This is a genomic window from Butyrivibrio sp. Su6 (assembly GCF_900108105.1).
GTDB lineage: Bacteria > Bacillota > Clostridia > Lachnospirales > Lachnospiraceae > Butyrivibrio.
Genome location: NZ_FNUR01000007.1, coordinates 57,672 through 115,342 on the forward strand (window position 1 = coordinate 57,672; position 57,671 = coordinate 115,342).

The following is a 57,671-nucleotide window of genomic DNA, read 5'->3' on the forward strand; positions in this document are numbered from 1 at the left end:
CGCAAGCTGTTTCATAACATCAAGTACCTCACCGACCATCTCAGGGTCAAGAGCTGATGTGGGTTCGTCAAAAAGCATAACCTCCGGTTCCATCATAAGAGCTCTTACGATAGCGATACGCTGTTTCTGACCACCGGAAAGCTGAATCGGATAAGCGCCTGCTCTATCTTCAAGTCCAACTCTTTTTAATAGCTCTAAGGCCTTCTTTTTGGCTTCCTCTTCCGGAACTTTTTTTACCTTTACAGGAGCAAGGATCATGTTATCCATGATAGTCATATGAGGGAAAAGATTGAAATGCTGGAATACCATTCCCATCTTCTGTCTGTGAAGATCCATGTCCACCTTTACCCACTTGCCGGATTCGTCTTTATATTTTTTCTTGGTTATATCAACATCGTCAAAAATGATAGCGCCACCTGTAGGCTCTTCCAAAAGATTCAGTGAACGAAGGAATGTTGATTTACCACTTCCTGATGGTCCGATAACCACCATCACATCACCTCTGTCTATATCTACAGTTACTCCGTCAAGAGCTTTGATAGCTCCACCATTATAATGTTTTTCAAGGTCTATTACCTGAATAAGTTTATCTTCTGTCGCCACGGCTCATTCTCCTTTCAAAATATGCTATGAGCTTACTTGTTGGGAAGCACAGGCAGAAATAAATTGCTGTTGCTACAAGCAAAGGCTCTATAATTATGAAAGTAGCGCCCCTTACGGCATTAACAGCTGACATAATGTCCTGAACACCGATTGTGTAGGTAATAGCTGACTCTTTAATAATTACAACAAATTCATTTGCGATTGCAGGAAGGATATTTTTGATAGCCTGCGGCAAGATGATATATCTCATATTTTGCATCTGGCTCATACCAAGAGATCTTGCAGCCTCAGTCTGTCCCCCGTCAATTGACTGAATTCCTGATCTCATTATCTCGCAAAGATATGCACCTGAGTTCATCCCAAGAGCTACAACACCCGGGAAAAATCTCTCAAACTTGATAAATCCCAAAAATGTGAAACTTGGAAGTGTTATAAGAGAACCAAAAACTCCATAATAGATGATTGCAACCTGAACAATAACAGGAGTAGATCTCAGAATCTCAACATATGCAGTTGCAAGAAAACTAAGAGGGTTGAACCTGCTAACGGCAGGAAGAAATCCCTTTTCCCTCTGGTGTCCTTCTTTATCAAGCCCCAAAAATGCAAACGGGTAAAAATGTGACATTCTCATGCCTGATAAAATAAGTGCCAATACAAAACCAATAGCCACTGTAAATAATGAAAGCATTACAGTGACTACCATACCCTGCCAGAACAGGCTGGCATAGGGAGAAATCTTAGAAAAATTTTCCGCTTTAATAAAACTATCCATATTCATCCTTACTTTTGTGTGGGCAAAACACTCTACTAACGTTCTGCCCACACATATTTTTATAATTTATTAGTTATCAAGAAGTCCCTCAATGATTTCGCCACTTGCCTGCTCATTTGCAGTTGCAACAAACTCATCCATCTTACCACTCTCAATAGCGCTCTTGATTGCTTCATTTACAGCTGCCTTAAGAGCATCATTACCCTTTGATACACCGATTGCAGATCCTTCTGCTCCTTCATAAGGAACGTCAAGTACTACACAAAGATCAGGATAATTCTTGGCGTAGCTCTCAGCAACAGCAGTCTCAATGTATGCACCATCAAGCTTACCTGCGATCAGCTCTGCTACGATATCTGTTACCTTTGTGAGTTGGATGATATCTGCATCAGGGCTGTTTGTCTGTGCAAGGTCAACCTGAATTGAACCTGTCTGTGCACCAATCTCAAGTCCTGCAGCGTTTACATCAGCAAGGCTTGTGAACTTATCCTTATTAGCCTGTGTGCAAACAAATGACTGTCCACCTTCATAATAGATATCTGAGAAATCCATGATTGATTCACGCTTTGGATCAGGTGAAAGGCCTGCAACACCAAGGTCAACTGCCTTAGTCTGAAGTTCCATCAAAACACCATCAAAATCAACCGGAACAACCTCAAGCTCAAGTCCAAGATAATCTGCAATGTACTGAGCAAGGGCGATATCAAAACCTGCAAGCTGTGGAGTTCCGCTCTCATCTACTGCATAGAACTCATATGGAGCAAAGTCAGGTGAAGTAGCTACTGTAAGCTTTCCTTCTGTAACTGTAGAAATACCAGACTTAGCTGAATCAGTACTCTCATTTGTTGTAGCTGATGAAGATCCACATCCTACTGCAAGGATTGCCATCATTGATGCCATAACTAAAGAAATAATTTTCTTTTTCATAATTTTCCCTCCTGTATGCATATATGATATTGGAATATGCATTTTAATAACCGTTTTTGTATTTTTATGCATTAATCATGTATAAATAATAATACACTTGATGTTTTTTATCAATAGTAAATTAAAAGAAAATTAAATTCTTGATAGCTTATCATAATTACGATAACATTATTATATAACACTGATAATTACATTTCTAACAAATTAGGTGGAATATAGTAAATGACTAATAAAAAGGAAAAAGAAACCCTGATCCATGATTCAGGTCTTATCGAAGATAAACGAGTTCAAAAATCGAGAATATTTGTCGCCTTATGCCAGATTTTTTCAATTATTCTGATATTTCTCGGCATAATGGCTATTTTTGCTAAATAAGGAGCTGCGAAAATGGAAGATTCTAAAAGAAGAATGTATGAAGTCCTTGAGGCTTCCCATACCGGAGACTCTTCGTCCAAAGCATACGACATGCTTATGACAACTTCAGTTATCGTAAGCCTTATTCCTCTTACGCTCAAAACAGAAAATATCTATACAATATATATAGATATACTTACATTTTTAGTTCTTTTGATAGATTACTGTGCAAGGCTCTATACTGCTGATTACAAAATGGGATACAAAAGTGTCAGTGCTTACATAGCTTATCTTTTTACTCCACTTGCCATATTTGATTTTCTGTCTCTTATCCCAATCCTATATGTTATCTGGCCTGTAAACACGTCTCTAAAGCTCCTTAGGCTTTTTAGGGCTTTCAGAGTCATAAAGCTGGTTCGCTATTCCAAAACAATGGTCGTTATCTCAAATATGTTAAGGAAGGTAAGGAAACAACTTGGAGCAGTTCTCATCCTTATTGTAATCTACATATTCATTTCGGCTATGCTGATCTTCCAGCTTGAATCAGCTCTTTTCAACAATTTCCTTGATGCTCTGTACTGGGCAACAATATCAATCACAACCATTGGCTATGGCGACATTTCTCCCGTCACCACTGCAGGAAGAGTCATAACCATGATATCTGCCCTTGTTGGCATGGCTGTCATTGCTCTTCCTACCGGTATTATCAGTGCGGCCTACATGGATGAGATCCGCAGAAAGAAATCCAAATACGAATTATAAGATCACGGCGATTTCAAAAAGTCTTTTATATTAAACTCTTTGCCGGTTCTATCCTCATATATTTCAGAAAAACTCTTACCCTGGTCCTTGGGATCAAGGTCGACGTTTTGTGCATGGACTTTCCATGAACTGTCATCTGACAAAAACTGATAGGCAATATTGTGCTGAAGCCATTCATATGCCATATCCTCTGCAGTCCTGTAAGACTCCATATCACTGCCATGTATCTGATGAACACTAATAAGTGCCTCACATATAATAGTCATATCTTCAGTATTGTTTATCTTGTAAGAATCGTAAATTTTCCAATTATCCGTGGTATAGACTGCTGAAAAATCTTCACCATCATAGGTAAAAAGATAATTCTTGCCATTTCCATCCGTATCACGAAGATTTATATCTGAAGGTTCTGAAAGTATACCGCCTTGGACCGCTGTAGATGCTGCATCCGAAGAATCAGAAAGCGTGTCTATGCTGTCTTCTTTCAAAACTACATCATCAGCATCTTTTTTAGAAGCTTCCTCTCCTGCTTCAAGGCTGTTATATAACTGTTCAAAGCTAAGCTCTGCTCCGGCAATGTCTTCCTCTGGCACCTGTAAACTGCAACCACTAAGAAAAACTATAAATATTGAACTAAGTAAAAAGAATTGTTTTTTCATCATACTCAAGATTATACCTTCATATATCATGAAATCAAGAATCTGCATTTATTCCCTACCACAATTCAGTTGACATTTGTCTTGAAATATAATAACTTATCCAAGTAATTAATTTTTATTAATTATGGAAAAAAGTATGAAAAAAGGGGAAAAATCAAATGTCAACACTTGCTTTACTTGCAGTACTTCCTGCAATCGTTCTGCTCGTTGTTATCTACAGAGCTGATAACATCGAGAAAGAGCCATTTTCACTTATGGCCAAAGTTTTCGGACTTGGTGCTCTTACAACAATCAGCGCCATGATCTTAGAAGAGATAGGATTGTATATTCTGTCATTCTTCTTCTACACACCAAATGCACTTTACACATTCTTTGAAATGTTCTGCGTTGTTGCTCTTGCAGAGGAAGCCGGAAAATATTTCGTGCTTAAAAAGGCTACCTGGAAAAACAAAGAGTTCAACTTCTCATTTGATGGAATAGTTTATTCTGTTTGTGCTTCACTTGGTTTTGCCACACTCGAAAATATTCTCTACGTATTCCAGGGCGGTTTTTCAACTGCTATAATGCGTGCTATCACTGCTGTTCCTGGCCACTGCATCTTCGGAATCTTCATGGGTATCTACTACGGTATTGCCAAGGGTTGCGAGCTTAGAGGCGATGAAAACGGCAAGAAGCTCAATCTGAAAAAAGCTCTTCTCGTTCCTATTTTCCTTCATGGCTTCTATGATTTCAGCTGTTCACTTGAATATGATGGAATGTTCCTTGTATTTATCCTTCTTGAGATATTCATGACAGTTAATGCGATCAAGATGGTAAAAAAGATGTCAAAAGAAGACAAACCACTTAGTCCTGATGTTCAAATGGCTGCTCCTGCAGTAGATTCAGTCGGATCAGTTGCTCCTGTAGTATTTCCTGAAAACATTCAGCCTGCTGTAGAAAATGCTGCAACTGTAACACCTGAATTTGCTACAGCAAATACTCAGTCAGCCCCTGTAAATGTTCCTCCGGTAAACCCTAATCCGGTTTTTACCGCTGATAGCATTGATCAGTCAACAAACGCATAAATTAGCCAAAAAGAAACGCTTGCCACACGCATGTAGCAAGCGTTTTTATTTTTTACTTTTAGTTCGCCGGAATGAGATCTCTGTACCAGCGCAGTGCTCCAAGGTATGCCTCATAGATCTTGTCCATATCCAGGTTTTCAAGAACCATTATTCTTGAAACTTCCGTCCAGTCAGCATCCTCATATGACTTAATAAAATGTAAAATCTTGGCATAATCGCCCTCACCATCCAAAAGAGCTGCTCTTACATTTTTAGGAACAACAACCATATCAAGAGCTTCCTGCATAGGCTTATCAAGCATAATATCAAGCGCAGAGAAAAGGCCCATGATAAAGAGTTCCGGAGCCATAATGGAAAGCTCAAAGCTTTCAGAGAGGTTCTCAGCAAATTTAGCCCTTATCATAACAAGTCTAGTGATCTCCGACGGCTTATCAGCGCAGAGTTCCTTAGTAACTGCTGTATTTATCCAACGCTTTAGTTCTTTTTGTCCCATCATGGCAGCTGCATGCCTGATAGATGTGATCTCCGAATTAAGAGCCATCCTGTTTACAATCTCCAAAAGAGAAATAACAAGCGCAGGGTCCTTTCCGATGACATCAGCAGCTTCTGTAAGATCAAAGTCAGGGTTATTTACAACATTTAAAAGCTCTATATAAGTTGCCTTCAAAGGACTGACTTCTGTCTCTGATTCCTTTACAGGCATTCTAAAGAATCCGCCCTCATAAAGGTCATATCCACCGTCTTTTGTAAGCTCATCATATTCTTCCTGAGTATCAACATTAACGGCGCACAGCTTTATATTTGGATAAACCGAGCTGAAATAGAGCTTGGCTTTATCAATATGTATCTTGGCATGATTAAGCAGAATGTAATCGCACTTACTTAAGATTTCTCTGTAGGGTTCAAAACTTGCAATCGGAAGTTTACGCATAGCAAGCTTGTACCCCTGACTCTTCAGCTCTTTTACCCTTCTGATAAACTGCTCCTCCGGAAGGATCGTATTATCCATCAAAAGAACTACCTTTTCAGCAGGCACAGTACACTGAAGAGAAATCTCAGAGAAAATAGAAAACTGATTGATGGGGACAAATACTTCCTTTCCACCGGAAAGTGTGGCAACGCCCATGCTGCTTACAACTTCAAGCTCATGGATGGTGCCTGCGCCGTCATATCTGGCGCCTCCTTCAAATCCAGGATTCAGGAAGTGGTTTTCTTTTCTCGCGAAAACTGAATAGGCACAAACCGACATTTTATCGTCAAATAAAGGAATTAATGTAGCAAGCATTATCCGCTCCTTTCACGTGCGCATAACAATCTCCCACTCACTAATATTGTACCCCATCATTTGGAATATACCAATTATATTTTTATAAAATTACGTTTATTACTTATCTCTCGTAGGTTGTCTTATCGATAATGAACTTAGGTCTTCCCTTCACTTCCTCATAAATCTTGGAAATGTAAAAACCAATTACTCCAAGTCCCATCATGATGACTGAAGATGTAAAGCACTGAAGAATAATTACTGTAGTAAAACCGGCTCTGGCATTGCCCAAGAAATACTGAACAAGAGCCTCTACGCTAAATGCAAGTCCTACAAAGAAAACCAAAAATCCAAGTATTGTCACTATCTGCATAGGAGCAGAGGTGAAAGAAGAAATATTGGTAACGGCGTATTTAATAAGTGACCTTGTGCTCCACTTGGATGTTCCGGCCTCTCTTTCTCTTACGTCATACTCTACTTCCGTGCTCTTAAACCCTATCCATGATGAAAGAGCTCTAAAGAAAGCATTTTTTTCTCTCATGTTGAGAAGAACATTGATAGCCTTTCTGTCAAGAAGCTTAAAATCAGATGCTCTGGACATATCAAATCCAACCGCATCACTCATGATCGCATAAAAGCTCTTGGCAGCAAACTTATGAAGTGCACTCTCTGTGCCACGGCTTGTTTTTACGCCCTCAACTATTTCATAGCCCTGTTCCCAAAGTCTGTACATCTCAACAATCTTTTCCGGTGGATGCTGAAGATCACAGTCAATAACCACGCAACAATCGCCTGTAGCCTGTGATAATCCGGCAAAAACAGCAGATTCTTTTCCAAAGTTTCTTGAAAAACACACTCCCTTGACGTTCTTATTCTGAGAAGCAGCCTCCTCAATGATCTCCCAGGTTCTGTCTTTAGATCCATCGTTTATAAACAAAAGTTCATGCGCTATATTTGCGTCGTTCAAAATCCCATCAATAGTACTGACTGTTTTAGGGATGATCTCTTCTTCGTTGTAAGCTGGAATAATAACTGAAAGCACCTATAAATCCTCACCTTATGTATATTTTTGTCTATCTTTTTTTCGCACTGTATTATATCATAATTATGAGGGTAATTCTATAAATCTAAAGAATAGGGGGGATTTTATATGAGTCAGAATGAAATGCTGGCTATGATTCTTGCCGGTGGGCGCGGAAGCAGATTAAAAGATCTGACTACAAAAGTAGCCAAACCGGCTGTCTATTACGGCGGAAAATACCGCATCATTGACTTTCCACTCAGTAATTGTGCTAACAGTGGCATCGACGTTGTCGGAGTTTTAACGCAGTATGAATCTGTACTGCTAAACAGTTATGTAGCACAGGATGGTCGTTGGGGCCTTGACTCCAAGGACAGTGGTGTATACGTTCTCACGCCTCGTGAAAAAGCTGATGAGGGCCTTGATGTCTACAGAGGAACCGCAGATGCAATCTCTCAGAACATTGATTTTATCGATGCATACAATCCGGAGTATCTACTCATTCTCTCCGGCGATCACATTTACAAAATGAATTATGCAAAAATGCTGGCATACCACAAGGAAATGAATGCGGATGCTACTATTGCCGTGCGCGGTGTTCCTATGAAAGAAGCCAGCCGCTTCGGCATCATGAACACAGATGGCAAAGGACGAATAATCGAATTTGAGGAAAAGCCTGCAAAGCCAAAGAGCAACCTGGCTTCTATGGGTATATACATTTTCAGTTGGAAGCTTCTTAGAAAGATGCTGGTGGAAGATATGAAAAATCCTGAATCCGACCACGATTTTGGAAAAGACATCATTCCAAGAATGCTTAATGAGCACAGAGGTCTTTTTGCTTATGAATTCAGCGGCTACTGGAAAGATGTTGGAACTATCGATTCTCTTTGGGAAGCAAACATGGATCTTCTCGATCCCAAGAATGAACTGAATCTAAACGATTCTTCATGGCTCATATATACAGAGGATATCTCAACTCTTCCTCAATATATCGGCAAAGAGGCAAAGGTTAAAAAAGCCTACATTACACAGGGCGTTCAGGTTGAAGGTTCAGTTTCAAATTCAGTTCTTTTCACCAATGCTGTTGTCAAAAAAGGTGCTAAAGTAATAGACAGTGTGCTGATGCCCGGATCAGTTGTTGAAGAGGGCGCCGTAGTTACAAGAGCGCTTGTTGCTGAAAATGTTAAGATTGGAAGAAAAGCAAAGGTTGGTTCAAAGACCAGCGAAAACATAACGCTTGTTGCAAAGAATGTGAAAGGAGGTAACAAATAATGGCTAAAGCATTTGGAATTGTATCCTCCGCAGATAATACTATATATGTTGATGGCCTTCAGGACTACCGCCCTATCGGATCTTTCTCATTCCTTGGAAGATTCAGGGTTGTGGATTTTCCAATTTCCAACATGAGTAATTCTGACATCAACAGGATTCAGGTCTACCTGCAGTCAAAACCTAGATCTCTTTGCGAGCACATCGGATCAGGAAGACATTACAACATAAACAGTAAAAGAGGTAAGATACAGCTTCTTTTTTCAGAAAATACCTCTTCACGTTCAATCTATAACAACGACATCTCTGCTTACAAGGCAAACCTCGACTACATCCAGCGTATGCACGAAGAGTATGTTATTGTTGCTCCAAGCTATATGGTTTACAAGCAGGACTACCGTCAGCTCCTTGAAAGCCACATAGCATCCGGAGCTGAGATAACTGTTCTATACCACAAAGTAGAGAACGCCAGGAAATACTTCAAAGGCTGTCACACAGTAGTTCTAAATAAGCAAAAGGGTGTTCAGGCAATCGAGAAGAATCTCGGAACAGCCAGCAACAAGAATATCCTCATGGATACCTATTGTATGAGAAAAGAGACATTTATTGAGCTTGTACAGGATGCAAGCTGGATGTCATCAATCTACACTCTTCCTGATATCATCAATCTCTACTGCAAGCAGATGGATGTCAGAGCTTACCAGCACAAGGGTTACTTTGCAAGTCTTACAAGCCTTGATGATTATTACCATGCATCAATGGAACTTTTGGACTACAGTATAGCAAGTGATCTTTTCAAGGCAGACTGGCCAATATATACCAGAACTACAGACTCCTGCCCCACTCAGTATTTTGAGACAGCTAAAGTCACAAATTCTTTTATCAGTAATGGTTGTCTTATCGAAGGAACAGTTGAAAATTCGATCATAGGCCGTGGCGCTGTAATAGGAAAAGGCGTTACTATCAAAAACTCAATCATCATGGCCTATTCTGAGATTTCAGACAACATCCGCATTGAAAATGCCGTTGTAGATAAATGGGCTAAGATTGTAAATGCCAAGAATATCATTGGCACAGAACTTCAACCACAATACATTAAAAGACGCGATATTCTCTGATATAGAATCGAGTAGGCTGATTCCTACTCGATTCTGCACACAGACATTCCGCACTTTGTGCTCCATGTCCTTACGACCGGCAAATGAATTTGTATGCAAGCATCCATTCGCTTGCCGGTCTTGTGCAACAAAAAAAGAACTCCCGGATTTGGGAGTTCTTTTTTTGGGGGAGGGGAAAATTATTTAAGTTTAAACTTGCCAACAATCTCTCCGAGAGTATCCGCAATCTCTTCCTGCTTGCTGGACATATCATTTACATTGGATACCACATCAGCTGCAGCCATTACAGAATCATTTACTCTGCTTGACAGATCAGCTGTGTCCTGAGTGGACTCTGCGATATTCTGAATAGCTTTGGATACTTCTTCCATTGCTGCTCTGATATTCTCAACCATTCCTGCGATCTTTTCTGATGAATCTCCAAATGCTCCTGCATCATCACCATACTGTTTTGCCATATTAACAAATTTATCATAGTCAGGAGCAACTGTTTCTTTGATAAATCCAAGGAGTTCTCCGGATGAACTTGAAAGTGTTCCGAATGCTTCCTGTACTCCGTCTATTGTCTCTCTGATCTGTTCTACCGCTTCTGAAGTGCTGCTTGCAAGCTTATTGATCTCAGAAGCAACAACTGCAAATCCTTTACCTGCATCTCCTGCTCTTGCAGCCTCTATGCTGGCATTAAGTGAAAGAAGATTGATCTGATCAGCAATTTCAGCAATTGTATCTGCAAGTGTTCCGATTTCATCAACAACTTTAGCTTTTTCATTGGCATCCGCAAGGTCAGCCTCGCGCTGCTCTGCAATACGTAAAGCATTATCATATGCAGCTTTGCTCTGCTGCTCGATCTCGCCTGCTTTCTTTTTGATATCAACAGCATCTTCGCTTGTCTTTTCTGTTTCAGATGCAAGCTGCTGAACCGATGCATTTACTTCTTCAACAGATGCATTTACCTGCTCTGTAGCAGCTCCTGACGACATCATTGCATCGTTAACACCTGACATATTGGTCTGGATATCATTAAACTGGCCGGAGAGCTCATTAGCCATATTTGCGAGGCCTGTTGATGTCTCGCTCACCTGTACTGATCCATCTGAAATTCTAGAAATAACTTCCTTGTTATTCTCAAACATATCGTTGAGGGAATCACTCATCTGACCGAGCTCATCACCTCTGTTAGATACGATTTTATCAACTGTAAAATCTCCACTTGCAAGAATGTTTGCAAACTGTTTAACGCTGTTGATACTCTTAGCAATACTCATAACAAAGATTGTTATAATAACAGCACTTACAATAAGAGCAATGATCATAATTACTGTAAGAACTCTTGTAGCATTTTTGGATGGTTCTTCAATTTCTTCAAGATCCATTCTGATGATCATCTTCCAGTTGACATTAGGAATATCCATATAGGTTAAGAGGATTGTTTTTCCACCAACTCTCATAACTCCCATATGTGGCTCTTCGCTGGAATTTGAAATGATCATCTGACCTCCTGCTGCTATATTTGCATCAGGATCCTCCTGCATCTTTACGCCATCCATTACCTTTTGGTTGTCGTCCGTATATATATAAGTACCATCAGAAGAAAGAAGTATAGCACTTCCTGTTGAGCCTACTTTGACACTTGATACAAACTCCGAAATGTCAGTAAGCTCCATATCAACAGTTACACATCCAACATATGTATTTCCATCATATATTGGAGCAGAACAACTGGACATGATCTTTCCACTTGTAGGATCATAATATGGATCTGTTATAACGGCCTGTCCCTGTGAAAGAGCTTTTGCATTCAAATAATATTCCTGATTAAAATAATCATACTCTGCATTACTATAATCCCAGGTTTCAACTATTGTACTTCCATCTCTGTACCAATATGGGCCGATATATTTTTCAGCCGGATCAAATGTATTTGGCTCAAACCACAATCCTGCACCAAGGATAGAATCATTATCATTAATAATCTTAGATAATGTTCCCTTATAGTTATCCATCTGAACAAACTGATAAGATGTAGAAACCATTTCTGCAACAGTTACAGCTGTAGTTCTTATGATCTCCAGTTTTCCATCAAGACTATTTGCATTTGCCTCAACATTATTGTTCATGGCTTCAGTATTCGCTGTCTGAAGATTGGTAGACAGTTCCTTGGTAGCCACATAAGTTAAGATGATCATGGCGATTGCCATAACAGGCAAAATACAAAGTAACATTTTAACTTTCAGGCTCATTTTTTTCATAGACACACCTCTTCTGAATCATACATTTTTTCGCGCCAATGTTTTCAACTGTATACTAAGCGCTAACTATATTTTACAATATATTGTTTTTATGTGTTCTTAAAAAAGTATAAATATCTATAAAAAATCACTTTATAGTATTCGCTTTTTATCTTTTTTTAATAAGTTTTTAATACGTTAAATAGTTTATATTCTAGCCTGCTATGATAGAATTAATATGGTTTTCAAAAACACAATGTAGTTAAGAAAGGAAAATAACATATGAGCCCAGAACAATTTCGCCGTGCTAACAGTACCTCTTTTTCTGTTTGTGTAGTTATATTATTAAGTGGACTTATACTTACAATAATCAATGCTTTCTCAACCGGTTTAACAGTTGGTAAAATTTCCATTTTTGCCAATGTCGTACTAGGTGGTGTAATGATCTGTATTGGCCAGTTTAAGTTCACCACACAAAAACTTGGCTGTATTCTTATAATGGGTGGAGCTACAATCTTCTATTTTGTATTGCTGATTGCCGAAGACAGCATTTCATATTTTGCATTTGGTCTGCCGATACTTTTCTGCAGCATTGTCTACTTAAATGTAAGGCTCTGTAAAGCAGGAATCTCGGCTATAACCATTTCATTCTTTATTACATGCATAAAGGCCTATGTTACAGAAGGTTCTCTGGATATGGTTCATGTTCCTGCCTTCATCACATTGGCTCTTGCTTTTGTAGCTTGTATTGCTACAGTAACTCTTTTAACAAAGTTCAACAATGAAAATAATGAAAAGATAACAAAGAATGCCGAAAAGACGCTCGAGACAGGAAATGCAATGGCAGAAATTGCCAATACTATTACTGACCTGTTCAATTCTTCTCAAGAAGACATGGCCTCTTTGCAGAATATAATTGAAACTCAGCATGAAGGCATGAAGGATATTGCTTCAAGCATGGAAAGCACAGCACAGGCTGTAACACAACAGGCTGAACGAGTTCAGGAAATTCAGGAAGAAACAAATACTACAGAGCAGCATAGAAAAGACATGACTGTAGCTTCAGAAAGTACTCAGGAAGCCGTAAAGGACGGCGTAAAAGTTATTGAAGATCTTAAGATCAAATCTGAAGATGTTTCAAAACAAAGCCAGGTTACAGTTGATGCTACTCAGGCAGTTATCAATAAGGTTGAAGAAGTACAAAAGATTGTTGGCTCTATTATGTCTATTTCCAAACAGACTAACCTTCTTGCACTTAATGCCAGCATAGAGGCTGCAAGGGCCGGTGAAGCAGGAAAAGGCTTTGCAGTAGTTGCTAACGACGTGCGAGAGCTTGCCGATGAAACAAATACAGCTTCTACAAAGATTACAAATATCATAAATGAGCTTAATGAAGATGTTCAGAAAGCTATGGCAAGTATTGATGATACAGTTGCATCCGTATCAGAACAGAATGCAATGATAGAGTCTGTTGGAGAGAACTTCAATAGTATCAATGAAAATGTTACAGAGATGCTTGACAGATTCGCCGAGATTGGCGAAGGAATGAAGCAGATTGCATCTTCTACTACTGAGATCAATGACAGTATCTCCAACCTGTCAGCTACAAGCCAGGAAGTTGCTTCTCTCTCCAACGAAGGAGTTCGCTCATCAGATATGGCTGTAGAAAAATTCGAAGGTTTCAAAAAGATATTGGGCGAAATATTCCAACAGGCTAATAAGCTCAAAGACATGCAAACAGACTAATGTAAATTCATTTATAGAAAAAGGCTACGCACTAAAATGCGTAGCCTTTTTATTTCATGCATTATTCTTTATTCTGATACTGAACTGGAAGAAGCATCTGCTTCCTCAGAAGAACCGGTGGCTGATGATGTTGCCTCAACAGTAGTCGCAGTCTCTGTAGCAGCCTGTGTAGTAGATTCTGACGCTTCATCGTAAGATGTAACACCTGTCACATAATAGCTGTCTGTCTCAGCATTTTTCTCAACTGTAAGTGTTATCGCATAGGTTTCGGGCGAAGCCTCTTTAATAAGTGCTTCATAAACATCAATGATCTTGATGATCATATCGTTATAAATATATGCCTCAACCTCTTCTTCTGTCTTTTCCTCATACATTGCCACTATCTGCTCTTCATTCTCAGCATAGTAGGACTGAGCCTGCTCTTCAATAAGCTCAAGAGCTTCCGAGTTGTCAATCACATCAATAGGAAAAGAAGTATCGATCATCGCTACAACTGTTCCCACGCCGCTTTTATCAACAGAAACTTCTGATATTTTGTAATCTGTAATCATATCGGAAAAGAGTGAACAGAATGATTCAACTCTTTCCATCGTAGCATCATCTATCTCGCTGCTTACAAAACCGTCCATAAAGTTCTGTTTAAGATATTCACTATCGAAGGTCTTAACAAATTCGCCTTCTGAGACCTCGGCACTGGCATATTTCTCAATATCCTCGTTTGTACCGCTTTTAACTATTGCAAGAAATTTATCAGCAGTATCCTGTATAGCAGTTTTATCAGCTGAAGAACAGCCTGTAAGAAGTGAAAATGATGTTGCTGTAAGTGCAACTGATGTAAGTAACTTTTTTATAGTATTCATTTCTATATATTAAGCGCCAAAATGGCTCTGTCATCTTCCTTTCAAGAATATATTACAAATTTTGTAACACAAGCTTTAGTATAGCACAAATAGGCAAAATAGCCAAAGACTATCGCAATTACATCATTTTAGTGATAAAATATAGACTATAATATCACTTACATAAAGGAGGTTTTCTTAATGAGAGTTCTTTTTGGTTCAGGAATTATAAAAGAAGTAAGCTCTGTGGAAGTAAAGCCATTGGATTTTGGTGATGGCAAGATAAGCGGAACAGAAATAGACTTCTTACTTACAACCGGTGATAACTTAAAGTACATATACAGTCAAAACGTGCCTATAGAGGAATCAGGTCAGAGAGCTATAGACTTTGTAAAAGCTCTTTACGAAGAAGGAAAAGCTGACTTTACGCATGAGCCTGTAGAAATGCTTTGATAATAATAAAAAAATATTAAAGGTCCTATGCTTTAATTGCACAGGACCTTTAAATTTGCTGTTCTTCCATGGTATTCTCCATTAAATTGGTGAAGATCATCTCTTTCCAAGACAACCCTGGTTTTTAAGTTCGATTAACAGATCAAACACAACCCCCAAAGGTAAACCGGTAATATGGGCAACTTTCTCGGGATCTGGATAATATTCGTTCTCACAATCCTTTCTAATGCAGTCCATAACTTCCATTCTGGCATCACATGTAGCTGTCATACACATTTTTCCTCCTTTCTAAAATAGTATAATAATTTGAAAGCAGATCCCATCTGCTTTTCTATTATTATATCGTAAAATAGGCACAAAAGTTAACACTTTTGTGCCTATTTAATGAAAAGTTTATTATTTTAGAGTCCAAGAAGGAACCATGCCAGTAATACGATAAGAAGAAGAATCCCTAAAGCTATCGGCATGATAACAATCCAAGCCGACACTATCATAGCAAAGAGATCTCCTTTTTCCAGGTTATCTCCTACTTCGTAAGGAATTCTGTCCTCTTTCGGATCATAATACTCATCCGCGTATATATCAGGCGTCTCTTCACTTTTTTTATTTTCTTCTCTTGCCTTAAATATTCTGTCAACTTTTCTATTCCATCCCATTCAAAGCAACCTTTCAAAATTTCACAAGCTTATGATGGCATGCTACAAAGTGATTTGGAGATATCTCTTCCCACTCAGGAACAACATGCTCACAAATTTCTGTGCAATACTTACATCTTGTGTGGAACTTACATCCCTTAGGAGGGTTAACAGGGCTAGGTATATCTCCTTCGAGAACTACCAGATCCTTTTTGCTGTCAGTTGTAGGTATTGACTCAAGAAGAGCCTTAGTATAAGGATGCGCAGGTGATGCAAATATGTCATCAGCTGTTGCAAGCTCAACAAGGTTTCCTAAATACATAACACCGATTCTGTCTGAAATATATTTTACAACAGAAAGATCATGTGTGATAAACAAATATGTAAGGTTCTTTTTCTCCTTAAGTTCCTGTAACAGGTTAAGGATCTGTGACTGAATTGAAACGTCAAGAGCTGATACAGCTTCATCACACACTACAAACTTAGGATTAACAGCAAGGCTTCGTGCAATACCGATACGCTGTCTCTGTCCACCAGAGAACTGGTGAGCAAATCTGTGTACGAAGTATCCTGCAAGTCCGCAGTCTTCCATGATCTTGATTACTTCATCCTGCATACGCTCATTGTTGCCCTTGCAGAACTTATGAGCCATAAGTCCCTCACCGATAAGTGATGCAACAGTCATTCTAGGATTAAGTGATGAATATGGATCCTGGAAAATGTACTGAAGCTGATTTCTGATAAGACGAACTTCGTTGTATGAAAGTCTTGCAAGATCAATACCCTCATCACGATTCTCTTCATGCTTTGCAAAATCAGGATTACTTCTATAGTTTGCGCGAAGAGCCTCTATTCTCTCATCAATTGCTGCTATTGCCGCTTTATCAGCATCAATAGTATTTTTAATAAGATCTGCCTTTGCCTTAAGAGAAGCAAGCTTATTCTTCTCTTTATCTGTTGCCTTATCAGCCTTTTTATTAACTACATACTCAAGCTCATCTGCATCAAGCTTGGCACTTTTATGCTTCTCAATATCCTTATTGAGTTTCTCACATGCTGTATATCTCTCTGTATATATCTTTTCAACAGGAGCAAGGTCATCAGCAACTATGAAGCCACCGATAAGATTAACGATGTTGAGATAAGAATCCTTAGCAGTCTTCTTTTTTGCTGTGAGATCTGTGTGAAGGTGAAGTTTCTTATCATCAGGTGCTGCATCATACTCTTTCTGAGCCTTTTCATACTCAGCCTGATGCTCCTCCATCTTCTTCTTAAGCTTAGTAAGGTTTGTAACAGTCTTTTTTACATACTTAGGAGCAAGTTCATCAAGAGAAGCTCCATAGTACATTGTCTTACCACCGGTCTGACGATACAACTGAAGAAGTGTACGGCCAAAAGTTGACTTTCCACAGCCTGACTCTCCAACAAGACCTAATGTCTCACCTTCGTAAATATCCAGTGTAATACCATCATTGGCTTTTACATACATTCCCTTTTTAGCTACAGGGAAATACTGTTTTAAGTTTGTAATCTTTAAGAGGACTTTATCATTTTGTGGCATGACGATCCTCCTTTCTAGCATAGAAACATCTTACCTGCTGGCCCTCACGAACCTTGATAAGTGGTGGTTCTTCATTTAAACACTTCTCTGTTGCATATTTACAACGAGGAGCGAACTTACATCCCTTTGGAAGCTTAAGTGGATGAGGCACTGCGCCTGGAATAGCGTCAAGCTTCTGGTTTGAAGGAGTATCAAGTCTGGGAATTGAAATCATAAGTCCTTCAGTATATGGATGTGAGAACTCTGATACATGGAAAATTGTCTCTGCGTCTGTAAGCTCAACAACCTGTCCGCAGTACATAACTGCAACTGTATCGGCAATCTGTCTTATTACACCAAGATCGTGTGTAATGAAGATAATTGAAGTATTATACTCACTCTTAAGATCATTCATAAGCTTAAGAATCTGGGCCTGAATTGTAACATCAAGGGCTGTTGTAGGTTCATCAGCAATAAGAAGTTTTGGTTTGCAGGCAAGAGCCATAGCAATCATGACTCTCTGTCTCATACCACCTGAAAGCTGATGTGGATACTGTTTTGCAACAATGTGAGGATTAGGAATCTTTACATCTGCAAGCATCTCAACGACCTTCTCGGCTGCTTCTTTTTTATTCATACCCTGATGGATAATGAAAGGCTCACTTACCTGTCTTTCGATAGTGAAGACAGGATTTAAGCTTGTCATTGGTTCCTGGAAAATAACAGAAATATCATTACCACGAACCTTATACATTTCTTTTTCTGAAAGCTTTGTGAGATCTCTGCCATCGAACATGATCTCACCGCTATCGATGTATCCGTTACCATCAAGGAGCTGCAGAATACTCATTGCTGATACGCTCTTTCCGGAACCGGACTCTCCTACTACGCCAATGGTCTTTCCTTCATCAACTGAGTAAGAAACGCCATTAACCGCTTTAACTATTCCCTTTTTAGTTCTAAAAAAGGTATGTAAATCTTTTAATTCTAATAAAGCCATCTCTTACACTCCCTTACTTATCACGATCTGATTTTGGATCCATTACATCTCTTAATGTGTCACCTACAATGTTGATACAGATACAGGTAACTGCAAGGAAAATAGATGTAAATACCCACTGCCACCAGTAATTCTTGATAATAGTTGAATTGTTTGAACCACTCAGCATGTTCCCCCATGTTGGTCTTGGATATGTAACACCAAATCCAAGATAACTAAGAGAAGATTCTGTAAGCATACATGTTGCAAAATCAAGTGTAAGTGTAACAAATATAATTGATACGATGTTTGGAAGGATGTGTCTGAAAGCAATTCTGCCTTCTTTAACACCCATAGCCTTAGCTGCTGTAACATACTCGTTCTCACGTGCTACAAGGACCTGTCCTCTTACCATTCTTGCAAGTCCTGTCCAGGTAAGAACACCCAGGATACACATAAGAATAAATATCTTTTCATTCTCAGAAATATCCATCTGTGCCATGATAGCTGAAAGAATAAGTGCAAATGGAAGGAATGGAATAGCTGCAAAGATCTCTGCTACACGCATGAGAATGATATCCACTGTTCCGCCAAAGTATCCTGAAAGGCATCCAACCACAATACCAATAATAGTTGAAATGATAACTGCAACCGCACCGATTGTCATAGTCATCTTTCCACCTGCAATGATACGCTGGAAGATGTCTGCTCCATTACCGTCTGTTCCAAAGAGGTATCCCTTAAGTCCCCATTTATCAATAAGCTTGCCGCTGTCATTAACTGCATAGCTCTGGAAAGCACCTGCAAATACCTTTGTGACCTTTCCATCAAGTCCATTTGGAACATCTGTCTGATGAAGTGTTGAGCCACCCCATGAAAGAACTCTTCCCTCTGATGTAAGAGCTGTGTAGTGATATGTTCCTGCTTCAAGCTGTACTACTGTCTCTCCGTCATGAAGAGCAGGCATAGCAACTGAATCATTTGGGAAGTTTCCTGTAAAGAACAGGCTTCCGTCACTAAGCATTCCGCAAAGGTGATTGTTTGTAGCATAGATTGAAACAATCTTTCTCTTTCCAAGGAACTTCTTGGAAGACTTAGCTGCTTCATTTATATTTGTACGATACTGATCGTAGAGACCACGCTTTCCTGTGTAGATAGATGTTCCTGCATCAGTAAGTCCAACTACATAGTTAAGTGTAAAATCAATATCTGTAAGGTCATCTTTATCAACAAAGCTGCTGATATTCTGGTATGCATTAGCATTACCCCAAATATAGAGCTTACCATCATTCATAAGAATTGCTGTACACTGATAACCACATACAAGCTTTTTGATATTAGCTACATCAATAGTCCCATTAACAAGCTCATCAGGCATAGGAATGATATTCTCACCTGCTGAAGCAGATGTTGCTGCTGCAACCTCTGTTTCTTCTGTGCCCTCTGATGTCTCTTCAACGCCATCTGTCTCAGTCTCTACATCCTCAGTAGTTGCTCCGGCTTCTTCAAGAATTGCCTGGTCTTCTTCACTTACTGATTCCTCAGCTTCTTCAAGCTGCTCAAGGACTTCTTTATCAGTTGTGATGTACTGACCGTGCTTATTAGAGCCCCATCCGTAAACCTTACCTGATTCACTGATAGCAATTATATGGTCAATACCTGCTGCAACATAAGCAATTGTATCTTCCTTAACTGCATCAGGGATTTCTCCAATATCAATACCTGTTGTTCCAAGCTGTGTAGCTCCCCAAACATATACATCTCCTGAATTGGAAAGACCTACTGAAAAACTACCATAGCTGTCGATCATCTTTATATCATTTTTAAGTCCTGAAGGAACTTTCATCATGCTCATTGTAGGAGCAACATTTTTCTGAGTAACTTCTGTATATGAGTCATAGTAGTTAGGCATAAAAAGTGGTCCAAAGAAAACCAAAAGGAACATTAAAATAACTACTATTAAAGCTCCAACTGCAAGTCTTCTCTCAAGGAAGTTTCTTACAATCTGTCCTACAGGGCTTACTACTTCTTCAACATCAATGGAGTTTGCAAGATCTCTGCTTCCTCCAAAAAATACTCTGCGTACCCAGCCGTTCAATCGGCCAAAAAAATTCTTTTTCTTCATAATCTCACTGCTCCTTAGGCGCTTACTCTGACTCTAGGGTCAACAAGTCCGTATACAATATCAATTATCAGGTTGCCTATAAGAGAAATAGCAACATAGAAAAGCTGCATTAAAATAACTACATCAAAGTCCTGTGTACGGAGTGAGACGATCATAAGCTTACCCATTCCGTTGATACCAAATGTATTCTCGAAAATAAGTGATCCACCGAAAATACCAAGGAACCATCCAACAACAAGAGTAACGATAGGGATAAGAGCATTTCTCCATGCATGTGAATAAATAACTGCCTTTTCTGTAACACCCTTAGCTCTCGCTGTTCTGATGCAGTCAAGTGAAAGAGCATCGATCATAGAAGCTCTGACATATCTTGTCATAGAACCAAGTGAGCAGAAAGTCATTGTTATAAGAGGAAGTGCCATGTAGTACATTCTGTCGACAAACCACTTCCATCCTGTATAGTTACTTCCCGGAGTTTTCATTCCACTAGGAGGGAATATTCCAAGAAGTGAACAGAATATCCATACGAAAAGAATTGCTGTTACGAAAGTTGGAAGAGAATAGCCTATGATGGTAATAACCTGCATAGCCTGATCACCTTTGCTTCCCTTATGTACAGCACAGACAATTCCCAAAGGAATTGTTATTCCAAGCGCAAGAATTGTTGCAAATATATTTATAAATATGGTGTTTTTCAAAGGTTCCTGAACGACATTGATAACATCATCCTTGAACTCATATGAGTAACCAAAATCTCCCTGTAAAAGTCCGGAATAAGTACCATAATAGTTAGGCATAATTCCTACCCATCTAAGGTATCTCACCGCCATATTATCGGTATCCGTTCCATATCTACGCTGGTATTCCAAATACAAATCATTAAACATCTTGTCCTTCTCTTCTTCGGAAGCGTTACGAAGACGAGTTTTCTGAGCTGTCATATCCGCTTTTGCGTCTGTATAAGCTCTGTTATTTGGCACCAGATTATATATAAGGAATAGTAAAACTGACATAACTACAAGAACAATAAACATGTAGCCTATTCTTTTAAGAATATATTTTCCCACAGCCAAAACCTCCTAAAAATATTCTATATATAAACCATCTGTAATCAATTTGCAGATAGGAGTATTCAAATTCAAATAACAAATAATCTATATTGCGAAAATCATCTTTAAACCGACAATAATCCACGGTTATGGGCTCATTCCCATAACCGTGGATTGTCAGTCAGTTACCTATATTACCATAATCCTACCGAAACTTCTAGTAGAAAATTAGTTCCAATAAATATCTGCTTCATCCTTAATGTAATATGCCTGATAATCGTCATATGTTGTAGGATTAATAGTCATATTAAGTGAATAATCATAAACCGCTGAGTTGAATCCAGTAGCAAAGTTAAAGCATGTGTACATAGGTGTACCACTGTAGTAACCATAAATCTGCTGCTGAGCAAGCTCATCAAGCATTGGTGCAAAGTCACCTGTTGTCTTCTGAACAGCAAATCCTGCAGCTGCGATATTATCGTTCTGCTCGAAACCTGTTACAAGGAGATCTGAGAACTCGTTATCAACAGTACCATACCAGTTAAGTACAAGTGGCATGTAGTAATCGCCATCGATTTCAACTGTCTTGTATGCACCGTCAACTGACTGATAGTTCTTGTCATTCTCTGTAGCATACTCGCCGGAAATCTTCTTATAACGAACACCCTCTGTGTACTCGCCACCTTCTGCATTATATACCCAACCATCGTTCTCAAGAACTTCGATAGCTGAATCTACAGAAGTATCATATGTGTTGAGGAGCATTCCCTGATCTACAGCAGCCTTGTACATCCAAGATCCTGTGTAGTAAGGTCCGTCAACAACTCCGCCGTAACCACCTGTGAAGTCCTTAGCAAATGTTGCTCTGTCCATGCAGTATGCAATAGCCTGACGAACTGCTGTGTACTGAACAGGGCCATAGTCACATCTGAATCCAAGTTTACCATAACCAGCTCTTGAATAGTGTGTATAAGCATAAGCTCCGTTTGAACCATCAGCAAGTGCTACAGCTTCATCAGTTGCAGAACCACCTGTGATACCTGAAAGGAGATCAATACCGCCTGCCTTAAAGTCTTCAAGCTGAGTCTCTGCGATTACCTTCTTGTAAACTACTTTGTCGATAGAAGGAACTGCTCCATCATAGTTACCTGCATAGTACTCATTTCTCTCAAGAACAGCTGACTTATCGCTTGCGTCATAGCTCTTTACAACATAAGCACCTGTGTAAGGATACTTTGTATCTGTGTTGTTAGCTGACTCAGTAATGTGCTTAGCCATTACATAGCTGTCACCGTCTTTTGCATAGAAGTCGCCTGTGATATAAACGCCTTCACCGTCATCAGCTATATCGCAATCACCAAACCAGAGATCCTTGTATGAAGGAGCGAAGTAATCTCTTGCAAGGTATGTGTTTGCATAGAAGTAAGGAAGATACTGAGCATCAATTGTTACTGAGAATGTGTAATCATCTATAAGACGAACACCGCTCATAACCTTTGTTGCGCCGTCTGTACCTTCGTTTGTTCCGTCATATGCATTGAATGCATCAAAGCCTACTTCATAAAGAAGTCTCTTGTGATCTTTACCTGCAGCTTCTGCAGCAACTGGTGTTGAGAATGCAAGTGGGAAGTACAGATAGTTCTTAGCTGTTACAGCAGATCCATCTGAGAATTTAAGGTTGTCCTTGATCTTAACTGTGTAAGTTCTTGAACCATCCTCATTATCTACTTCATCGTAGCTGTCAACAACAGTCTTATTTACTTCGTAGCCACCCTCTTTAGTCATAGCAACGATGTCAAGGCCATTTGTAAGTCTGTAGATATCATTATCTGATGCGCCAGGGTTACTAGCTCCGAATACAGAATATCTGAACTTACCAGAAAGATCTGTTGTGTCACCGAGGATAATTGAGTTATCTTCTTTTTCTGATGTCCAGTCGATAAGAGCAAGAGCTGGATTCCAATATGGGTTTGTAGGATGCTCTTCTACGCCCTTGATCTGTGTGTTGTAAACATCATAGTACTCGTTTGAGTAAAGAGGAATCTCAGGAAGCATATGATTCCAACGTGTGATGTAATACTTCCACCACTCTGCATATACTTCTTCTTCTGTAGCGAAGTCTGTTCCCTCTGTTGATGTGTTGTAAACCATAGCCATTGAAAGGAAATCAAGACCGAGCTCGTAGCTCTTTCCGTCTACATTGAGGTAAGCAAGACCAGTTGTCTCATCTTCAGTTACATCAGCGATTGAGATCTGCTTGCCATACTTGTCGTAAAGTGAAATGTAATCAGCATTCTCACCATACTCTTTTCCGTTCAGTTCCTGAACTGATGATGGAAGATCAGCAGTTGAAACAACTTCTTCTGATTCTTCTGTTTCTGTCTCTGCAGCTGCTTCTGTAGAAGCCTCTTCAGTTGCCTGAGGAGCTGCAGGTGTCTCTGTTGTTGTCTTACCGCAAGCTGATAATGAACCAGCTACCATTGTAAGAGCAAGGAGAGACGCAAGTGTCTTTTTTTTCATATTTCTACCTCCCGCATAATATATATGTAATCGCACAGTGTTTGTCACTGGCGCACATATGTCTTTTTGACACTTCACCATTTTAAATCGGCGAAACCAAAAATGCAACATAAGTTTTTTAAAAATAAACTTATCTCTTCCTATAATAAAGAGTTATCAGACTTTTTCTCTCATATTCCTTGCAAGCTCATCTATTGTTCCATCCTTAAATGGGCTCTTAAGGCCAACTTCAGCCAGCTCGTTCTCGTAAAAATCTCTGGTTGAAAGTTTGCAGAGCTGTAAGTAATGATTCCAGGCATCCTTATAGTCTTTGTCCATCCATACTTTGAACTGCATAGCCACTACGCTTGCAAGAACGTAATCTATGTAATAGAAAGGATTCCAGAAAATATGTCCCTGTTTCTGCCAGAAGCCACCTTCATCAAAGAACTCATCGCCATCAAAATCAAGCCATGGTCTGTATGTTTTCTCAAGGTCTTTCCAAACCTGTTTTCTCTCTGCTGGAGTCATTTCAGGCTTGTCATAAACGATATGCTGGAATTCATCAACCATACATCCGTAAGGAATAAATGTAATTGAATCCTGAAGATGCATCTTAAGATAATCATCTGATCTATCGCCAAAGAACTTATCCATCCAGCCGTATGTGAAGTACTCCATTGACATGGAATGAATCTCAGCTGTCTCCATAGTAAGGTCGTTGTTTTCAGGAGTCTCATCATTTCTGGTAACAAATCCTTGGAATGCGTGGCCGCACTCATGAGTTATAACATCTACATCTCCGCTTGTACCATTGAAATTAGCAAAGATAAATGGAGCCTTATATTTAGGAAGATAGTCCATATATCCGCCGGCTTTTTTAGTCTTTCTTCCAAGGACATCAAAGAGCTCATTCTCCATCATGAAATCAAAGAACTCTTTTGTCTCAGGAGAAAGCTCTGAATACATTTCCTGTCCTGCCTTCATGATTTCTTCAGGTGTTCCGATAGGTGCTGGATTACCATTTTTGAAGAACACATCGTTGTCATAATACTTAAGCTCATCTACACCAATCTGAGCTTTTCTCTTTTCCTGAATCTCACATACAAAAGGAACAAATGATTCCTTTATCTGTTTTCTGAAATTCTCAACTTCAGCTCTTCTGTATGCATTTCTCTGCATACGATTGTAGCCAAGTTCTACGTAATTATCATATCCAAGCTTTTTAGCCTGCTCAGTTCTGTTCTTTACAAGCTTGTCATAAATATCATCGATCTCATCAGTAACTGAAAGAAAGTACTCTGAAAGAGCTTTCCATGCACGCTTTCTTGTGTCTCTATCCTCGTCTGTAAGTTTTTTGCGAAGAAGTGATATATTGTACTCTTCTCCATCAAAAGGAATCTTTGCAGAAGCAATCACTTTGTCATACTTACTGATAAGTGCATTCTCTTCCTGCATAAGAGGAAGTATCTCTTCACTGATTGAATTGTTTGCAAGTTCAATGTTCTTGAAAAAGATTTTATTTATCTTCTCTTCAAGGTACTCACGAAATGGTGATTCAAATAAAACTTTCTTATACTGATTATCCAGATTGGAAATAAGAGGCATTATTTCATCGACATAATCATTTTCTTTTGAATAAAACTCATCAGTTGTATCAATGTTATGTCTAAATACAGCGAGTCTGATCTCTGTATTAACATCTGCAACAAAATCAGTGTACTTTTTGTGGAGTGCGTACTGTTCTTCACCGCTTTTAGCATTCTTACTGTCGTCTATTAGTTTCTCATAAAAAGCCTTTATGGCATCCATATCAGGACGCTCATAAGGCATCTGTGATAATTTCATCATTTATGTAAACCCACTTTCTACTTTAAATATTAAATTTTTATAAATTACATTTTTTCATTATACTTTATACATATCAATTTAGCAATAGAAAGCGTTGAATTGTTAAAATACATCAAGTTAATTCACTAAACTGTAGGAGTGAAATTAATCTCCTGCCGAAATCACGTGTTTTTATATGCAAAATATTATGTCAACATATTAACGTGGTAAATTGTTAAAGGTATTTATCATAATAATCCGCGGAAATATGATCTCCTTTTGTATATGTGTAAGTAATTGGCTCTGTAGGAAAATGGGACGGCTCTAGTGATTAGTTACCAATTTAAAGCCTATTGAGTCGTCTCTCATATTCTCTTAGAAAAGATTTAGATTGCGTCTCCGTCCGCCACCATTGACTGGACCTGAGGAAAACGCCTTGTTCTGCGTGCCGACGGTGAGGATGATGGGAACAGTAGATTTTCACGCACCGTCGGATTCAGCATTGTAGCGTTTCCCTCCGAACCCGTCAATGGCAAGCACCTTCGGTGTGGCTGGGGGTTATTGCCTCGGGCTCTGACTCCGAGAACAGTAGGGGATGAAGGCGCCTCGGACTCTGAATTCAGTGGCAGCAGAAGCGGCTAGTTTCTAGGGAACATGGGCTCGCAGCTTTCGCATGCCGCATGTGAAAGCAGTGCTAAAGGGAGTTTGTATGTGTCCACTCTATAGGTAGTAGTTTAGGAGCCCGAAAGCGTTGCCTTTGGGCATATAGCTTGTTTTTAATAGCTCAGCCACCTGCAATCAAACAGGTTTTGGGCTCATAGCCTGATTTCAAGCTTGCAGCCACCCCTCATCATGGATTTCATCGCAGTCGATTGGGCATATACGGTAATATTCCAGCCGCAGCCACCCTTTTAACGGGTGGCCAGAGGTTTGAAATCAGCCTATATGCCCATTTGAGGGTGGCTGGCCTCGCAAAAAGCTGCTATATGCCCAAAATAGTAAGAATCAGAGGTGGCTGGAAGCTTTACAAAGCGCTATATGCCCAAACCATTATTCATCACGATCATATGGACTGAATGGAACATAGAAAATTCGGATTGTCAAAGTGAATTGGGTATATAGTCATATTTTTAAGTTAACACATCCATAGACAAAACTTTCAGGAAGTGAAACTGGGCATATACGAGAAAAAATGGATTGCCACATCCATTGGATGAGTGAACTTTAGACATATGATCTCTATATAATGGTGTGGTAACCTCAAATAAGGCCGCATATGCCCAAAATCACAAGTCAAAAACCTTGTCGCATGGTGTCGTAAGCTCAAAAATCAGGCTATATTTCCAAAACAGAATCTTCGCTCTCTTTACATTGAAAAAACGCAGACATATAGTCAAACATATTCTTGAAAGTAGCCCCCTACTGTTCTCGGAGTCAGAACCCGAGGCATTAAAACCCAGCCACACCGAAGGTGCCTGCCATTGACGGGTTCTGAGGTAAACGCTACAATGCTGAATCCGACGGTGCGTGAAAATCTACTGTTCCCATCATCCTCACCGTCGGCGAGGTATAGACGGCGTTTTCCTCAGGTTCAGTCAATGGTGGCGTACGGAGCCAATTACTTACGCATATACAAAGGGAGAGTACACTGGTATAAGCAAAATTGCTTTTCCGGAATACTCTCCCTTATCTACAGCGTGATTTTTATTTTATCTGCTTCAAAGCTTATCTTGTATCAATTCTTCACGATCATCTTACCACCACGCTTTGATACAACATCAAAGATAACCGCAGCCAAAAGAACTACACCTTTTACAACCTTCTGCATGTTGGCATCAACACCCATAAGTGACATACCAAGGTTGATAACACCCATAAGAACCGCACCTACAATAACCCCTGGAACTGTTCCGATTCCGCCGTAGGCAGATGCTCCACCGATGAAGCAGGATCCGATCGCATCCATCTCATAGTTCTGGCCATAGGTTGGCTGAGCTGATGTAAGTCTTGCAATTGTTACCATTCCTGCAAGTGCTGCCAAAAATCCCATGTTTGTATATGCAAGGAAATATACTCTATTAGTATCAATACCTGAAAGCTTTGTAGCCTTCTCATTTCCACCTACTGCATAGAAGTAACGACCAACTGTAGTGTTGCTTGTAATGTAACCATATATAATTACCACAACCAAAACCCAGATGAGAACTGTAGGAATTCCCTTGTGCTGAGAAAGCTTGTAAGCAAAGAGGATGATCACTGCTGCCAAGGCTGCAAGCTTTATTCCAAAGGTCCATACAGGCTCAAGGTCATAACCATTCTGTTTTTTCTTTACTCTGCTGAGAACCTGTAAAAGAACCAGCACTGATGCTGCAAGGATTCCTCCAAAGAGACATGTGAGGTTAAGGCTCCCATTTCCAAAGAAATCAGGAATATAGCAATCTGCACCACCTCCGAAGAGGTTTACAAAGGTTGTCTGATCTTTAATAGATACTGTAAGACCATTTAGTGCTACGTTTGATAAGCCTCTAAATGCAAGCATTCCTGCCAATGTAACAATGAAAGGAGGAATTCTTACAAAGGCGATCCAAAAGCCCTGGAATGCACCAATTGCTGTTCCGATGAGGATCATTATCAGAATTGTAAGCCACACAGGAGCTCCTACATTTACCATCAAAAGAGCTCCGATAGCACCTACAAAGCATACCACCGATCCAACTGAAAGATCGATGTTACCACCTGTCAGAATACAAAGCAACATACCTGTTGCAAGAATGAACACATATGCATTCTGTGAGATCAGGTTACTTACATTCATAGGAAGAAGTATTGCTCCACCTGTTCTCCATGAAAAAAACGCTACTACTATAATTAAGACTATTACCATGGTGTTTTTCTTCAAAAACCCCAAAACCTGTTCCTTATTCATCACTATCCTCCTATTAACCAGCAGTCTGTAAAATTCTTGACATTATCTTTTCCTGAGTTGCATCCTTGGCATCGAGTTCCCCAACAATCCTACCCTCATTCATAACATAAATCCTGTCTGACATTCCGAGTACCTCAGGAAGTTCGGAAGAAATAAGAATTACAGATTTCCCTTCCGCTACCAACTGGTTTATTATGCAGTAAATTTCGTATTTCGCACCTACATCAATACCTCTTGTAGGTTCATCAAGTATGAGAATATCAGGGTTAGCAAACATCCATTTTGCCAAAAGAACTTTCTGCTGATTTCCTCCGCTTAAGTTGCCAACATGCTGTTCCACAGAAGGTGTCTTTGTCTTTAGCTTGTCCTTATACTCTACCGCAACTGCATATTCTTTATGCTTGTCAATTACTGTTCTGTGGCTTACTGCCTCAAGATTTGCAACTGTTGTATTTGTCTTGATCGGATTTGAAAGAATAAGGCCATTTCCCTTTCTGTCCTCAGTAACATATGCAAGTCCATGTTTGATTGCACTCTTAACAGTATTCAGCTGTACTTCTTTTCCGTTTAATAAAATCTGCCCGGTGATGTTCTCTCCGTAGCTTTTTCCAAAAATACTCATAGCAAGCTCTGTTCTTCCTGCTCCCATAAGTCCGGAGATTCCTAAAACTTCACCTTTTCTGACATAGATATTTACGTCATCAACAACTTTTCTATCTTTATGTAAAGGATGGTAAACATTCCAGTTCTTTACTTCCATGCTCACATCGCCGATATTCGGCACTCTCTTTGGGAATCTGTCTGATATCTCACGACCTACCATTCCCTTGATTATCCTGCTCTCAGAGAAGTCATCAACGCCCTTTGTAAGGGTCTCAATAGTCGCTCCGTCTCTTATGACAGTGATCTTGTCTGCCACATAAGAAACCTCATTTAATTTGTGAGAAATAATAATGGAAGTAAGACCACGTTCTTCTTTTAGCCTGAGCAAAAGATCAAGCAGCGCTCTTGAATCAGTCTCATTAAGTGATGATGTAGGCTCATCCAAAATAAGAAGCCTTGCCCTTTTTGAAAGAGCCTTGACAATCTCTACAAGCTGCTGTTTACCAACACCAATATCCTTGATCAATGTCTGTGTACTCTCTCTAAGTCCAACAATATCCAGATATCTTCTTGCCTGCTTGTTTGTCTCGTTCCAGTCAATCTTTATTTTCTTTCCTCTCTCATTTCCGAGGAACATATTCTCAGCAATAGTCATATAGGGAATAAGCGCAAGTTCCTGATGAATAATAACTATTCCCTTCTCTTCACTATCCTTTATGGCTCCAAACTTGCAAGTTTCACCATCATATACAATATCGCCCTCATAAGAACCATATGGATAAACACCACTAAGCACATTCATCAGTGTGGATTTTCCTGCCCCGTTTTCTCCAACAAGCGCATGGATCTCACCATTCACAACTTTTAAGTTAACGTTGTCTAATGCTTTCACACCAGGAAAGGTCTTGGTGATATTTTTCATTTCCAATAATATCTTTTCCAATGTTGCCCCTCCTCCTTTTCTATCTGTATCGGCCTATTCTCAAATATAAGGCGGGCCAGTAAGACCCGCCTGTATAAAGCTTAATTACTGAAGATCGCTCTCTTTGTAGTAACCTGAATCAATAAGAAGTTCTTTGTAGTTGTTAACGTCAGCAAATACAGGTTCGCAAAGGTATGAAGGAATAACGCCTGTTCCGTTGTTATATGTTGATGTGTCGTTAACAGGAGCATCTGTGCCCTTCATGATAGCGTCAACCATCTCTACTGTCTTAGCTGCAAGTGTACGTGTATCCTTGAAGATTGACATTGACTGCTTACCAGCGATCATGTTCTTTACGTTAGCAACGTCACAGTCCTGACCTGTGATGATTGGCCAATCACCTGTGTAGTTAGCTTCAAGAGAGTTTGTAACACCAAGAGCTGTTGAGTCGTTTGAGCAAAGAACTGCATCAAGTTTTGTTCCATTTGCATAGTTAGCAGAAATGATAGCATCCATTCTTGACTGTGCATTCTCTGTTGACCAGTTAGCTGTTGCAACGTTATCGAAGTCTTTCTGGCCTGACTGAACTACAAGCTTACCTTCGTCGATGTACTTGTTAAGTACGTCCATAGCGCCGCCGTAGAAAAATCTTGCGTTGTTGTCACCAGGATCACCTGTGAAGATCTCGATGTTGAATGGGCCTGCTGCGTTGTCAAGATCAAGCTGATCTCTGATGTATTCGCCCTGCTTTGTTCCAACCATGTAGTTATCAAATGTTGCATAGTATGAAACAGCGTCTGAATTCATGATAAGACGATCATAAGCGATAACTGAGATTCCTGCTTCCTTTGCCTGAGCAAGAACTGTTCCAAGTGAATCACCATCGATAGAAGCAATAACAAGAACCTGTGCTCCCTGGCTGATCATGTTCTCAATCTGAGAAACCTGAGTAGCAATATCATTTGATGCATACTGAAGGTCAACTTCATAGCCTGCTGCCTTAAGCTGCTCTTCCATGTTGGCACCGTCCTGGTTCCATCTCTGAAGATCCTTAGTAGGCATTGCAACGCCGACTTTTCCGCCGCCTGCGCTCTCTGTCTGTGCAGGTGTCTCTGTCTTTGTCTCTGTCTTGGTCTCAGTCTGAGCTGCGCTGTTGTCAGTCTGTGTCTGAGCAGGTGCTGCACTTCCGCATCCAACCATGAGCGATGCTGCCATAGCCATTGAAAGAACTGCACTTAATAGTTTTCTCTTCATTTCTTTTCCTCCCACAATAGTTTGTTAGTAGTTTTTTGCAGATTGTTTTCTGCTCCTTACGAGTGTCATTCTAGCATCGGGAGAATAGGAGTAACTTACGACTTATAGCATATTTTTATTATTAAATTTTTATAAAAAAAGCTGTGCTAGCATTTTATTGCAAGCGCAGCTTTAAGGTTTTCAAAATAATGCTACTCTCATTATTTTGGCATTTTGCCCGGAACATTTAAGTACACATCTTCCTTTAAATGAAAGCCACTCTTTATTATAACTTCATCGATATTATCTGCTGTAACACTGACCGGTTCGATCTTAAGATATGGAATTTCTTTCCCATCATTATCATATACAGAGAGTTCTTCCTCCAAAAGCTCCTCCCCTTTAGCCAGTTTAACAGCTGACTGTGCTGCCTTCTGAGCCAGCTTCTCGATTGGCTTATACACAGTCATTAGCTGAGTCCCCTCAACTATCCTCTGGCAGGCTTCAAGATCAGCATCCTGTCCCACAACCAGCTTTTTACCTGCAAGCCTTTTTTCAGACAGAGCATGGACCACTTTGCTGGCAAGGTCATCATTGCCGCACATAATAGCATCAGCCTGCTCAACCAGATCCATATGCTCATAGATGTACTCCCCTGCAAGCTCCGCTCTCCAGCCATCAGCATGAAAAACATCAAGGACAAGTATCTTATTCTCCTCCATCACTTTTCCAAAGCCGCTCTCAACCATCGGTACATTGTAGTCGGTTGGAGATCCGCAAAGCATAAGCACCTTACCGCTACTCAGGCCCTTCTTCATAAGGGCATTTCCCATCATTTCTCCGACCTTCTCATTGTCAAAAGAAATATATAAATCTGTATCTGTCCCTGCAATAGGCCTGTCATAGGCTATCACCTTGATTCCAGCTTCCCTGGCCTTTTCAACACTCTCCAGTATCTCCTCGGAATCAATTGTTATGATGACTATCACATCCATGCCTTTTTTAATAAAATAATCAATCTGCTGCTTTTGCTGGGCAGGATCCCCATTGGCATTCTGGACATTAACCTCTGCCCCCAGCTCTTTTGCAGTGGAGACGAATACATCCCTGTCCCTCTGCCAACGCTCTATAACAAAGGAATCAAAGCACATACCGATCTGGATCTTGTCGCTTTCCTTCTCCGCACTGTTATCTGCTTTCGCCGATTCTTTTTCACAGCCACTAAAAGACATAACAGTTAAAAAAGCCAGTAAAAAAACACAAATAACCCTTCTTATTCTTTTCCCCATTTTAAATACCCTTTAGAACCTGTCTTTATATTCTGTAGGTGTAACTCCAACGTTTTTCTTAAAGCTGCGGCTAAAATAATTAGGATCAGTATAGCCACAGGAAATGCATATTTCTTTAATAGAAAGGTCCGACTCCTCCAAAAGCTTTTTGGCCTTTTCTATTCTTACATTTGTCAGATACTCAATGAAATTAAGTCCATTCTCTTCTTTAAATATCTTACTGAAATAATAAGGTGATATATTAACGACTCTTGAGACATCATCAAGGGATATGTCTTTATGGAAATTGTCTTTGATATAATCCATGGCCGTTTTCATAATGCTGTTTGAGCGCTCTTCTCTCTTGCTGATCACGTTCCTACAGGCACCTGACATCTTATCTATGAACCATTTCTTTATCTCCGCAGGTGAATCAAGCTCCATTATTTCAGGAAGATAATTGTTTCGCCCGGAGTAACGATAAGTCTGTCCACCATTCTGATATGCAAGGTGCTCCGCGTACAAAGAAAACTCCAGTACTTTAAGCCTCATGGACATCAGGTCCCCATCATCAGCTCTCTGGCACATCCAGTCGGCATATTTTTCTGCATATACCAAAGTTCCGTTCTGATCACCTTTCGTAACTGCATCAAACATGGGCTTTTCAAGGTCCTTGGGATAATCATCCTCGTATCCGCAGCTGATAGTAAGGTCATCCACATGTGCAACCGAGCCCGTCGTAGCAATAAGTGCATTCAACGCTTCCTTATAAGACTCTGCAAGCTCCCTTAAGGGCTTAACTCCGCCAATTCCCACTCTGAAGCTGATCTCTGTCTTTTTCTTAAGAAACCTGGCCATTTCCCTTGCTCTGTCAATAATCTCAGTCCTCTCGTTGTAATCAAGGCTCTCTTTTTCAAGAGGCAAAAGAACTGCTATCTTATTGGCCATTACATTTCCAATCTTGCAGTCAAAAAAGGTCCTGACACCTTCTCTTATCTCCTGATATTTACCGGATATTTTTACAGAGCTTCCAACTGCGTTGGTCATGTGGTTTCCCTCCTGGGAATCGCCACAGACAATGGCAAGCATACAGCCATAGTTCTCATTTATCCCCAGAATAGTCCTGTAGCTGTCTATATCCTCTTCAAAATGCTCCTGCAAAAGAATGTCATAAATAAGTCCGTTCTCGATAATAGGCTCAACTGTTTCAAGCTTTTCCTTGATCAGGAGCTCATTGCTGCGCTTTTCACGATCACTGTCTATCTGCTCCATGGCCTTTTTCAGAACCGTGATTACCTTTATCCTCTCCATGGGCTTTGTGATGTACTCCAAAACTCCCAGTTTTATGGCCTCTTTAGCATAATCGAACTTATCATAGGCTGACATAACAATAAAAACAGTGTTAGTACAAAACCTCTTCATTTCTTTTATGGCATCAATGCCGTTGATGCCCGGCATATGGATATCTATCACCGCAATATCAGGTCTGAAGCTCTCTGCAAGTTCTATGACCTTTCGGCCTGACTTTGCATACTCAACCTGACAGAGCTGTCCGAACTCTTTTTCTATTATGAATTTCATTGAGTCGATGACAATACCCTCGTCATCAGCAATCATCACCCTGTACATATTTTGCTCCCTCAAGCGGCAGACGAATCACTACTTCGCAGCCCTTACCTTCTCCTTCACTATATATCTGCAATACGTCTTCGTGCCCCACAAAAAGACGGAGCCTTTTTATCACATTATCCATGCCTATTCCGTTGTTGTCATAGGCGTTTTCATCACTTACATAATCCCCTGAAAGGATCTTTTCTATAGTCTCATTACTGATGCCTTTTCCGTTATCCTTTACACTTATGCAGACATCCTTATCCTGTCTGTAAACCTTAAGAACAATCCTGCCATCCCCGGCCATTTCCCTTATACCGTGATTTACAGCGTTTTCTACAATTGGCTGAAGGATCATACTTGGCATTTTGTGATCAAGAAGTCTTTCATCCACCTGTTTTTCGTAACCGATATCCCCTGAAAAACGCACATTTAAAATGTGGATGTAATTGTCAACTAAAGTGACCTCTTCCCTTAAAGTAACAGCATCCTTTTGATTTTTTACATTATATCTGAAAAAGTCAGCCACAGTCTGAACATATTCATAAGTTCTGTCAGCACCTTCCATCATTGCAAGCTGAGCACCTGCATTTAACGTGTTAAAAAGAAAATGCGGGTTTATCTGGGCCTGCAAATACCGCAGCTGTGCGTCCTTAAGATGTGCCTCCATCATCAGCTCTTTTTCCTGCATATAGCGCTCATTGGCCATGCTGACTTTGAGCTGTTCAATATAGTCCTTGATGCTGACGATCATCTTGTTAAAGGCGCCGATAACAATGCCGACTTCATCGCTATAAGAAACCGACGGAAGCGTGACATCAAAGTCACCGTCAGCGATCTCATTGGCTGAGTCTGCAAGGCTTCTAAGTGGCATTATCATCGCTTTAACAAAGCTTGTGATTATGATCACATTTCCTATCATTACAAAAGTCATTACCACAACGCCTATGATCTCAAAGGTTCTAAAGGTCTGGATAAGGGTTATGAAATCCTCTGAATTTATTACAAAAAGCTCCAGATTAAGACTTGTAATATAGCTTTGTATGTTCTCAAAAAGATTCGTGGAGGATTCATAGTAGGCTCTGTATTTTTCTACATTTCTTCCTCTTTTGGCCTCTATAGTCTGCTCAACCTGCTCAAGGTATTCACCAGACATGAACTTAATATTTCTTTCCATTCGGTTAAAAGAAAAATCAGTAACTTTTTCTCCCAGATCATCAGAAAGGTCTCTGAATTTCTGAGCGTTTATATAGTAGTTTTCCAAAGAGTCACTGGTCTTTGAAGAAAGATATTCAGTCATGGAATCCTGAACCATGTTAAGTGCTACAGAAAGCTCATTCAAAGACCTGTTGCTTTCATAAACCATCTCCATGTCTTTTGACATGCTGTTGATCCCGACTATCAAAAAGAGATTAACGATAAATATGGTTATATTGGCAAGAACGCAGGCGCTTATGATCTTGGTCTGAAGAGGGCTGTTTAAGAATTTATTCATCGAGCGCCTCCTTCTTCAGGAAATCTGCCACGTTACTTCTGTCGATAAGTGTTACGTCTGCCAGATAATATTCGCTTGTATTTCCAAATTCATAGTAGTCCAAAAGGGCAGAAACACTGTACTCTCCAAGCTGTCTGGTATCAATCGAAATAGTAGCATAGACGCCACCTCTGTCTATGGCCTTAACAATCTCAGAGGAGTCGTAATAACCGAGTACGCTGACTTCTCCTACCTTATTAAAATCAACAACTGCCTGATAAGTACAGGTGGTGTTGAGCTCATTCAGGCATACGATTACATCAGGAACATCCTCATTTAAAAAGATATCCCTGATTGATTCTTCTACCGAAAATGCATTTGTGTTATCAACCGTGACAATAGAAACATCAAACTCTGCGTCTGTTACATTTTCTTCACTGATAGTATCCTGAATGGCAGATATAATGATATTCTGTCCGGCGTCTTTGGTATCAGCATTTGCAAGAACTGCGACCTGAACCTTTCTGGTGTCCTCAATACCATCTTCTCCAAGAAGCTTTTCACGCCTTGCATCCTTGATAATATTGATGATCTGCTTTGCATACATTTTGCCCACGCTATATCCACTGATTCCCACAAAGCTCAGCCTGTCAGAATGGGTGTTATCGCCATAGAGAGTTACTACAGGTATCCCGTTACTAACCGCATCGTTTATGAGCGCGGTCATGGAGCTTGACTCATCAGCACAGACCATGATCCCGTCAACCTTTGACGCAGTTGCTATCTTCATCAGTTCTTCACAGGAATAGTCCCTTGAAAGATTCATCCCCAAAAGATCTACATAGATATCAGATTCCCTGGCTTTTTCCAGCGCTCCCTCATACACTGACTGCCAAAAATCTGTCTTGTAATTATCAGTTATCATCACAAAATACTTGTCATAGGTGTGGGCTTCCGCCTGCTTAACAAGCTCTAATCTGTAAAATCTAAAGTATAGCGACCCAAAGATAAGTGTCAAAAGCGTAAAAAGAAGCGTTAGTATCAGCACCAGATACTGTCTTCTTATTTTTTTTGCGTATAAGTCTTTTCTTACTTTCATAAGGTTGATTTTAGCAGATGACTTTAGCCAAAAAAAGTGGATTTTATTGTCATTGAAAATCAAAAATGACAATAAAATCCACTTCACTATGCATAGAGCGCTTTATTATTGCTTGGTGAGAAAATTGATGTAAATGTAGTCTCTCTGTTTTTAAAGCTTATTTCACCTGAGATATTTTTCTCAATTATGGAAGCTGCTATCTTACCTATCTCCGGATCAAACTGTGTTCCGCAGTTTCTAAGAATCTCTTCTCGTGCTTCAAGTGGCGATAGCTGCCTTCTATATGACCTGTTTGATGTCATGGCGTCATAGGCGTCAGCCACACAGATTATACGAGGAATGAGCGGTATCTCCTCGCCCTTTAATCCATCCGGATAGCCCTTTCCGTCATATCTCTCATGATGCCATCTGGCGCCGTAAGAAATAAGAGGTATCTCTGTAATAGATGAGAGTATCTCGTGGCCAATTATAGGATGCTGTCTGATGGCAGCCATCTCTTTTTCATTGAGTTCTCCGGGCTTGCGAAGAACTGTGTCAGATACTCCGATCTTTCCTATATCATGTAACAATCCTGCCTGATAGATGATCTCAAGCATTTTGTCATCGTAGCCCATTGCCTCAGCAATCTCGCAGGCGTACTCGGCAACTCGCACTGAATGGCCATTAGTATATGTATCCTTGGCATCAATTGCAGAAGAAAGCGATTTGATGATCTGTTTGGTGTAAATAACCAGCTTTTTGTGCTCCTCAGCAAGAGAATCTCTATATGAATACATCTTGGTAATGAGATAATCATTTACATACTGACTGTTTATTACATTATCTATTCGCCTGTTAAGAACTTCCTGCGCCAAAGGCTTTCTGATAACATCCGCCGCACCTATAGTAAGGAAAAAAGCTTCCTTCCCTGAATCTTCAGGAATAAGGATGATCACCGGTGTATTCTCTAATACCGGATCAGACTTAAGCCTTGAAAACAGTGTAAAATAATCATTCCCCGGGTAATCAAGATCCAATAGGATAAGTGATGGACGAAGCCTGGACTTAAGAAGCGCCAGCGCCTCTCTTTCAGATTTAACAAAGACACAATTTCTGTCCCCATTTATCAGATTACGGATATTCTCTTGTTCAGATACATTAGAAGATATACAAAGTAATATCTGCGTGTCTTTCGAAAACATGTTTTCCCTTTAATAAAACCCTTTTTTTCAACTAGTTAAAAATCTGCCTGAAAAGTTAGATTTAAATATAACAAATCACCTGTGAAAATATCTACAAAAAATTGTGAAAAAAAAACGAATTTTTTCAGGGCTTTGCTATCTTATCCAAAAAAGCCTCAATAAAATCAGGGCATGAGGGATAATAAAGGTGTGGAAAACCCATATATGAGCCATTTATATGATGTATACAGTTGTATCTACGATTTCCGGTTGGTTTTTGGGCAACAAAATCCTCTCCATTATTATCAGTGTCATAATAATGAAACTCGTGTCCCTTTATTTGAAACTCATCGTCACTTAGCTCAACGTAACCAAAGCGTACCTTTTTTCCGGCCCAGCTTGTATCAGCATCAATAAAGCCAACCATATCATAAGAATTCCCATCAGGATCCGTTATCTTTTTTGTAAGATACATGAACCCTCCGCACTCCGCCAAAACAGGAAGTCCCAGGGATAGTTTTTCTTTTATGTCCTGTAGCATATCCCTGTTATCTGAGAGCTCTTTGAGATAGTTTTCAGGGTAGCCCCCGCCAAGAATGAGGGCATCTATGTTTTCTGGAAGCGCCTTATCCCTGATCGGTGAAAAGAAAATTATATCTGCCCCAAGGCTTTTTAAAAGGCCAAGGTTCTCCCTGTAGTAAAAGCAAAAAGCTTCGTCAAATGCCACTGCTATCCTGGCTCTTAGCGACTTGGGCTCATCCTTACTTTTGGTAAAAGAAATAGCTTCTGCCTTTTTAGAAAGCTCTAAAATCCCCTTGATATCTACGCCTTCTTCAATTATCCCGGCTGTCATATCAAGTTTTTCTTTAAGGTCATCTATTTCTTTTGGCAAAATAAGCCCCAGGTGCCTGCTTGAAAGCTCAATATCCTTTTTATTTTCAACATAGCCATAACATCTTATTCCCAGCTCTTTTTCTATAAGAGGCATAAGTACAGAGGCAAAGCTCTTTGATGTCTTATTCAGGATCACGCCTTTTATGAGTTTTTCACTGTCATAGTCAAGAAAGCCTCTTATCTGCGCAATTACAGACCTTCCGGCTCCTCTCCCGTCAACTACCAGCACAATCGGTGCTTTTAAGACTCTTGCAAGGTCATAAGATGAGCCCTGTTCCTCTATTCCGCCTATACCATCATAAAGGCCCATAACGCCCTCTATTACAGCAATGTCCCCCTCATACTCATCTACAAAGAGCTTTCTTGTAAGGTCATCTCCTGTAAAAAAAGTGTCCAGATTCCCTGCTGGAATCCCTATCACATCTCTGTGAAACATGGGGTCGATATAATCAGGGCCACATTTAAAGCTGCACACATCTATATTTTGTTTTTTCAAAGCAGCAAGTATTCCCAGGGTTACAGTGGTCTTCCCACTTCCGCTTTTGGGGGCTGCTATAAGTAATCTTGGATAATTCATTTTTCCTCAATAACCGATTGTAAAAGAGACAATATATACCGGGTTTTCTGCTTCCATAAGGGAGTATTGTCCAAGGCTTTTTGCTTTACTTACCTGGACAAGCGCTATATCGGCATCCTTAATATCATAATCTTTGATAAGTTCATTTAATGCGGCGATAGTCTCGATGGTGACTGCATTTGCAACGACTCTTATTTTCTTTTCAAAGCTTCTCAATTTTTCAAATATTTCTCTAAGATTACCGCTGCTGCCGCCAATAAATACCTTGTCAGGAGCAGGAAGATCATTAAGCGCCTCTGGCGCAGTACCTTCTACCACTTCTATATTTGAAAGCATGAACTTTTCAGCATTTTTCCTAATAAGGTCACATGCCTCTTTTCTTTTTTCCACAGAATAAACCTTTATTCCGGGAGATAGTCTTGCACATTCCACTGAAACAGAGCCAGTCCCGCCGCCGATATCATATATGACATCTCTATCGCAAACCTTTAGCTTACAAATAGACAAAGTCCTTATTTCCTCTTTTGTCATAGGTACTTTATCCCTGATAAATTCATCATCCTTAAGTCCCGGAAGAAGCTCTTTTTCTGCTTTCTGCTCATTTTTGATTATGAGGGTGTAAAGACCTTCTTCATTAAGCTCCATGCATCCTGCAGGGTCAAGTACACATATCTTTTCTTCACTGTAAAGGTTGCAACCGGCATAGACTGTGAACTTACCTTTTTTGTCATTCTCCAGTTTTTCCAGAAGTTTTCCAATTCTGTTTATGTCTTTTACACCGGAAGTAATGGCTATGGTGCCGGCACTTCCTGTTACAGATGCTATTAGCTCTCCGATCCATTTTTTCTCATCTACTCCGTGAGTACTGATGATAGCTTTATCCTGCCAGTTCTCGCCTATTCTTGCGCACAGGGCACTTACCGATGATATGCCTGGCAAAACTTTTGGACTGTAGCCTTTAGCTATAAGTGCTGCATTAAGTTTCCCCGCGCCGCTGTAAAATCCTGTATCCCCTGAAAAAAGAACTACCGCCTTAATGGTTTCTTTTGCATTCTCTTCTTTTATCTTTTCAAGGGCAGGTATTATGTCAGATGCAAGGTAATATGGATACTTCCGGCATTCTGAAGTTATGCCCTTTAGCATTCTCTCTGCACCGAAGATGTAATCTGCTTCATCAATGGCTCTTTTTACTTCCAAAGTAAGTGAACCTTTTCCCATTCCAAAACCCGCCAGGATAACTTGAAGACTCTTTGTGTGTTCTGTACCTGTCTTCTCATTTTGCATATCTGAAGCAGTTTTTTCCCGTTTTGATATGCTGATTATTTCATTTTTGACTCTTTCATAGTCTTCCCCGGCAGCTTCGATAGGACGCTTTATTATGAAGATTTGAGCCCCCGCGTCTTTGGCTGCCTGAATCCTTTCAAGCTCTCCTCCGACCTTTCCGCTCTCCTTTAAGACTACGACCTTTGCATCATAGTTTTTAAAGAAAGTCAGATTCATGTCATATGAAAATGGTCCCTGCATCGCTATTATCTGCTTTCCCAAAAGACCGTTGTCATAGCATATCTTAAGGCTCTCTCCATTTGGTATGACTCTGGCCACAAGGCGTGAACATAAGCTCTTTTCACGACAAAACTCAGGAATATCCTTGGAGCCTGTTGTCAAAAAAATTGTTCCCTTTGTCTCAAGAAGTGCCTTTGCGCAGTCACCGGCATTTTCAAATAACTTTGCCCCGCAGGCATCGATTTTTTCGCCCTCCCTGTGTACTCTAAAAAAGCGAATATCCGGGAAATCCTTCCTTGCATCATCAATTTCTTTTTTTACAAGTTCTGCGTAGGGGTGAGTTGAATCAACTATAGCAATGGGCTTAACTTTTTCAAAAAGCTCTTTCATCTGACTGCTGCCAAGCCTTCCAATATGCACATCAACTAGCGGATCATCATCTATGACCTTTTTTCCATAATCCGTCGCCACAAGATAAAGGCTTGGAATTTTCGCCTTTGCAAGCTCTATAGCCAGCTCTTTTCCTTCAGTTGTTCCACCAAAAATGATTACTTTATTCATTTATCCTGTATCCTCTTGGAGTCACTAATCTGTCGCCAATAAGTTTAGATCTCGAATTTCCGATAAATACTGTTGTAAACATGTTTACGGTCTCATTTTTCAGATCAGATAAAGTGCACACATGGGCCCTTGTGCCTTCTCGGCCTATATTTTCCACGTATCCACAGGCTCTTTCCTCATCAGCGCCGCTTGCAAGCATGATGTCACAGGCTCTTTTTAAATAGTCTGCCCTCTTTTTACTGGAAGGGTTGTAGATAACTATTGAAAAATCCCCCTCTACTGCTGCTTTCAGCCTCTTTTCTATCTGCTCCCACGGCGTCAGCAGATCGCTTAAGGAAATAACGCAAAAGTCGTGATTTATGGGAGCCCCAAGAATTGCTGCACCTGAAATTGCAGCAGTGACACCGGGAATCACACTGATTTCTACCTCCGGGTACTCTTCCCAAAGCTCATACACAGGAGATGCCATACCATAAACTCCGGCATCTCCACTGCAGATAAGTGCTACATTTTTCCCTTCCTTGGCAAATTCAAAGCTTTTTCTGCATCTTTCAATTTCCTGTTTCATAGGTGTCGTAAAAAACTCTTTTTCCGGAAAAAGATCCTTAACAAGATCAACATAAACTGTATAGCCCGCAATGATATCGCTGCTTTCCATAGCTTCAATTGCCTGCCCGGTCATCATGTTCTTATCTCCGGGGCCCATTCCAACTATAAATATCTTTCCTACCATTTTATTGTGATCATCCTTCTCTTTGCTTCCGCAAGGGTCATTCCATCTCTGGAAATCTTATTTTTTACAAGTATCGCCCCATGGCCTGCGCCTAAAACTGCTGCCCTTTCGCAGACATTTCCAACGCCTACTTTGCTCCTCACAAAATCAGACTCCTCAAACTCTCCCTCTGCTCTTTCTAGTTCATCAGAAGAAAATGTGAGAAACTTTACTCCAAAGTACTGGCACAGCTTAAGCAGCCCAATTTCACTACCCTTAACGTCTATTGAGCAGATAGCATACAGGTTTTGTGAAAGCTCTTTTTCATCGTACTGCTCAAGTAAAAAGGCCTTTAGCTGTTCAAAGCTCTTGTCCTTCTTACAGCCCATTCCAAGGACCATGCGCTTTGGATAAAGAAAAAGTGCATCCTCAAAGGTCTTTTTTCCCTTCTCATCACTAATGTAAAAATCAGGAATGCATAAATTGGTCGTGCTATTCTCCTGCATATTTATATTGATCTCTGCTATATCTGTTGGCATTTTCCCTGTGAACTCTTTTTCCTTAAGATCACAGGCAAAATTAATCTTTTCACCCTTTAAAACCCTGGAAGAAATCTTCTTTATCTTTTCCTTGTCTGTGATAACAAGACCGTTTTCCCTGGCAAAAACATCTATTGCAAAAGCTCTGTTAATATCAGTTGCAGTAGTGATAACTGCCGTAGCGCCAGTTCTTTTGGCTAAAAGAGATGCCAGATCATTAGCACCTCCGTAATGCCCCGATAAAATTGGAACAACAAATTTTCCAAGTTCATCTATCACAACTACAGGGATGTCTTTTAACTTATTCTGAATGCATGGAGAAAGGAGCCTTACAGCGATTCCCACAGCTCCGATAAATACTATAGGCTGATGTTCTTCAAAGTTTCGCTTAAAAAAGTCAGAGAGCTTCTCATTCTCGTCCTTTATCTCTGCAAGAACATCGCCATTTCCATCAAACAGACTTTCTGCCAGCTGCCTTCCTTTATCAGTAGCATAAGCGACCTGTATTACTTTAATCTGATTCATTTTTGATCCCTCTAAAGCCCGTTTCAAAATCCGGTGAATAGAGTTTTGACAATGAGTAACCGGATTTTGCTATCACTCCTCCAACAAGAACAACTGCAAGATTCTTGATACCTTCTTTTTGCCCGCTCTCGTAAAGGCTCCCCACAGTGCAGAGAATCTTCTTTTCATCAGGCCAGCTTGCCTTATACACAATTGCCGCAGGAGTATCGGCGCTGTATCCGCCTTTTATCAGCCTTTTAGACAGTTCCTCAAGCATTCCCGCGCTTAAATATATAGCCATTGAGGCATTGTGAGAGGCAAAGCTTTCAATTGATTCTTTTTGAGGAACGGTGGTTTTTCCCTCCATCCTGGTGATTATAAGGGACTGACTCACATCAGGAAGCGTGTATTCAAGATTTAGCGATGCCGCAGCCCCAAAACAGGCGCTGACTCCGGGACAGCTGTCGTATTTTATGTTTTCTTTATCAAGAAGCTGCATCTGTTCCATAACAGCCCCGTAAATACTTGGCTCCCCAGTGTGAAGCCTTACCACTTCTTTTCCTTTTTTATCTGAAAGAACCATTATCTCCATGACTTCATCCAGGGTCAAAACCGCGCTGTTATATATTTCGCAGCTCTCTTTTGCATACTCTAAAAGCTGGGGATTGACCAAAGATCCCGCATAGATTATTACATCTGCTTTTTGTAAGAGCTTCATTCCTCTTACTGTTATAAGGTCAGCAGCGCCGCACCCTGCACCTACAAAATGAACCATTCGTTCCTCTTTTCTTTACATGAGTAGATCTTTTGCACCTGAAGACTTTGCAAGTATCCCATAGTCCCCTGAGTAGATCACACATTCAATTTGAATTTTCCCCTGAGCCCTGAAGTTTAAGTAAAACAGCACTTTCTCAAGTACAATGTCCATAGTCTCCTTGAGCATCCCTGCTTCTTCCACAATATGAAGCGCTTCCTCAGTGTTTGTACACCCAAGTATCTTTTTTGCAATATCAGCCTCTGCATTTGCCAAAATCGCACAGCAGGCAAGTATCTCCATTCTGCAGTCAGCCTCATGGGAATGAGTATTCATGATGCCTCCTGCAACTTTAATGAGCTTTCCGATGTGGCCTGTCAAAACCATTTTCTCAAATCCCATCTCGCATACCATATCTATAGTTTCGCCGATAAAATTCGAGCACTTCACGCTCATATCAAGGTCATATCCAAAGGTATCCTTCATAAACTGCTGACCAAAATTGCCGGGAGATACGATGGCCGTGGTCTGCCCAAGGGCTTTCTTCTGATTCAGCTCAACCCTTATGGTATCAAGAATAGCCTTAGTACTCATGGGCTCAACAATTCCTGTAGTCCCAAGTATTGAGATTCCGCCCTCTATTCCAAGTCTTGGATTAAAAGTCCTTTTTGCAAGCTCTTCTCCCTCAGGAACTGAGATTTCAACTTTCAAAATGCCATTAAAGTCAAAAAAGCTGCATACTTCTGTAACTTCTTTGAGGATCATCTCCCTTGGAACATGGTTTATCGCTGCATTTCCAACTTTCTGGTCAAGTCCGGGCTTTGTAACTCTCCCCACTCCGATTCCGCCGTCAATTACGACTTTCAAGGGGGATCTCATATCTTTTTCAAAAGAGTCCTCTACAATACTAACTTTCGAGACAATGTGGCTTCCTGTTGTAACATCCGGATCATCACCGCCATCCTTGATAACAGCGCATGAAACATAGGACTCATTCTTTTGTATATCCACGATCTGAGCCTCAAACATAACTCCTGCTGGGGTCTCTATCTCAATCGCGCTTTTCTCTTTTCCCGAAAGCAGCATATACGCTGCTGCCTTTGATGCAGCCGCAGCGCAGCTCCCTGTCGTAAATCCTTTTCTCATAGGCCATATACCAATGCATTTACAATGGCTGCAGCTATATTACTGCCGCCCTTTCTTCCGCGGTTTATTATGTATGGAACATCCGAATGTAAAAAGAGCTCCTTTGCCGCTACTACGTTTACAAATCCCACAGGCACACCAATGACAAATTCAGGTCTGTAGATACCTTTTTCCTTCATTTCATATAAGGAAATAAGGGCTGTCGGGGCATTTCCTATGGCAAAAATTATAGGAACATTAAGCTCTGCTGCCTTTTCCATGCTTACGGTTGCCCTTGTAACGCCGCGCTGTTTTGCTATTTCAGCTACGCTTTCATCAGCCATAAAGCAGTGAACTTCTCCTCCATACATGGCAAGTTTCTTTTTATTGATGCCCGCCATGGCCATATTGGTGTCGGTGACAATATGTGCGCCGTTTTTTATCATGTCCCTGGCAATCTTTATGGCGTTTTCTGAAAAGGTAAGAGTATCCGCATATTCAAAATCTGCGCTGGTATGTATAACTCTTTTTGTGACTGGAGCCTCTTCATCAGGAATTATCTTACCCAGTGCCTCAAGCTCTTTTGTTATTATCTCAAAGCTTCTCTTTTCAATTTCAGAAGGAAGTACAAATTCGATATTTTCCATATTCACCCCAAAATGCTGTAAATATAATCCATGTCCAGATTATCTCTGACGACCTGTGCAAGCTTGTCATACTCGTTTTCTTTAAAGGCCTTATAATTTACTGTCTTTCCAAGCTTTATACCCTTTATATCTGCTATCTTTTTTACTAGGTCAAGGGCTATGTCGCCTTCATCGAAGACTCCGTGGACATAGGTGCCAAAAACCATCTCATTTTGGCATGACAAAAGAGCTTCTCCATTTCTGCCCTTTGTTTCGCCCATATGAATTTCATAGCCGGTATATTTTGCTCCTGAAAGCACTTCAAAAAAGCCATCCATACGATCAAAGACTCCCTCGCACTGGGTTCTTCTTTTTTGCTTTCTAAGTATGGTATTTACAGGTAAAAGGCCAAGTCCCCTGATACTTCCGCCATCCTCAACCTTGGCAGGATCACTTATTTCCCCTCCAAGCATCTGAAAGCCACCGCATATGCCGATAACCGGGCAGGACGCCGATTTTCTTTTTATGGCTGCCTCCATTCCAGACTCGCGCATCCATCTAAGGTCTCCTATAGTATTCTTACTGCCTGGGATGATGATAAGGTCCGCGCTCTCAGCATCCCTGGGATTTGTTATGAATCTTACATTGGCTCCATCTATACTTTCAAATGGGGCAACATCTGTAAAATTGGATATCCTTGGAAGTCTTACTACTGCAACCTCTATGGATGGACCTTCTGCCTGTCTGTTGACTGTCAGCCTATCGCTAAGACTGTCCTCATCATCTATAAGAAGCCTTGTGTATGGCACAGTTCCTATAACAGGCACCTGTCCCATCTCTTCTATCATTTCTATTCCGGAATCCAAAAGAGTCTTATCACCTCTGAATTTGTTGATGATAAGCCCTTTAACCCTTTCTCTCTCATCTTTTTCAAGAAGTTCCAAAGTGCCAAGGAGCTGTGCAAATACTCCGCCCTTGTCGATATCTCCCACAAGAAGGACCGGCGCATCAATGAGCTTTGCAAGACCCATGTTGACTATATCATCCGCCTTCAGATTTATCTCCGCCGGGCTTCCAGCCCCTTCAACCACGATGATATCAGCCTGGCTTTCAAGCTCGTGATAGGCAGTAAGTATATCAGGAATCAACTTCTTTTTATATTTGAAATACTCTCTGGCAGGCATATTCCCTATAACTTCGCCATTTACTATCACCTGGGAGCCTACGTCATTTGTGGGCTTCAAGAGAACAGGATTCATGTACACAGAAGGCTTAACTCCTGCGCATTCCGCCTGCATTGCCTGTGCTCTTCCCAGCTCTAATCCATCCTCCGTGACAAAAGAGTTAAGCGCCATATTTTGGGATTTAAAGGGCATAACCCTGTATCCGTCCTGTTTAAAGACTCGGCAAAGACCGCCCGCTAAAAGGCTCTTTCCCACATTGGACATAGTGCCCTGAACCATAATTACCTTTGTTTTCATAATTTTACCTGTTTATAAGCTTATAAAGAGCATCCGAATAGCCTCTTAGCCCGTCGATCAGCGTCTTTCCACAGCCCTTTTGCATATGATATATATCTTCTATAATCTCACCGGTTATTATTTCTTTTGGCCTTCCAACAGCGACAACTCTTCCATCATTTATTGCGATCACTTTATCAGCTAGTGCTTCTACAAATTCAAGATCATGGATAGAGAGTACAACCGCTATATTTTCTCTTTTGGCCATCCTCTTTATTATTGACAGAATATCCACCTTAAACTGAATATCAAGAAAAGACGTGGGCTCATCAAGGATCATTATCTCCGGCTCCTGACAGATTGCCCTGGCAAGCATAATCCTCTGGCGCTGTCCATCGCTTAGTTTGCTAAAGTCATTTTCTGCAACTTCTTTTGCATCAACCAAAGCGATTGCCTCATCAACTTTTTCCCAGTCATTTTTGGAAAGTATCCCAAGCCTTCCTGTGTAAGGATATCTTCCCGTTGCCACCACTTCTCTAGCAGACATAAGCTGGGGCTTGATCCTCTGTGTTGTGACCATTGACATCACAGTAGAGAGTTCTTCACCATTTACAAGTTTGTCCTCTTTTTCTTTGATATAGATTTTGCCTGATAACTTTTCAAGCTGCCTTGTTATGGTATTAAGGATTGTTGATTTACCCGCTCCGTTAGGGCCTATAAGGGCTACGATCTCACCCGGCATAACTTCCAGTGTGATATCTGCCACTACAGTTTTTTGATAGCCGACATCCAGCTTGTAAACTTTTAATACTTTGTCCACTTTTATCTCTCCCCTCGCCTTAAAAGCAGCAGGATAACAACAGGTGCGAGTCCCACAGCCGTCACAGAGCTGATGCTAAGTTCCGTCGGTGCGAAAGCTGTCCTTGCTATATCATCGCAGATCAGCGTTATAATAGCTCCTCCAAGGAAACACGCAGGTATCATGATAAGTGGTTTTGCCGTCTTAAAAAGTCCCCTCATAATATGCGGAACTGCTATTCCCACAAAAGATATGGGACCGGCAAAGGCTGTTACTGTTGCTGACAAAAGGCTTGATGAAAGAATTAGTATCACTCTTAATGCCTTTATATTTACTCCCATGTTCCTTGCATATGCTTCTCCAAGCTGGTAAGCACCAATGGGCTTAGAGAGCATGAAGGATAAAAAAATACACGCAAGCACAAAGATTAAAGATATCTGCACATGCTCCATAGTAGTTCCCGAAAAGCTTCCAAGAGACCAGTTGTGGAGATTAACTATATTGGAATCCTCTGCAAAACACACCACAAAATCAGTTATTGCAGAGCATATATACCCGATCATAACACCGCACACTACTAAAAGAGACATGTTGCGGACCTTGCCTGCCATTATCAGAACAATTCCCATCGAAATGAGTGACCCGATAAATGCTGCAACTATCATTCCAAAGGACGAAAATACACGTCCGTTCTTTAATAAAAAGACCATTGCAAGTGCCACAAAGAGCTTGGCCGATGAAGATACTCCAAGCACATAAGGTCCTGCAATGGGATTTCCAAAAAATACCTGTAATAAAAAACCTGAAACAGCCAGCGCTCCGCCCATGATAACTGCTGCAAGGATCCTTGGAAGCCTTATGGTCAATAAAATATTTCTGGCGAAATCTTCTCCTGATCCTTTAAAAAAGGCATAAAGATCCTTAACACCTATATCCGCGCTTCCTATCAGCACGGATATAAGTCCTAGTATTACCAAAAGAACTGTCAATATGAAAATAATAAGAATCTGATCAGCGGTTTTTTTCTGCAAAATCATTCCTCTAACCTGAACAAATAGTTAAGTTTTTTTGTATCGTCTTCAAGTATATTATTAACATCCTCAATAAAATCTGCCACGCTTGTGCTCTGCTGAAAAAAGCTTTCAGGCAGACAGTATATATCGCCGCTTTTAAAAGCACTGAATTCTCCAAGAAGAGGCATTTTCCCCACCAGTTCCTTTTTACTGACAATATCCCCTTCGATTGTTCCGTTGTATATAAGCAGGTCTGCATCTTTTGCTCCTGCATAAAAATCTTCCACAGTAATAGTCATAGTGGAGAGATTGTTATCTTCTTCGCCATTTAAATCTTTGGGAACGTAGACACCTCCTGCAAGATTTATCATTGAGCTGATATAATCCCCGGCTCTTCTTACCGTCACCATTCCGTTTGAATTAATTGAAAAAACTGCCACAGTTTTTCCTGTTTTCTCTTTTGTCTTGATTGCGTTTACTCTTCTTTCCTGTTCTTTAAAAAGAGCTGTTGCTTCATCAAGTTTGTTATAAATTACTCCGTAAAGCTTTACCCACTCCAGTCTTCCAAGAGGATTGCTCTCGTAGCTTGAGCGCTCTATCATAACTGTTATCCCAAGGCTTTTAAGTTTCTCATAGACCTCCGGATTGTGATAGATCATGGTATTTTCTATTGCAAAATTGCACCCCTCCGATAAAAGAAGCTCATAATCAGGGGCCGAATACTTTCCCGCATAGAGAAGGTCGCCGCTCTCCATAGCTTTTTTCGCCTCTTCTACTGACCAGTCTTCTTTTTTGGTGCCTGACAGTCTGATACTGTCAAGAGCTCCTATTGAAGCTATAAGATCCATTACAGATGTGGATACCAGGTAAGTTTTATCAGTTTTGATTGTTTCATATTGTGAAGCCTTATCTGAGCAGCTCTGCAAAAAACTCTGCTCCAAATCCCCGCTTCCAATAGTTATATAATTGTATCTGTTTTTATCATTATCCTCGTAAAAGTCGACACTGAACTCTTTTGCATACTCAAGTTCAAGGCTGCCTGTAAGAGTAAGTTCATCCGTCGACGCGTGTCCTGCGTTTATTACAGATTCAGTGCTCTCTCCCTCTGAAGAGATGTCTTTTTCTCCTATTCCATGAACGGTAAGCTTATACTCTATCTCATGAGGTGTACTCATGGCTGTCGTATCCGCAATCACCGTAAATTCCTGATCAAATCCGGGAACAGGTATTGTAAACTTTGAATTTTCTCCGGCCAAGGCTTCATTTAGGTACTTCTTACCATCAACCACCATGTAATCGTAATGGCTGCTGGACCATACGATACATGCTGTGATATTTCCATCCTTGGCCACAACCTCAGCCGGAGATTCTACTGTTGCTTTGCCGCTTCCTCCCTCTAAAGAAACTTCGCAAACATATACTCCGTCAGCAAGTATTTTGTTTTCTGTATTCTGGCCACAGCCCGTAATAAGGAGCAAAAAAGCTATGATCAACGCAAATGTCTTTTTCAAAATACATGCCTCCGGATAAAAAAATTACTGTGTCACTGAAACTTTATGGTCGTACCATTTGCCCTTTTCACCTAAAATAGCAAGGTCAAATTCCTCTGAAAGCTTCTCTACAGGAACATCAAAACCATTTACGGTCTCTTTGCTTCCATCGCTGTATGTAACCTCGACGTCATAAGGCTGTAACCAGTCAGCCTCATTCTTTTCGGCATCAGCTGCTGTTCCAACATAGAGATTAACTATCTTTTTGGAAACAAGCGCGATTGAAATATATGCTGTTCCATCTTCATTAACTGTAAGTGTACCTTTTCCGTTGTTTGCTTCATTCACACGAAACATACCTGAATCTGTGTTAAAAGAAACTTCGTAAGTACCCTTTTCAAGTGCGATGCCTGATGCATCTGATTTTACTGAATCACTGGTTTTTTTTATGGCATCAGCTGTGTGCTGAACATAAAGGGCCTCAATGTTCTCAATTCGGCCAAGACCTGCAATCTGGCAGTCAACTGACAAGCCTGCTGCCTCAAACATTGACTTCCAGGAATCTTCTTCATCACCTGCCATGTCATTATTGGCGTGGTCACCTGCAACAACCATAAGTGGTCTTAAGATGACCTTTGTATAACCTGCTTCCTGAACTGCAGCTATCACATTTTCACATGCTGTCTCTTCGGGCTCACCCTCTACAGTTCCAACGAATACATTCTTATAGCCAAGTTCATTCATCTGAGTCTGCATCTGAGAATAGGTAACCTTTGCAGCATGGCTTGTGCCATGACCCATAAATACAAATGCTGTCTGCTCTTCTACAGCTTTTTCAAGGCTATCAAAACCAGCTTCAGCAAGGGCAGCATTTGTTATCTCTTTTGCTACAGTCTGCTTGTCTTCGTTTATGATTGTTGCATCAGCGCCAACTTCTCCAAGAAGTGGTTCCGAAATCTTAACTGTTTCAAAAGAATCAGCGTATTTATTAACTGCATCTACAAGCTCATCATACTCTGCCCCATGCATAAGATGTGTAGGCTGGATCACAAGATTTTTTACGCCATTTGCAACTGCTCTTTCAAGGGCCTGATCCATGTTATCAATAGCTTCGCCATCTCTTGCCTGAATGTGATTGATAATGATCTGAGCTGTAAATGCTCTTCTTACTGAATAGTCAGGATTTGCTGCAGCAATTGCCTTTTCAATTCCGCCTATGTCCTTAACTCTGCTGTCATTGAAAGAAGTACCAAAGCTGACAACAAGAATTTCATTTTCACCAATTTCATCCTGATTAAGCGGGTCATCCAAAGAAGCATCGCCTGTATCTCTTCCAAAATAATCAGGATCAGCGAATTCTCCTTCTACTAATTCTTTTTGTGCATCTGTAAGTGCATCCCATGCCTCTTTGGCTGCAGTGCACTGAGCGTCTGTCTCATCTGTTCTTGTCTGAACATAGATAGCGTCAATTAAAGCCGCTACATTATCAGCAGCTTCTTGATCAGATATTTCCTGTGAAGCATCTGTTTCTGTGCTTGCTAAATTTTCTACTGCGGCTGATGTTTCTGTCACAGCGCTCTCGGACGTACCTGTCTGACTGCTGCCGCATCCACAAACTGCAAGTGCTGTCAAAGTGGTCAGAACAAGTGAAGTAACTAGATTCTTTTTCATTTTTCCTCTCCTTGTACAGGGATTTCATTCTGCAACTTTGACGCAATAAAAGAAAAAGACCACATGCATAGTGGTCTTCAAATTCAGATAAATATATCAAAAGATATTTCACATGAATCTGATTCGAAGTCCGCAAATCAAAATTGCAAAACTTAGGCAGGTCTCCTGACTTCGGTCAACATCTGCGCTATCTTCCCAATTTCTCAGTGATAACAAGCACAAACTCCCTAACACAGTGACGGCTTCGCTCCGGATTCTCACCGGATTCCCTTTTCACCCATTCGTAACAATGGACACCTAAGCTCTATGAAATCTATTATTTTTTTCTATGTCAAACTAACATAAAAGAATATTACTGTCAATTCCGCTACTTGCTTCTTTAAAAACATTATGTATAATAGGAAGGTACTTTTTTTGTAATATAGAGGAAAAATTAATGAAATATTTAAAGCAGTTTCTGATTATTCTGGCGATTTCTCTTTTGGGCGAAGTCTTAAAAGCTATTCTCCCATTACCAATACCAGCCAGCATCTATGGAATGGTCCTTATGTTTGTCTTTCTCCTCACAGGAATCCTCAAACTCGATCAGGTAAAGGACGCAGGTAAATTTCTCATCGAGATCATGCCTGTTTTATTTATCCCGGCAGGCGTGGGCCTTATGTCATCATGGAATGTTTTGCAGCCTGTTCTTATCCCCGTATCAGTTATTACAGTGATCACAATATTTACCGTAATGGCTGCTACCGGATTGGTATCACAGTTTATCATCAGAAAGGATAAGAAGGAGAAAACACTATGAACGAATTTATGCAAAACAGCGCCTATGCAGGCGTAACAATAAGTCTCATTTCTTACGGTCTTGGAAATTTCCTTAAAAAGAAAACAGGTCTTGGCCTTTTTAATCCACTTCTTATTTCAATGATAGTTACCATGCTGTTTTTGCTTGGATGCGGAATCGATTATGACACCTACAATGAAGGAGCCAAATACCTTAGCTGGCTTTTGACACCTGCTACTGTGTGTCTTGCCATTCCTTTATACGAAGAATGGGAGCTTCTTAAAAGCAATGCCAAAGCCGTTGTTATCGGTATTTTTTCAGGGGTTATAACAAGCCTTGTGACAGTATTTGTGCTTGCCAAGCTCATGGGGCTTTCTCATGAAAGCTATGTAACCCTCCTTCCAAAGTCAATCACAACAGCCATCGGAATGGGCGTTTCACAGGAACTTGGAGGATACGTAACCATCACCGTTGCAGTTATTGTTATCACCGGAGTTTTAGGAAATATCTTTGCTGAAATCATTTTTAAGCTTTTCAGAATACATGAGCCTATATCCAAAGGTCTTGCCCTTGGAACCGCAGCTCACGCCATAGGCACTGCCAAAGCTATGGAAATTGGCGAAATCGAAGGCGCCATGAGTTCACTTTCAATCGCTGTAGCCGGTATCCTTACTGTAATATTTGCATCAGTCTTTGCAGGACTGATTTAATTTCAATCAGCTCAATATTTTGCTATGTCTGTAAGTGGAACCTTATTAACCTTACTAAAGGCCAGGTAATTGATTACAACTGAAAAAAGAGTATTTATCAGAACTGACGCAGTCCAGGCCATTGCAAAAGGCTCCCTTACAAACATGAAGGCATCAGTTTCAAGGCTTTGAATGATCCTTCCGGTAAGTGGAACTCCCAGTGCCAGCGCTATCAGCATGGCAAGCTCTAGCATTCCATAAAAGAGCTTATATTTAGTATCATTAAGCTCTTTTTCCATATCTTTTTCACCCTGCTCAAGTTGTGCCTGTCCATCAGCAATCTGAGTATTATACTCTTCTTCACCTTCTCTGATCTTTCTAGCTGCTTCCGAAAGCTCTTTTTCTGCAGCGGCTTTTTTTTCTTCAAACTCTTTTTCTCCTAACTGCAATGCTTCAAGAGCCTTTGCTATAGCATCCTCATATACCTTTCTGTTCTTGTCGATTTCAGCTTTTCCATTTGCAAGCTCATCCCGGATCTTTAACTCAGCGCTTTCGTATTCCTGTTCAAGATCTGACAAAATGGACGTTGCGCGCTTATCAGCTATTGACACAGATTCTTTTTCCAAAATCGTCTTTATTTCCTGAATCCGGTCCTGATATGCATGCTCAAAGGAACTCACAGATACATCTGCATCCACAAGGATATTTGAATAGTCAAAAGACAGATCCTCGACATCAAAAGAATCCGTGGGCAGCACAACATAGTCTGTGGACGTATTTACCATGTAATCAGGGTGGGATGCAATGCCTGTTATCTTATAAGTTTTGTTGGGAAGAACATCAGAAAAACGTGCAGAGGAAACCTCCAGGGCAATCTCATCGCCTATACCGGCTCTGATTTTTTGGCTTGCGCTGTAGGAAATGGCACATTCATTTGGGGCAGTTGGAAGAGACCCGGATGTAACTGTAGGTATGCTGACATTTTTTGTAATTGAGACGATAGTAACTGATGAATTGTTTTCTAAAAAGCTTGCGATTCCATAGAAGGTGATCTGCCCCTCAGCATCTTTTACCTCCGGAAGAGATTTTATCTTGTCGACATCTTGCTGTTTTATTCCGATACTGCTTGATATATCAAAATCCCTGAAATTCTGCTCATCAATATAGTAAAGAGAAGCTCTCCTGACTGTGGACGACGCAAAATAAAGTCCCAATATGAGTGTTGTTCCTATCAGGACTATTGTCACTATTGATAACCATGACACAAAACGTTTTTGTATATTTCTCAGAGAATCAACAAGCCACGTCTTCATGTAAATATTTTATCATAATTTAGTGCACGCGTTCCATACGGGAAGTTCTTACATCGCAAAGCTACACTGATTTTTATCCTTGCCTCTTCATATATCCCATATACTTATCTGCTGATATTTTTCCGGCAGGTTATTCATAAAACGAAAACAATCCTCCGGATTTGACATAATACCATTTTCTTTGCAGATTCTTTGAAATATCTCAGTCAGTTCCCCGGCTTTAGGGCTTGGCAATTCATAGGCATTTCCATATCGTTTAATGTAGCGTTCCTTCAGCCCGGGAAAATGCTTGTCAAGCGCTGCGTAATAGTATTCCCGGTCGCCATCCCTAAGTGTTAATCCCATACCAAAATCTATGATGCCTTTTACCCGGACTCTGACGCATTCATTCAGGATAGCAGTAATATTATCTTCCGTATCGTTAATGAATGGTAAAATCGGAGTAAGCCAAACTACAGTAGGAATATCCCTCTTTTGCATTTCTTCCAAAACTTCTATTCGCCGTTTTGTATTACAAACATTCGGTTCCAATATTCCACACAATTCGTCATCCCAAGTCGTAAGTGTCATCTGAACCACACACTTTGCAGAACGGTTTATTTCATCAAGCAAATCGATATCCCTAAGGATACGGTCTGATTTTGTCTGTATTGCTACACCAAAGCCATATCGCTTAATGATTTCAAGGCACTTCCTTGTCAATCCTAATTCTTCCTCACAATGCATATACGGATCAGACATTGAGCCGGTACCGATCATACATTTTTGTCTTTTGGATTTCAGTGCTTTCTCTAATAATTCCGGAGCGTTCTGCTTTACTTCTATATCTTCAAACAAATGTGTGAACTGATAACAACGACTACGACTGTCACAATAAATACAGCCGTGGGAACACCCTCTGTATATATTCATTCCATAATGCCAACCGCTCTTAGTTATTATTCCTTTAGCATTCACAAAGTGCATATTATTCTCCGCTACGTTTGAAATTACTCTCCTATTCAGTAAGAATGCGTATTCCTCTTATCCGTTTACAAGCTTCAGAAACTTTTTATCGTTCATCTGCTCGTTGGTAATATATTCTCCGTCATGGAATAGTGCATAGTTTGTGATTGGAGTAGGTGCGTTTTGTGCTTCCTGTCTACTTTCAATATGAATTGCATGGAAGGGTATGTCATTCTCTTTTGCAGTCTGCCTCAAAACCGGAACATATTTCGCGTTGAATGGGCACTGGTTGGTGTAATACAGAACATATCCTTTTTCATCTATGCGTGGATGCTTGGCACATTCCTTGAAATCTGGCTTATCAGCCTTCTTATCAAATGGCAGGTACCAAAGCTGAATACCATTATCAGCTTCATCGCATACTTCAAAGCCTTTATATTTCAAGAACTTAGGATCCGCAAGGAATGGCTTTTTCTTGGCTGAAGAAAGAATGCAAAGACCTTTCCTACCCTTTTCCTTACTGTCAGCAATACAGGCATCCAGAAGCTCTGTGGAATAGCCATGTCCTTTAAAAGAGCCAGAAACCCACAGGCAATCTATGTACATATAACCATCAGCCTCAATAGGGACCCATGCACTCTCAGCAGGAATGTACTCAATAAAGCATTTGCCACGCTCCGCGCTCTTTAAAAAGACAAGTCCCTCATCAAATCTATCTGCAAGCCAGGCTTTCTTTGATGAAACCTGAACGTCTTTATTATTGGATATAGCGCAGCAAATGTGCTCTTCCTCTAAATTGTCCTTGGTAACTCTAATATATTCCATGATCATTCCTCCAATTTACATTACCAGATTTAGTTATTTCTTTGGGTCAGTCATAGTTAGAAGTTACTTGTATCTTTCCGCTTTATAGGATGTCTTATCACAGTTTTAAGTTTCTCCGGAGCTACCTTCCTTGCATCACTTAGGTATATTTCATGATGAAGTCTTTTTTCAGTAATATCTAGTTTGTATCCCTGCTGTTCCATGAAGTCATGCATCATCTGCACCGTTGCAGGTTCGTCATCATAGGAGCCGATATACATACACTGAACGCACAGTCCTTCATCATTGGGATTGCCGCTGCCCCTAACTGCAATATAATTCATCTTCGGAACAGTGATGATAGAGGGCGTACCCTTCGGCATATAAAATTCTTTGTATTCCTTCTTATAATCAAACGCCATACCTTTTATCCCTCCGTCAGATCTTTCTCTCCATAAGGCTTATTCCAGGAACCGATCTCGATCAAGTTTCCTTCCGGATCTGCGATATAGCAGGTTCTCTGTCCCCAGGGCTCAAGCTCAGGCTCAAGCACAGATGTCGCTCCATTTTCCACGGCTTTCCTATATGCCTCATCCACCTCTTCAAAAGTATCTACATATAGCGCTATTTCAAAATGGCCATTCAATCCCTTGATATACTCATATCTCCGGCTTGTCATATTTTCAAAATCTTTTCTGCCGTACAGCAGAAATAACGTTCCATCCTTCACCAGATAAACGTTTGATGTATTCTCTTCTTCCTTGATTTCGAATCCAAGAACATCCCGGTAAAAACGGATCATCTTTCCCATGTCCTCAACAAGCAATCCAAAGCCATCTAATCTCATTATGTTAATCCTCCATAGATTTTTAATGTTTCTTC

General features: G+C 40.4%; 50 protein-coding genes, 1 pseudogene and 1 riboswitch (2 of these 52 cut by a window edge). Of the genes and pseudogenes, 9 read left to right on the forward strand and 42 right to left on the reverse strand.

Annotated elements, in window-relative coordinates:
• From C4S54_RS09100 to C4S54_RS09110, 3 genes are all read right to left on the reverse strand, one after another.
• On the reverse strand, positions 1-603 hold the 5' portion of the coding sequence (locus C4S54_RS09100; protein WP_103869254.1) for an amino acid ABC transporter ATP-binding protein. 174 nt of this gene lie to the left of the window's left edge; 603 of the gene's 777 nt are visible here — the first part of the coding sequence; it begins with the start codon at positions 601-603; the stop codon falls past the left edge of the window.
• Positions 587-1,375: an amino acid ABC transporter permease gene (locus tag C4S54_RS09105; RefSeq protein WP_103869255.1), complete on the reverse strand. Its 789-nt coding sequence runs from the start codon at positions 1,373-1,375 to the stop codon at positions 587-589. The genes C4S54_RS09100 and C4S54_RS09105 overlap by 17 nt, the downstream gene beginning before the upstream one ends.
• A 69-nt stretch (positions 1,376-1,444) precedes the next feature.
• A complete protein-coding gene (locus C4S54_RS09110) occupies positions 1,445-2,302 on the reverse strand; it encodes a transporter substrate-binding domain-containing protein (protein ID WP_242973771.1) in 858 nt (285 codons plus the stop codon).
• A gap of 222 nt (positions 2,303-2,524) precedes the next feature.
• Here C4S54_RS09110 and C4S54_RS16005 point away from each other — a divergent pair, with 222 nt between their 5' ends.
• Positions 2,525-2,677: a hypothetical protein gene (locus tag C4S54_RS16005; RefSeq protein ID WP_022774186.1), complete on the forward strand. Its 153-nt coding sequence runs from the start codon at positions 2,525-2,527 to the stop codon at positions 2,675-2,677.
• A 12-nt stretch (positions 2,678-2,689) separates the two neighbouring features.
• On the forward strand, positions 2,690-3,418 hold the full coding sequence (locus C4S54_RS09115) for an ion transporter (RefSeq protein ID WP_103869256.1): 729 nt from the start codon (positions 2,690-2,692) through the stop codon (positions 3,416-3,418).
• A gap of 2 nt (positions 3,419-3,420) precedes the next feature.
• Here C4S54_RS09115 and C4S54_RS09120 read toward each other — a convergent pair whose 3' ends face one another.
• Complete coding sequence (locus C4S54_RS09120; RefSeq protein ID WP_146059977.1) at positions 3,421-4,080, reverse strand: hypothetical protein; 660 nt, start codon at positions 4,078-4,080, stop codon at positions 3,421-3,423.
• Between the two features lie 155 nt (positions 4,081-4,235).
• On the opposite strand from C4S54_RS09120, the gene C4S54_RS09125 reads away from it, so the two are divergent.
• Positions 4,236-5,141: a PrsW family intramembrane metalloprotease gene (locus C4S54_RS09125; protein ID WP_103869258.1), complete on the forward strand. Its 906-nt coding sequence runs from the start codon at positions 4,236-4,238 to the stop codon at positions 5,139-5,141.
• 58 nt (positions 5,142-5,199) lie between these two features.
• Here C4S54_RS09125 and C4S54_RS09130 read toward each other — a convergent pair whose 3' ends face one another.
• Positions 5,200-6,426 (reverse strand): EAL and HDOD domain-containing protein, encoded by a 1,227-nt coding sequence (locus C4S54_RS09130; RefSeq protein WP_103869259.1) that lies wholly within the window; start codon positions 6,424-6,426, stop codon positions 5,200-5,202.
• Between the two features lie 103 nt (positions 6,427-6,529).
• A complete protein-coding gene (locus C4S54_RS09135) occupies positions 6,530-7,447 on the reverse strand; it encodes a glycosyltransferase family 2 protein (protein WP_103869260.1) in 918 nt (305 codons plus the stop codon).
• A 108-nt stretch (positions 7,448-7,555) separates the two neighbouring features.
• Between C4S54_RS09135 and C4S54_RS09140 the strand changes: the two genes are divergently transcribed.
• Together C4S54_RS09140 and glgD are read left to right on the forward strand one after the other, a co-directional pair.
• Entirely contained in the window at positions 7,556-8,698 is a 1,143-nt protein-coding gene (locus C4S54_RS09140; protein WP_103869261.1) for a glucose-1-phosphate adenylyltransferase, read from the forward strand.
• Positions 8,698-9,813, forward strand: coding sequence for a glucose-1-phosphate adenylyltransferase subunit GlgD (gene glgD / locus C4S54_RS09145; protein WP_103869262.1), 1,116 nt, complete (start codon positions 8,698-8,700; stop codon positions 9,811-9,813). The genes C4S54_RS09140 and glgD overlap by 1 nt, the downstream gene beginning before the upstream one ends.
• Positions 9,814-9,992: 179 nt before the next feature.
• Here the strand turns inward: glgD and C4S54_RS09150 are convergent, their stop codons facing one another.
• The gene (locus tag C4S54_RS09150) at positions 9,993-12,062 is read right to left on the reverse strand and encodes a methyl-accepting chemotaxis protein (RefSeq protein WP_103869263.1); all 2,070 of its coding nucleotides are present in this window, start codon (positions 12,060-12,062) and stop codon (positions 9,993-9,995) included.
• 261 nt (positions 12,063-12,323) lie between these two features.
• On the opposite strand from C4S54_RS09150, the gene C4S54_RS09155 reads away from it, so the two are divergent.
• Entirely contained in the window at positions 12,324-13,787 is a 1,464-nt protein-coding gene (locus tag C4S54_RS09155; RefSeq protein ID WP_103869264.1) for a methyl-accepting chemotaxis protein, read from the forward strand.
• A 68-nt stretch (positions 13,788-13,855) separates the two neighbouring features.
• On the opposite strand, the gene C4S54_RS09160 is transcribed toward C4S54_RS09155, so the two are convergent.
• Entirely contained in the window at positions 13,856-14,647 is a 792-nt protein-coding gene (locus C4S54_RS09160; RefSeq protein WP_103869265.1) for a hypothetical protein, read from the reverse strand.
• Between the two features lie 180 nt (positions 14,648-14,827).
• Between C4S54_RS09160 and C4S54_RS09165 the strand changes: the two genes are divergently transcribed.
• Positions 14,828-15,079 carry a hypothetical protein gene (locus C4S54_RS09165; protein WP_022774202.1) on the forward strand — a complete coding sequence of 84 codons (252 nt, stop codon included), beginning with the start codon at positions 14,828-14,830 and terminating at the stop codon, positions 15,077-15,079.
• 96 nt (positions 15,080-15,175) lie between these two features.
• Here C4S54_RS09165 and C4S54_RS16010 read toward each other — a convergent pair whose 3' ends face one another.
• From C4S54_RS16010 to C4S54_RS09300, 28 genes and pseudogenes are all read right to left on the reverse strand, one after another.
• Positions 15,176-15,349, reverse strand: a complete 174-nt coding sequence (locus C4S54_RS16010; protein ID WP_022774203.1) for a hypothetical protein — start codon at positions 15,347-15,349, stop codon at positions 15,176-15,178.
• 131 nt (positions 15,350-15,480) lie between these two features.
• On the reverse strand, positions 15,481-15,735 hold the full coding sequence (locus tag C4S54_RS09170; RefSeq protein WP_103869266.1) for a hypothetical protein: 255 nt from the start codon (positions 15,733-15,735) through the stop codon (positions 15,481-15,483).
• A gap of 13 nt (positions 15,736-15,748) precedes the next feature.
• Positions 15,749-17,275 (reverse strand): oligopeptide/dipeptide ABC transporter ATP-binding protein, encoded by a 1,527-nt coding sequence (locus C4S54_RS16310; protein WP_103869267.1) that lies wholly within the window; start codon positions 17,273-17,275, stop codon positions 15,749-15,751.
• Entirely contained in the window at positions 17,262-18,254 is a 993-nt protein-coding gene (locus C4S54_RS09180) for an ABC transporter ATP-binding protein (RefSeq protein WP_022774207.1), read from the reverse strand. The genes C4S54_RS16310 and C4S54_RS09180 overlap by 14 nt, the downstream gene beginning before the upstream one ends.
• Positions 18,255-18,267: 13 nt before the next feature.
• Entirely contained in the window at positions 18,268-20,358 is a 2,091-nt protein-coding gene (locus tag C4S54_RS09185) for an ABC transporter permease subunit (RefSeq protein WP_103869268.1), read from the reverse strand.
• Between the two features lie 14 nt (positions 20,359-20,372).
• Positions 20,373-21,425 carry an ABC transporter permease gene (locus C4S54_RS09190; RefSeq protein ID WP_022774210.1) on the reverse strand — a complete coding sequence of 351 codons (1,053 nt, stop codon included), beginning with the start codon at positions 21,423-21,425 and terminating at the stop codon, positions 20,373-20,375.
• A 210-nt stretch (positions 21,426-21,635) separates the two neighbouring features.
• Entirely contained in the window at positions 21,636-23,927 is a 2,292-nt protein-coding gene (locus tag C4S54_RS09195) for an ABC transporter substrate-binding protein (RefSeq protein ID WP_160110739.1), read from the reverse strand.
• Positions 23,928-24,083: 156 nt separating this feature from the next.
• The gene (locus C4S54_RS09200) at positions 24,084-25,754 is read right to left on the reverse strand and encodes a M3 family oligoendopeptidase (protein ID WP_103869339.1); all 1,671 of its coding nucleotides are present in this window, start codon (positions 25,752-25,754) and stop codon (positions 24,084-24,086) included.
• Positions 25,755-27,471: 1,717 nt separating this feature from the next.
• Positions 27,472-28,665: a multiple monosaccharide ABC transporter permease gene (gene mmsB, locus C4S54_RS09205; RefSeq protein WP_103869270.1), complete on the reverse strand. Its 1,194-nt coding sequence runs from the start codon at positions 28,663-28,665 to the stop codon at positions 27,472-27,474.
• 10 nt (positions 28,666-28,675) lie between these two features.
• Positions 28,676-30,208 (reverse strand): multiple monosaccharide ABC transporter ATP-binding protein, encoded by a 1,533-nt coding sequence (mmsA, locus tag C4S54_RS09210; protein ID WP_103869271.1) that lies wholly within the window; start codon positions 30,206-30,208, stop codon positions 28,676-28,678.
• A gap of 84 nt (positions 30,209-30,292) precedes the next feature.
• Positions 30,293-31,441 carry a multiple monosaccharide ABC transporter substrate-binding protein gene (gene chvE, locus C4S54_RS09215; protein ID WP_103869272.1) on the reverse strand — a complete coding sequence of 383 codons (1,149 nt, stop codon included), beginning with the start codon at positions 31,439-31,441 and terminating at the stop codon, positions 30,293-30,295.
• A 200-nt stretch (positions 31,442-31,641) separates the two neighbouring features.
• Positions 31,642-32,709, reverse strand: coding sequence for a sugar ABC transporter substrate-binding protein (locus C4S54_RS09220; protein WP_103869273.1), 1,068 nt, complete (start codon positions 32,707-32,709; stop codon positions 31,642-31,644).
• Positions 32,710-32,721: 12 nt separating this feature from the next.
• The gene (locus C4S54_RS09225; RefSeq protein WP_103869274.1) at positions 32,722-34,317 is read right to left on the reverse strand and encodes a helix-turn-helix domain-containing protein; all 1,596 of its coding nucleotides are present in this window, start codon (positions 34,315-34,317) and stop codon (positions 32,722-32,724) included.
• Entirely contained in the window at positions 34,295-35,794 is a 1,500-nt protein-coding gene (locus C4S54_RS09230; RefSeq protein ID WP_103869275.1) for a sensor histidine kinase, read from the reverse strand. Before C4S54_RS09230 ends, C4S54_RS09225 begins: the two co-directional genes overlap by 23 nt.
• Positions 35,787-36,872, reverse strand: coding sequence for a sugar ABC transporter substrate-binding protein (locus tag C4S54_RS09235; RefSeq protein ID WP_146059978.1), 1,086 nt, complete (start codon positions 36,870-36,872; stop codon positions 35,787-35,789). The genes C4S54_RS09230 and C4S54_RS09235 overlap by 8 nt, the downstream gene beginning before the upstream one ends.
• Positions 36,873-36,958: 86 nt before the next feature.
• Entirely contained in the window at positions 36,959-38,053 is a 1,095-nt protein-coding gene (locus C4S54_RS09240; protein ID WP_103869277.1) for an HD domain-containing protein, read from the reverse strand.
• 124 nt (positions 38,054-38,177) lie between these two features.
• Complete coding sequence (locus C4S54_RS09245) at positions 38,178-39,503, reverse strand: cobyrinate a,c-diamide synthase (protein WP_103869278.1); 1,326 nt, start codon at positions 39,501-39,503, stop codon at positions 38,178-38,180.
• A 6-nt stretch (positions 39,504-39,509) separates the two neighbouring features.
• Positions 39,510-41,567, reverse strand: a complete 2,058-nt coding sequence (cobK, locus tag C4S54_RS09250) for a precorrin-6A reductase (protein ID WP_103869279.1) — start codon at positions 41,565-41,567, stop codon at positions 39,510-39,512.
• Entirely contained in the window at positions 41,560-42,300 is a 741-nt protein-coding gene (gene cobJ / locus C4S54_RS09255) for a precorrin-3B C(17)-methyltransferase (protein ID WP_103869280.1), read from the reverse strand. Before cobJ ends, cobK begins: the two co-directional genes overlap by 8 nt.
• Positions 42,294-43,343 (reverse strand): cobalt-precorrin 5A hydrolase, encoded by a 1,050-nt coding sequence (locus tag C4S54_RS09260; RefSeq protein WP_103869281.1) that lies wholly within the window; start codon positions 43,341-43,343, stop codon positions 42,294-42,296. Before C4S54_RS09260 ends, cobJ begins: the two co-directional genes overlap by 7 nt.
• Positions 43,330-44,097: a precorrin-4 C(11)-methyltransferase gene (gene cobM / locus C4S54_RS09265; RefSeq protein WP_103869282.1), complete on the reverse strand. Its 768-nt coding sequence runs from the start codon at positions 44,095-44,097 to the stop codon at positions 43,330-43,332. Before cobM ends, C4S54_RS09260 begins: the two co-directional genes overlap by 14 nt.
• Before the next feature lie 15 nt (positions 44,098-44,112).
• Positions 44,113-45,222, reverse strand: coding sequence for a cobalt-precorrin-5B (C(1))-methyltransferase CbiD (gene cbiD, locus C4S54_RS09270; RefSeq protein WP_103869283.1), 1,110 nt, complete (start codon positions 45,220-45,222; stop codon positions 44,113-44,115).
• A complete protein-coding gene (locus C4S54_RS09275) occupies positions 45,219-45,848 on the reverse strand; it encodes a precorrin-8X methylmutase (RefSeq protein WP_103869284.1) in 630 nt (209 codons plus the stop codon). Before C4S54_RS09275 ends, cbiD begins: the two co-directional genes overlap by 4 nt.
• A gap of 2 nt (positions 45,849-45,850) precedes the next feature.
• Positions 45,851-47,308 carry a cobyric acid synthase gene (locus C4S54_RS09280; protein ID WP_103869285.1) on the reverse strand — a complete coding sequence of 486 codons (1,458 nt, stop codon included), beginning with the start codon at positions 47,306-47,308 and terminating at the stop codon, positions 45,851-45,853.
• Positions 47,309-47,312: 4 nt separating this feature from the next.
• Positions 47,313-48,107, reverse strand: a complete 795-nt coding sequence (locus C4S54_RS09285; protein ID WP_103869286.1) for an ABC transporter ATP-binding protein — start codon at positions 48,105-48,107, stop codon at positions 47,313-47,315.
• Positions 48,108-48,109: 2 nt separating this feature from the next.
• Entirely contained in the window at positions 48,110-49,123 is a 1,014-nt protein-coding gene (locus C4S54_RS09290) for a FecCD family ABC transporter permease (RefSeq protein ID WP_103869287.1), read from the reverse strand.
• Positions 49,120-50,610, reverse strand: coding sequence for an ABC transporter substrate-binding protein (locus C4S54_RS09295; protein ID WP_103869288.1), 1,491 nt, complete (start codon positions 50,608-50,610; stop codon positions 49,120-49,122). The genes C4S54_RS09290 and C4S54_RS09295 overlap by 4 nt, the downstream gene beginning before the upstream one ends.
• Before the next feature lie 423 nt (positions 50,611-51,033).
• A pseudogene (locus C4S54_RS09300) lies at positions 51,034-52,260 on the reverse strand (sirohydrochlorin cobaltochelatase); the annotation flags it as partial.
• Between the two features lie 138 nt (positions 52,261-52,398).
• Positions 52,399-52,576: riboswitch (cobalamin riboswitch) on the reverse strand.
• A gap of 120 nt (positions 52,577-52,696) precedes the next feature.
• Here C4S54_RS09300 and C4S54_RS09305 point away from each other — a divergent pair.
• Both C4S54_RS09305 and C4S54_RS09310 read left to right on the forward strand, forming a co-directional pair.
• Positions 52,697-53,059: a CidA/LrgA family protein gene (locus C4S54_RS09305; RefSeq protein WP_103869290.1), complete on the forward strand. Its 363-nt coding sequence runs from the start codon at positions 52,697-52,699 to the stop codon at positions 53,057-53,059.
• A complete protein-coding gene (locus C4S54_RS09310) occupies positions 53,056-53,748 on the forward strand; it encodes an LrgB family protein (protein ID WP_103869291.1) in 693 nt (230 codons plus the stop codon). Before C4S54_RS09305 ends, C4S54_RS09310 begins: the two co-directional genes overlap by 4 nt.
• 11 nt (positions 53,749-53,759) lie before the next feature.
• On the opposite strand, the gene C4S54_RS09315 is transcribed toward C4S54_RS09310, so the two are convergent.
• The 6 genes from C4S54_RS09315 to C4S54_RS09340 all read right to left on the reverse strand — a co-directional run.
• Positions 53,760-55,040 carry an ABC transporter permease gene (locus C4S54_RS09315; RefSeq protein ID WP_146059979.1) on the reverse strand — a complete coding sequence of 427 codons (1,281 nt, stop codon included), beginning with the start codon at positions 55,038-55,040 and terminating at the stop codon, positions 53,760-53,762.
• A gap of 87 nt (positions 55,041-55,127) precedes the next feature.
• Positions 55,128-56,006 (reverse strand): SPL family radical SAM protein, encoded by an 879-nt coding sequence (locus C4S54_RS09320; protein WP_103869293.1) that lies wholly within the window; start codon positions 56,004-56,006, stop codon positions 55,128-55,130.
• A 57-nt stretch (positions 56,007-56,063) separates the two neighbouring features.
• Positions 56,064-56,810, reverse strand: coding sequence for a GNAT family N-acetyltransferase (locus tag C4S54_RS09325; RefSeq protein WP_103869294.1), 747 nt, complete (start codon positions 56,808-56,810; stop codon positions 56,064-56,066).
• A gap of 56 nt (positions 56,811-56,866) precedes the next feature.
• Positions 56,867-57,211 carry a GyrI-like domain-containing protein gene (locus C4S54_RS09330; protein WP_103869295.1) on the reverse strand — a complete coding sequence of 115 codons (345 nt, stop codon included), beginning with the start codon at positions 57,209-57,211 and terminating at the stop codon, positions 56,867-56,869.
• 5 nt (positions 57,212-57,216) lie between these two features.
• Positions 57,217-57,636, reverse strand: coding sequence for a VOC family protein (locus tag C4S54_RS09335; protein WP_103869296.1), 420 nt, complete (start codon positions 57,634-57,636; stop codon positions 57,217-57,219).
• Positions 57,636-57,671, reverse strand: the 3' end of a protein-coding gene (locus C4S54_RS09340; RefSeq protein WP_103869297.1) for a helix-turn-helix transcriptional regulator. It continues 879 nt past the right edge of the window; 36 of the gene's 915 nt are visible here — the last part of the coding sequence; its start codon lies beyond the right edge, outside the window; its stop codon occupies positions 57,636-57,638. Before C4S54_RS09340 ends, C4S54_RS09335 begins: the two co-directional genes overlap by 1 nt.

Excerpts from the sequence above, each read along its gene's own strand:
- C4S54_RS09105 (WP_103869255.1), bottom strand. The coding sequence starts at position 1,375 with ATGGATAGTTTTATTAAAGCGGAAAATTTTTCTAAGATTTCTCCCTAT.
- C4S54_RS09110 (WP_242973771.1), bottom strand. The coding sequence starts at position 2,302 with ATGAAAAAGAAAATTATTTCTTTAGTTATGGCATCAATGATGGCAATC.
- C4S54_RS16005 (WP_022774186.1), top strand. The coding sequence starts at position 2,525 with ATGACTAATAAAAAGGAAAAAGAAACCCTGATCCATGATTCAGGTCTT.
- C4S54_RS09115 (WP_103869256.1), top strand. The coding sequence starts at position 2,690 with ATGGAAGATTCTAAAAGAAGAATGTATGAAGTCCTTGAGGCTTCCCAT.
- C4S54_RS09120 (WP_146059977.1), bottom strand. The coding sequence starts at position 4,080 with ATGATGAAAAAACAATTCTTTTTACTTAGTTCAATATTTATAGTTTTT.
- C4S54_RS09125 (WP_103869258.1), top strand. The coding sequence starts at position 4,236 with ATGTCAACACTTGCTTTACTTGCAGTACTTCCTGCAATCGTTCTGCTC.
- C4S54_RS09130 (WP_103869259.1), bottom strand. The coding sequence starts at position 6,426 with ATGCTTGCTACATTAATTCCTTTATTTGACGATAAAATGTCGGTTTGT.
- C4S54_RS09140 (WP_103869261.1), top strand. The coding sequence starts at position 7,556 with ATGAGTCAGAATGAAATGCTGGCTATGATTCTTGCCGGTGGGCGCGGA.
- glgD (WP_103869262.1), top strand. The coding sequence starts at position 8,698 with ATGGCTAAAGCATTTGGAATTGTATCCTCCGCAGATAATACTATATAT.
- C4S54_RS09150 (WP_103869263.1), bottom strand. The coding sequence starts at position 12,062 with ATGAAAAAAATGAGCCTGAAAGTTAAAATGTTACTTTGTATTTTGCCT.
- C4S54_RS09155 (WP_103869264.1), top strand. The coding sequence starts at position 12,324 with ATGAGCCCAGAACAATTTCGCCGTGCTAACAGTACCTCTTTTTCTGTT.
- C4S54_RS09160 (WP_103869265.1), bottom strand. The coding sequence starts at position 14,647 with ATGAATACTATAAAAAAGTTACTTACATCAGTTGCACTTACAGCAACA.
- C4S54_RS09165 (WP_022774202.1), top strand. The coding sequence starts at position 14,828 with ATGAGAGTTCTTTTTGGTTCAGGAATTATAAAAGAAGTAAGCTCTGTG.
- C4S54_RS16010 (WP_022774203.1), bottom strand. The coding sequence starts at position 15,349 with ATGACAGCTACATGTGATGCCAGAATGGAAGTTATGGACTGCATTAGA.
- C4S54_RS09170 (WP_103869266.1), bottom strand. The coding sequence starts at position 15,735 with ATGGGATGGAATAGAAAAGTTGACAGAATATTTAAGGCAAGAGAAGAA.
- C4S54_RS16310 (WP_103869267.1), bottom strand. The coding sequence starts at position 17,275 with ATGCCACAAAATGATAAAGTCCTCTTAAAGATTACAAACTTAAAACAG.
- C4S54_RS09180 (WP_022774207.1), bottom strand. The coding sequence starts at position 18,254 with ATGGCTTTATTAGAATTAAAAGATTTACATACCTTTTTTAGAACTAAA.
- C4S54_RS09185 (WP_103869268.1), bottom strand. The coding sequence starts at position 20,358 with ATGAAGAAAAAGAATTTTTTTGGCCGATTGAACGGCTGGGTACGCAGA.
- C4S54_RS09195 (WP_160110739.1), bottom strand. The coding sequence starts at position 23,927 with ATGAAAAAAAAGACACTTGCGTCTCTCCTTGCTCTTACAATGGTAGCT.
- C4S54_RS09200 (WP_103869339.1), bottom strand. The coding sequence starts at position 25,754 with ATGAAATTATCACAGATGCCTTATGAGCGTCCTGATATGGATGCCATA.
- chvE (WP_103869272.1), bottom strand. The coding sequence starts at position 31,441 with ATGAAGAGAAAACTATTAAGTGCAGTTCTTTCAATGGCTATGGCAGCA.
- C4S54_RS09220 (WP_103869273.1), bottom strand. The coding sequence starts at position 32,709 with ATGGGGAAAAGAATAAGAAGGGTTATTTGTGTTTTTTTACTGGCTTTT.
- C4S54_RS09225 (WP_103869274.1), bottom strand. The coding sequence starts at position 34,317 with ATGTACAGGGTGATGATTGCTGATGACGAGGGTATTGTCATCGACTCA.
- C4S54_RS09230 (WP_103869275.1), bottom strand. The coding sequence starts at position 35,794 with ATGAATAAATTCTTAAACAGCCCTCTTCAGACCAAGATCATAAGCGCC.
- C4S54_RS09235 (WP_146059978.1), bottom strand. The coding sequence starts at position 36,872 with ATGAAAGTAAGAAAAGACTTATACGCAAAAAAAATAAGAAGACAGTAT.
- C4S54_RS09240 (WP_103869277.1), bottom strand. The coding sequence starts at position 38,053 with ATGTTTTCGAAAGACACGCAGATATTACTTTGTATATCTTCTAATGTA.
- C4S54_RS09245 (WP_103869278.1), bottom strand. The coding sequence starts at position 39,503 with ATGAATTATCCAAGATTACTTATAGCAGCCCCCAAAAGCGGAAGTGGG.
- cobK (WP_103869279.1), bottom strand. The coding sequence starts at position 41,567 with ATGAATAAAGTAATCATTTTTGGTGGAACAACTGAAGGAAAAGAGCTG.
- cobJ (WP_103869280.1), bottom strand. The coding sequence starts at position 42,300 with ATGGTAGGAAAGATATTTATAGTTGGAATGGGCCCCGGAGATAAGAAC.
- C4S54_RS09260 (WP_103869281.1), bottom strand. The coding sequence starts at position 43,343 with ATGAATCAGATTAAAGTAATACAGGTCGCTTATGCTACTGATAAAGGA.
- cobM (WP_103869282.1), bottom strand. The coding sequence starts at position 44,097 with ATGGTTCATTTTGTAGGTGCAGGGTGCGGCGCTGCTGACCTTATAACA.
- cbiD (WP_103869283.1), bottom strand. The coding sequence starts at position 45,222 with ATGAGAAAAGGATTTACGACAGGGAGCTGCGCTGCGGCTGCATCAAAG.
- C4S54_RS09275 (WP_103869284.1), bottom strand. The coding sequence starts at position 45,848 with ATGGAAAATATCGAATTTGTACTTCCTTCTGAAATTGAAAAGAGAAGC.
- C4S54_RS09280 (WP_103869285.1), bottom strand. The coding sequence starts at position 47,308 with ATGAAAACAAAGGTAATTATGGTTCAGGGCACTATGTCCAATGTGGGA.
- C4S54_RS09290 (WP_103869287.1), bottom strand. The coding sequence starts at position 49,123 with ATGATTTTGCAGAAAAAAACCGCTGATCAGATTCTTATTATTTTCATA.
- C4S54_RS09305 (WP_103869290.1), top strand. The coding sequence starts at position 52,697 with ATGAAATATTTAAAGCAGTTTCTGATTATTCTGGCGATTTCTCTTTTG.
- C4S54_RS09310 (WP_103869291.1), top strand. The coding sequence starts at position 53,056 with ATGAACGAATTTATGCAAAACAGCGCCTATGCAGGCGTAACAATAAGT.
- C4S54_RS09315 (WP_146059979.1), bottom strand. The coding sequence starts at position 55,040 with ATGAAGACGTGGCTTGTTGATTCTCTGAGAAATATACAAAAACGTTTT.
- C4S54_RS09320 (WP_103869293.1), bottom strand. The coding sequence starts at position 56,006 with ATGCACTTTGTGAATGCTAAAGGAATAATAACTAAGAGCGGTTGGCAT.
- C4S54_RS09325 (WP_103869294.1), bottom strand. The coding sequence starts at position 56,810 with ATGGAATATATTAGAGTTACCAAGGACAATTTAGAGGAAGAGCACATT.
- C4S54_RS09330 (WP_103869295.1), bottom strand. The coding sequence starts at position 57,211 with ATGGCGTTTGATTATAAGAAGGAATACAAAGAATTTTATATGCCGAAG.
- C4S54_RS09335 (WP_103869296.1), bottom strand. The coding sequence starts at position 57,636 with ATGAGATTAGATGGCTTTGGATTGCTTGTTGAGGACATGGGAAAGATG.